This is a genomic window from Saccharopolyspora oryzae, assembly GCF_027853915.1.
Lineage (GTDB): Bacteria > Actinomycetota > Actinomycetes > Mycobacteriales > Pseudonocardiaceae > Saccharopolyspora > Saccharopolyspora oryzae.
In genome coordinates, this window is sequence record NZ_JAQGLA010000053.1 from 1 (window position 1) to 50315 (window position 50315).

General features: G+C 67.7%; 46 protein-coding genes and 1 pseudogene. 31 read left to right on the top strand and 16 right to left on the bottom strand.

The window, feature by feature from the left end; genetic code table 11:
* Window positions 1-157 precede the first annotated feature (157 nt).
* A complete protein-coding gene (locus OU415_RS25370; RefSeq protein ID WP_270951709.1) occupies window positions 158-352 on the bottom strand; it encodes a dsRBD fold-containing protein in 195 nt (64 codons plus the stop codon).
* Here OU415_RS25370 and OU415_RS25375 point away from each other — a divergent pair.
* From OU415_RS25375 to OU415_RS25390, 4 genes are all read left to right on the top strand, one after another.
* On the top strand, window positions 345-1196 hold the full coding sequence (locus tag OU415_RS25375; RefSeq protein ID WP_270951710.1) for a PLP-dependent aminotransferase family protein: 852 nt from the start codon (window positions 345-347) through the stop codon (window positions 1194-1196). The genes OU415_RS25370 and OU415_RS25375 overlap by 8 nt on opposite strands.
* A gap of 309 nt (window positions 1197-1505) precedes the next feature.
* The gene (locus OU415_RS25380) at window positions 1506-2819 is read left to right on the top strand and encodes an NAD(P)/FAD-dependent oxidoreductase (RefSeq protein WP_270951711.1); all 1314 of its coding nucleotides are present in this window, start codon (window positions 1506-1508) and stop codon (window positions 2817-2819) included.
* Between the two features lie 75 nt (window positions 2820-2894).
* Window positions 2895-3785 (top strand): MBL fold metallo-hydrolase, encoded by an 891-nt coding sequence (locus tag OU415_RS25385; RefSeq protein WP_270951712.1) that lies wholly within the window; start codon window positions 2895-2897, stop codon window positions 3783-3785.
* Between the two features lie 46 nt (window positions 3786-3831).
* Complete coding sequence (locus OU415_RS25390; protein ID WP_270951713.1) at window positions 3832-5124, top strand: flavin monoamine oxidase family protein; 1293 nt, start codon at window positions 3832-3834, stop codon at window positions 5122-5124.
* A 38-nt stretch (window positions 5125-5162) separates the two neighbouring features.
* On the opposite strand, the gene OU415_RS25395 is transcribed toward OU415_RS25390, so the two are convergent.
* A complete protein-coding gene (locus OU415_RS25395) occupies window positions 5163-5813 on the bottom strand; it encodes a TetR/AcrR family transcriptional regulator (protein ID WP_270951714.1) in 651 nt (216 codons plus the stop codon).
* Window positions 5814-5915: 102 nt separating this feature from the next.
* On the opposite strand from OU415_RS25395, the gene OU415_RS25400 reads away from it, so the two are divergent.
* From OU415_RS25400 to OU415_RS25425, 6 genes are all read left to right on the top strand, one after another.
* Window positions 5916-6746, top strand: a complete 831-nt coding sequence (locus OU415_RS25400) for a phytanoyl-CoA dioxygenase family protein (RefSeq protein ID WP_270951715.1) — start codon at window positions 5916-5918, stop codon at window positions 6744-6746.
* Window positions 6747-6773: 27 nt separating this feature from the next.
* Complete coding sequence (locus OU415_RS25405; RefSeq protein WP_270951716.1) at window positions 6774-7178, top strand: RidA family protein; 405 nt, start codon at window positions 6774-6776, stop codon at window positions 7176-7178.
* A gap of 76 nt (window positions 7179-7254) precedes the next feature.
* A complete protein-coding gene (locus tag OU415_RS25410; RefSeq protein ID WP_270951717.1) occupies window positions 7255-8859 on the top strand; it encodes an MFS transporter in 1605 nt (534 codons plus the stop codon).
* A gap of 58 nt (window positions 8860-8917) precedes the next feature.
* The gene (locus tag OU415_RS25415; protein WP_270951718.1) at window positions 8918-9484 is read left to right on the top strand and encodes a 2,4'-dihydroxyacetophenone dioxygenase family protein; all 567 of its coding nucleotides are present in this window, start codon (window positions 8918-8920) and stop codon (window positions 9482-9484) included.
* Window positions 9469-10512 (top strand): zinc-binding dehydrogenase, encoded by a 1044-nt coding sequence (locus OU415_RS25420; RefSeq protein ID WP_270951719.1) that lies wholly within the window; start codon window positions 9469-9471, stop codon window positions 10510-10512. Before OU415_RS25415 ends, OU415_RS25420 begins: the two co-directional genes overlap by 16 nt.
* 88 nt (window positions 10513-10600) lie before the next feature.
* Window positions 10601-11371 carry an SDR family NAD(P)-dependent oxidoreductase gene (locus OU415_RS25425; protein WP_270951720.1) on the top strand — a complete coding sequence of 257 codons (771 nt, stop codon included), beginning with the start codon at window positions 10601-10603 and terminating at the stop codon, window positions 11369-11371.
* Window positions 11372-11646: 275 nt separating this feature from the next.
* On the opposite strand, the pseudogene OU415_RS25430 reads toward OU415_RS25425, so the two are convergent.
* Both OU415_RS25430 and OU415_RS25435 read right to left on the bottom strand, forming a co-directional pair.
* Window positions 11647-11964, bottom strand: a pseudogene (locus tag OU415_RS25430) (lipase maturation factor family protein); the annotation flags it as partial.
* Window positions 11965-11970: 6 nt separating this feature from the next.
* The gene (locus OU415_RS25435) at window positions 11971-12579 is read right to left on the bottom strand and encodes a hypothetical protein (protein WP_270951721.1); all 609 of its coding nucleotides are present in this window, start codon (window positions 12577-12579) and stop codon (window positions 11971-11973) included.
* A 156-nt stretch (window positions 12580-12735) separates the two neighbouring features.
* Here OU415_RS25435 and OU415_RS25440 point away from each other — a divergent pair, with 156 nt between their 5' ends.
* Window positions 12736-14067: a patatin-like phospholipase family protein gene (locus OU415_RS25440; RefSeq protein ID WP_270951722.1), complete on the top strand. Its 1332-nt coding sequence runs from the start codon at window positions 12736-12738 to the stop codon at window positions 14065-14067.
* A gap of 980 nt (window positions 14068-15047) precedes the next feature.
* Window positions 15048-16388: a wax ester/triacylglycerol synthase family O-acyltransferase gene (locus tag OU415_RS25445; RefSeq protein WP_270951723.1), complete on the top strand. Its 1341-nt coding sequence runs from the start codon at window positions 15048-15050 to the stop codon at window positions 16386-16388.
* A 539-nt stretch (window positions 16389-16927) separates the two neighbouring features.
* Here the strand turns inward: OU415_RS25445 and OU415_RS25450 are convergent.
* Both OU415_RS25450 and OU415_RS25455 read right to left on the bottom strand, forming a co-directional pair.
* Complete coding sequence (locus OU415_RS25450; RefSeq protein WP_270951724.1) at window positions 16928-17311, bottom strand: FHA domain-containing protein; 384 nt, start codon at window positions 17309-17311, stop codon at window positions 16928-16930.
* 929 nt (window positions 17312-18240) lie between these two features.
* The gene (locus tag OU415_RS25455) at window positions 18241-19005 is read right to left on the bottom strand and encodes a helix-turn-helix domain-containing protein (RefSeq protein WP_270951725.1); all 765 of its coding nucleotides are present in this window, start codon (window positions 19003-19005) and stop codon (window positions 18241-18243) included.
* A 74-nt stretch (window positions 19006-19079) separates the two neighbouring features.
* On the opposite strand from OU415_RS25455, the gene OU415_RS25460 reads away from it, so the two are divergent.
* Complete coding sequence (locus OU415_RS25460) at window positions 19080-20021, top strand: amidohydrolase family protein (RefSeq protein ID WP_270951726.1); 942 nt, start codon at window positions 19080-19082, stop codon at window positions 20019-20021.
* Between the two features lie 54 nt (window positions 20022-20075).
* Here OU415_RS25460 and OU415_RS25465 read toward each other — a convergent pair whose 3' ends face one another.
* A complete protein-coding gene (locus OU415_RS25465) occupies window positions 20076-20771 on the bottom strand; it encodes a GntR family transcriptional regulator (protein ID WP_270951727.1) in 696 nt (231 codons plus the stop codon).
* A 182-nt stretch (window positions 20772-20953) separates the two neighbouring features.
* Between OU415_RS25465 and OU415_RS25470 the strand changes: the two genes are divergently transcribed.
* The 4 genes from OU415_RS25470 to OU415_RS25485 are packed head-to-tail and all read left to right on the top strand — an operon-like array spanning window position 20954 to window position 26518.
* On the top strand, window positions 20954-22735 hold the full coding sequence (locus OU415_RS25470) for an FAD-dependent monooxygenase (RefSeq protein ID WP_270951728.1): 1782 nt from the start codon (window positions 20954-20956) through the stop codon (window positions 22733-22735).
* Between the two features lie 19 nt (window positions 22736-22754).
* Window positions 22755-23618, top strand: coding sequence for a fumarylacetoacetate hydrolase family protein (locus OU415_RS25475; protein WP_270951729.1), 864 nt, complete (start codon window positions 22755-22757; stop codon window positions 23616-23618).
* Window positions 23619-23640: 22 nt separating this feature from the next.
* Window positions 23641-24564, top strand: a complete 924-nt coding sequence (locus OU415_RS25480) for a VOC family protein (RefSeq protein WP_270951730.1) — start codon at window positions 23641-23643, stop codon at window positions 24562-24564.
* Window positions 24554-26518 carry an acetoacetate--CoA ligase gene (locus tag OU415_RS25485; protein ID WP_270951731.1) on the top strand — a complete coding sequence of 655 codons (1965 nt, stop codon included), beginning with the start codon at window positions 24554-24556 and terminating at the stop codon, window positions 26516-26518. Before OU415_RS25480 ends, OU415_RS25485 begins: the two co-directional genes overlap by 11 nt.
* A gap of 810 nt (window positions 26519-27328) precedes the next feature.
* Here OU415_RS25485 and OU415_RS38385 read toward each other — a convergent pair.
* The 9 genes from OU415_RS38385 to OU415_RS25525 all read right to left on the bottom strand — a co-directional run bounded on the left by OU415_RS38385 (window position 27329) and on the right by OU415_RS25525 (window position 36712).
* Window positions 27329-27769: a histidinol dehydrogenase gene (locus OU415_RS38385; RefSeq protein WP_408641914.1), complete on the bottom strand. Its 441-nt coding sequence runs from the start codon at window positions 27767-27769 to the stop codon at window positions 27329-27331.
* A gap of 854 nt (window positions 27770-28623) precedes the next feature.
* A complete protein-coding gene (locus tag OU415_RS25490) occupies window positions 28624-28821 on the bottom strand; it encodes a hypothetical protein (RefSeq protein ID WP_270951732.1) in 198 nt (65 codons plus the stop codon).
* Window positions 28822-28999: 178 nt separating this feature from the next.
* Complete coding sequence (locus OU415_RS25495) at window positions 29000-29779, bottom strand: SDR family oxidoreductase (protein ID WP_270951733.1); 780 nt, start codon at window positions 29777-29779, stop codon at window positions 29000-29002.
* Between the two features lie 18 nt (window positions 29780-29797).
* A complete protein-coding gene (locus OU415_RS25500; RefSeq protein ID WP_270951734.1) occupies window positions 29798-30562 on the bottom strand; it encodes an SDR family NAD(P)-dependent oxidoreductase in 765 nt (254 codons plus the stop codon).
* 71 nt (window positions 30563-30633) lie between these two features.
* Entirely contained in the window at window positions 30634-31416 is a 783-nt protein-coding gene (locus tag OU415_RS25505; protein ID WP_270951735.1) for an SDR family NAD(P)-dependent oxidoreductase, read from the bottom strand.
* Window positions 31417-31523: 107 nt separating this feature from the next.
* Window positions 31524-32987: an aldehyde dehydrogenase family protein gene (locus tag OU415_RS25510; RefSeq protein ID WP_270951736.1), complete on the bottom strand. Its 1464-nt coding sequence runs from the start codon at window positions 32985-32987 to the stop codon at window positions 31524-31526.
* Entirely contained in the window at window positions 32984-34219 is a 1236-nt protein-coding gene (locus OU415_RS25515; RefSeq protein WP_270951737.1) for a cytochrome P450, read from the bottom strand. Before OU415_RS25515 ends, OU415_RS25510 begins: the two co-directional genes overlap by 4 nt.
* Window positions 34220-34229: 10 nt before the next feature.
* Entirely contained in the window at window positions 34230-35960 is a 1731-nt protein-coding gene (locus OU415_RS25520) for a PEP-utilizing enzyme (protein ID WP_270951738.1), read from the bottom strand.
* A 47-nt stretch (window positions 35961-36007) separates the two neighbouring features.
* Window positions 36008-36712, bottom strand: a complete 705-nt coding sequence (locus OU415_RS25525) for a TetR/AcrR family transcriptional regulator (protein WP_270951739.1) — start codon at window positions 36710-36712, stop codon at window positions 36008-36010.
* 203 nt (window positions 36713-36915) lie between these two features.
* Between OU415_RS25525 and OU415_RS25530 the strand changes: the two genes are divergently transcribed.
* The 14 genes from OU415_RS25530 to OU415_RS25595 all read left to right on the top strand — a co-directional run bounded on the left by OU415_RS25530 (window position 36916) and on the right by OU415_RS25595 (window position 50299).
* Window positions 36916-38451, top strand: a complete 1536-nt coding sequence (locus OU415_RS25530) for an AMP-binding protein (RefSeq protein ID WP_270951740.1) — start codon at window positions 36916-36918, stop codon at window positions 38449-38451.
* Window positions 38451-39053 carry a histidine phosphatase family protein gene (locus OU415_RS25535; RefSeq protein ID WP_270951741.1) on the top strand — a complete coding sequence of 201 codons (603 nt, stop codon included), beginning with the start codon at window positions 38451-38453 and terminating at the stop codon, window positions 39051-39053. Before OU415_RS25530 ends, OU415_RS25535 begins: the two co-directional genes overlap by 1 nt.
* Window positions 39054-39101: 48 nt before the next feature.
* Entirely contained in the window at window positions 39102-39761 is a 660-nt protein-coding gene (locus OU415_RS25540) for a MarR family winged helix-turn-helix transcriptional regulator (RefSeq protein ID WP_270951742.1), read from the top strand.
* 11 nt (window positions 39762-39772) lie between these two features.
* Window positions 39773-41398 carry a pyruvate, phosphate dikinase gene (locus OU415_RS25545; RefSeq protein ID WP_270951743.1) on the top strand — a complete coding sequence of 542 codons (1626 nt, stop codon included), beginning with the start codon at window positions 39773-39775 and terminating at the stop codon, window positions 41396-41398.
* Between the two features lie 81 nt (window positions 41399-41479).
* Window positions 41480-41674 carry a ferredoxin gene (locus OU415_RS25550; protein WP_270951744.1) on the top strand — a complete coding sequence of 65 codons (195 nt, stop codon included), beginning with the start codon at window positions 41480-41482 and terminating at the stop codon, window positions 41672-41674.
* Window positions 41671-42891 (top strand): NAD(P)/FAD-dependent oxidoreductase, encoded by a 1221-nt coding sequence (locus tag OU415_RS25555; RefSeq protein ID WP_270951745.1) that lies wholly within the window; start codon window positions 41671-41673, stop codon window positions 42889-42891. The genes OU415_RS25550 and OU415_RS25555 overlap by 4 nt, the downstream gene beginning before the upstream one ends.
* Window positions 42892-42934: 43 nt before the next feature.
* Entirely contained in the window at window positions 42935-44140 is a 1206-nt protein-coding gene (locus OU415_RS25560) for an acyl-CoA dehydrogenase family protein (RefSeq protein ID WP_270951746.1), read from the top strand.
* Window positions 44137-45174: a phosphotransferase family protein gene (locus OU415_RS25565; RefSeq protein ID WP_270951747.1), complete on the top strand. Its 1038-nt coding sequence runs from the start codon at window positions 44137-44139 to the stop codon at window positions 45172-45174. The genes OU415_RS25560 and OU415_RS25565 overlap by 4 nt, the downstream gene beginning before the upstream one ends.
* Window positions 45171-45911 (top strand): SDR family NAD(P)-dependent oxidoreductase, encoded by a 741-nt coding sequence (locus tag OU415_RS25570; RefSeq protein WP_270951748.1) that lies wholly within the window; start codon window positions 45171-45173, stop codon window positions 45909-45911. Before OU415_RS25565 ends, OU415_RS25570 begins: the two co-directional genes overlap by 4 nt.
* A 25-nt stretch (window positions 45912-45936) precedes the next feature.
* Complete coding sequence (locus tag OU415_RS25575) at window positions 45937-47118, top strand: thiolase family protein (protein WP_270951749.1); 1182 nt, start codon at window positions 45937-45939, stop codon at window positions 47116-47118.
* A gap of 16 nt (window positions 47119-47134) precedes the next feature.
* The gene (locus OU415_RS25580) at window positions 47135-47896 is read left to right on the top strand and encodes an SDR family NAD(P)-dependent oxidoreductase (protein WP_270951750.1); all 762 of its coding nucleotides are present in this window, start codon (window positions 47135-47137) and stop codon (window positions 47894-47896) included.
* 143 nt (window positions 47897-48039) lie between these two features.
* Entirely contained in the window at window positions 48040-48540 is a 501-nt protein-coding gene (locus OU415_RS25585) for a TetR/AcrR family transcriptional regulator (protein WP_270951751.1), read from the top strand.
* Window positions 48541-48598: 58 nt separating this feature from the next.
* On the top strand, window positions 48599-48964 hold the full coding sequence (locus OU415_RS25590) for a hypothetical protein (RefSeq protein WP_270951752.1): 366 nt from the start codon (window positions 48599-48601) through the stop codon (window positions 48962-48964).
* 429 nt (window positions 48965-49393) lie between these two features.
* Window positions 49394-50299 (top strand): alpha/beta hydrolase, encoded by a 906-nt coding sequence (locus OU415_RS25595; RefSeq protein WP_270951753.1) that lies wholly within the window; start codon window positions 49394-49396, stop codon window positions 50297-50299.
* The last annotated feature ends 16 nt before the right edge of the window (window positions 50300-50315 follow it).

Here is a 50315-nt window from a genome sequence, read left to right on the forward strand (position 1 = left end):
GTGACCAACAGCGGTGTCGCCCGCTACCGCACGCTCAACACCCAGCACCTCACCGACCACCACTCGTACGAGTCCACATCGGACACCGTGGTGCTGCACGCGCGGACGTCCCAGTCGCGCGTCCGCGGATTCCACCTGATCAAGCCCTGCTGCTGCGTCAGCTGTGCAGGTGCGCTGGTTCGCCGGTCAGCTGCTCCACGTCGTCCGTCGCTGCTCGCAGCAGGTGGTGGGCCAGCTCGAACAACGCGCGCGCCGCAGCCTGTTCAGCCCCGATCTCCGGCACGTTGGTGTCGTCGGGATTGCGCTTGGCCACACCCTTGCCCTGCAGATCGGTCGCATCCCGCGTGCGCAACTCCGATCGCGCAGCCGAATGGGCTGCCGCGGAAGCGGATCGCCGACGCGCCCCGCTGCACGTCGTGATCGCCAACGACGACCCGGAGCGCGCGGAGCACGCCGAGGACGCCGTGCGCCGGACCGAGGCGAAGTGCCGCACCACCCACCCAAGCTTGGCTTCGACGAGGTGTACACGGGCTGGGGTAAGACGGGCACGCTCTTCCACTTCATGCGCTACCCCGGCCTGGTCCCGGACGTGGTCACCACCTCGAAGTCGTTCGGCGGGCGGGAAGTCATCGATTTCCGGCTACGTTGCGCGGGAACCCATCTTCCGCCGGGCGTACGGCAACGTCGTCGACGCGACCTTACACAGCACCACGTACTTCGGGTTCGGGGAGGAAACGGCCACCGCGCTGGAGGCCGTCTCGATCGCGGTGGAGGACGACTATCCGTCCCTGGCGCGAAAACTGGGTGAGCGACTGGAGGCCGGGCTGCGGGGCATCGCGGACAAGTACCCCAAGCTGATCCGGCGGACCGCTGGGGTAGGCGCGTTACACGGCGTGTTCCTGCACACCGGAGGCACCCTCGTGGACTCCGCGCTCAAATTGGTCCCCTCGAAGTTCGCGCAGGACCCGCAGGCGCGGTCGAAGATCCTGACCGCGGCGGTCATCGCCGCTCTGTACCGCGACCACGACATCCTCACCTTCTACGGGTCCAACCGCGAGATCGCGTTGATCGTCTCCCCGCCGCTGGTCGCCACAGAGGCCGAGGTCGAACCGTTCCTCACCGCGCTGGACGAGGTGCTGAGCCGAGGAGTGGTCAACCTGATCAGCGGTCTCGTGCGGGAGAAGGCGTCCGTGTGATCTCGAGGCATTTCCAGCTGATCAGCAAGCAGACCGTGCTCACCAGCGGGGTGCAGTTGCGCGGAGTTCCCGTGCACGATCGCCTCACCTCGGGAATTTACATCACGACCGTTGCGTAAAATCGTGGGGCTCGATACGGTGCCTCCATCATCTAGCGCTCACAGCGGGATCTCCTGACCAACGTGAACGACCTAGCGGTGACCGGCGGGCGGACTTCTGGCCGCGGTCGACGCAGCTGAGTTGTTAGCGCTCGGCTTCTGTGCCTGGATCGGGTCGCCGGCGGTGCTCCAACGGCAGAAGAGGTGTGATGTGGCCATCGATGGAATCACCTACTCGTCGTTCAGCGGTTGGATCGATCCCCCGGGCGAAGTCCTGCCGGCTTTCGAGGGTGAACTCGCCTGCGATGTCGCCGTCGTCGGTGGCGGCTACGCCGGCATGGCAGCAGCGCTGCGGCTGGCCGAACGAGGTGCCGACGTCGCCCTGTTCGAAGCCGGGTTCTGCGGGGTCGGGGCAAGCTCCCGCAACGCCGGCCATCTGTCCGGCGCGCCGCCAGGCGATCCCCGGCTCCTGGGAGCGCTGCAGCCCCATCGCCTTCGGGGCATCGTCCAGTTCTCGCAGGAAGCGGTCCGCTTCACCGAAGAACTCCTCCAGCGGCTCGCGATCGACAGCGACTACGAGCCAACCGGCAACGTGGAAGCCGCCGTCTCAGGCGGCCAAATCCAGAAAGTGCGGCGAACCGCGCAGATCCTCCACAAGGCAGGATCGGAGGCTGAGTTCGGCAGCGGGCGCGATCTCGGCTTGCCGGGAACGTTCCTCGCAGGCCTCTTCGAACGTCTCGGAGGGCTGCTGAATCCCGGCAAGTTCGCGCTCGGGCTCCGCGAGGCATTACTCGAATCGGGGGCGAGGGTGTTCGAGCGCACCCCCGTTCGAACCGTGGAACCCACGAGCGCGGGAGTCGTCGTCAACGTGCCGGGCGGCCACGTCCGTGCCGAGCGGGTCGTGCTCGCCACCAACGCCTATTCCCGCGAACTCGCGGTTGCCCCGAAACGGCTGGCAAATCCCGTATGGGTCCGCATGGTCGAGACTGATCCGATCGATTCCGCACGCTTGGAAGCGACCGGCTGGAGGAGTCGTTCCGGCATCGTCACCAAGCACAACATCATGGAGAGCTACCGCCTCACGCCGCGCGGCACGATCGTCTTCGGTGTTCGCCGCCTCTCGGCCGGGCGGGGCGCACTGGAGTCCCGCACACCGGACCCAGCCGCCGTCGCGGACCTGGCCCGCGGCTTTCGCACCCGATTCCCGTCGCTTCGTGACGTCGCGCTGGATCGGACGTGGGGCGGGTGGATCGCGATGACGTCGCCGTGGCTGCCCGTCGCTGGTGAAGCCACGAAGAACGTCTCCTATCTCATCGGTTGCAACGGCCACGGCCTTGCCCAAGCGCCTTACCTGGGCACGCTGCTCGCGGACCGACTCGCCGGCGACGAGCTCCATGACGATCTCGGCACCGTATGGCGCGCGCAGCCGCGGTTCGCTCCCTCGCTCTTCTGCAGCCCGCTGACCTTGCGCACCATGTGGGCGATCGACCGGCTGTCAGACCGGCTTCACAGCAGCAAGCGCTGAATACTCCTGTCCCCAAGGCTTTCCAAGTTCGACCACGTCCGGACCGAATCAACCGAGAACGTACAGGAGGGCCAGTTGGTCGCCACGGGATACACGGAGCAGAACTACGGCGAGGTCACCGTGCTCAGCGGCACCAATCGGGGTGCGTATCCGTTCGGCAATTCCCTGCTGGTGCGCGGCACCGACGCCACGCTCGTCATCGATCCGTCGCTGTCGCTCGTCGAAGCCGCACCGCCAGCGGATCTGGTCCTCATCAGCCACGCGCACGAGGACCACGTCGCCGGGCTCGGGAACTACGACGTGCCGGTCCACGTTCATGACGCGGACCTGGCTGCGCTGCAGTCCCGCGAGATGATGGTCGCCGGATTCGGCCTCCCGGCCGACGCTGTTGCGGATGCTGACAGGGCACTGCGGGACAAATTCCACGTGCAGGGCTGGCCGGATGCCCAGGGCTTCACCAACGGCACCGAGTTCGACCTGGGCGGGCGGACTGTGACCGTGGTGCATCTGCCCGGTCACACAGCTGGTCACAGCGGCTTCTTGATCGAGCCGGACGGCTTTCTGTTCGTGGCCGATATCGACCTGAGCTCGTTCGGCCCGTACTACGGCGACCTCAGCAGCAGTCTGGTGGACTTCGAGGCGTCGATGCGCCGGTGCCGGGACATCGAGGCTCGCTGGTACGGCACAGCGCACCAGAAGGGCGTGATCGACGGTTCCGCCGAGTTCCGCAGGCGGCTCGACGATTTCGCTGGCGTGGTGGAGAAACGGGACGCGACACTACTGGAGTTCCTCAGCGAACCACGCAACATCGACGACATCGCCGAGCACCGTCTGGTCTACCGGCCGCACGTCGAAGGTGCGCACGTGACGCCGGTCGAGCGGCGGACAGCGAGTCAGCACCTGGATCGCTTGATCGGCAAGAGCCTGGTCGCGGAAGTCGAGCCAGGGCGATACCGCGCGACGTAGTCGCACTGCACCATCATCTGTCATTCGTGGAGGGAGTCCGCGCACTATGCATGACGTTGCGGTGATCGGTGCCGGTTTTGCCGGCGTGACCGCGGCCCGGGATCTCAGCCTTGCGGGCCATTCGGTGATCCATCTCGAAGCGCGCGACCGGATCGGCGGCCGGACTTACTCCGGCGAAGCCTTCGGCCGCTCGGTGGAGTTCGGCGGCGCGTACGCGCACTGGACCCAGCCGAATGTCTGGCACGAACTCGAACGTTACGAAATCAGCCTGTCCACGCCGCTGGCGGTCGAGAAGATCTACTGGCTCGCCGACGACGACGTGCACTCCGGGACGCCCGCCGAATACACCGCATTCGGCGGCCCGCTTGTCGCTCGATTCGTGGGTGACGCGCGGAAGTGGTTCCCGCGGCCGTTCGAGCCCGGCGCCGCCGAAACCAGTGCGATCGAGAAGGAAACAGTCGCGGACCGAATCGACTCCCTGCATCTGTCCACATGGGACCGGGATGTGCTCGACGGTGTGCTGTCATCACTGGTCTGCTCGTACGGCGAGCAAGGAATGGCGCAGTTCCTCCTCTGGGTCGCGACCAGCTTCGGCGACTGGCACGCCTTCATCGAAACAGCTGGTCACTGGCCGATCGAGGGCGGGACCCGACGTCTGCTCGAAGCGATCGCGGGCGACTCGAAGGCCCAACTCCGCCTGTCCACACCGGTTGCAGCCATTGAGGACAACGGCCCCGGGGTCGTCGCGACCACCCGCGGCGGCGAGCGCATCCCGGCACGACGCGCCGTCATCGCCCTCCCGATCAACACCCTGAGCGACGTGGTCATCACGCCCCCGGTCGCGCAGTCGGTGCGCGAGATGATCGACCAACGGCACCCGATGAGGACGAGCAAGATCTGGGTGCGGGCCAAGGGCGAGATCGAACCCTTCGTGGCCAACGCCCCGGTCGGAAAGCACCCCATCAACACAGCCAAGACGGAGTACCGCCACGATGGTGACACGCTCATCGTGTGCTTCTGCTCCGACGCCTCAGCCATCAGCGCCGAGGACCATGAAGCGGTGCAGCAGGCCCTGCGGACCTTAGTGCCCGGCATCGAAGTGGTCGACACCGCCGCTCACGACTGGGTCGCCGACGAGTTCTCCCAAGGCACCTGGGTTCATCACCGACCTGGAAACCTGACCCGGGCGGTGCCGCTGATGCGCGAGCCCCACGGGCGCATCCATTTCGCCGGCGGCGACATCGCGGCGGTCGGTGTGGGCGGCATCGACGGCGCCATTGCTAGCGGCGCCAGGGCGGCCCGGGACATCGCTCGCGCCCTGGCCGACCACGGCGGCTGAGCACATCCGCACCGCACCCGGGACGACGAGTTCACCGGTTACGAGCCTGACGTGCCCGGGATAGGCGCGATCAAGGTGAGCACGGCATCGATGAGCGCCTCGACCCGGCTCGGATCGAACCGCTCGGGCTCGAAGGGGAACATCATCATCCAGCCATCGCCCATGGCGGCGAGCTGGTCGGCGAGCAGGTCGGCGGGTATGTCGTCGCGGATGGTGCCCTGCGCCTGCCCGGCCTCGAGAATCTTGGTGTGCAGGCGGTGATAACGCGCGTAGCGCTGCTCGATGATGGATGCCAGAGCCGGTTCGTACCGCGCATGGGTGAGGAGTTGGGACATCACCGGCCAGTACTCGGGATCGCCGGTGGTCATCGCCAGCCACTGCTCATAGAGCAGCTTGATGTCGGCCTTGGCCCGGGCCGGCTCGAGCATCGCGTCGTAGCGGTCGAACCGGCTTTCGGCCAATGCGGTGACCAGCTCCTCCTTGTTCGCGAAGTAGTAGGTCACCGCCCCGGTCGTATATCCGGCACGTTCGGCCACCTTGCGCAGTGATGCCTTGGCGTAGCCGTCCTCCGCGATGACCGAGGCCGCCGCCTTCAGGATCTCTGCCCGCTTCGCGGCGTGGTCCCCGGCAGGGCGACCGCGTTGCGCGACCGGTTCGCCACCCGGCGGTGAGGCGTTCGTCTTCGGCACTCCATCGATTCTGCCACAGATTTTTCATAACGATCGTTGTGTAAAAGCGTCGGATCTTCTACCGTGTTCCCCATCACACCGGATGTGAGAAAGGAAGAACCCATGGACGAGTCAGTGCGGGAAGCTTTCCGGAACGACGGCGCCGTCCTCATGAAGGACTGCCTCGACGAAGCGCAGCTGGCGCGGTGCCGCGAAGCGTTCGACTGGGCCGTCGCCAATCCCGGGCCGTACGTGTTCCAAGGGCTCGACGGGACCAAGCTGCAGACCCACATCGACAATGCCAACCCGCTCGCCAAAGACCGCCTGGACGACCTGGTTGCGTCGCTGCCGCTGGGCCGGATGTTCGCCGAACTGTGGGGCTCGGAGCACGTCTGGTACTTCGCCGAGGAAGTGTTCCTCAAAGCGGGCGGGAAAAGCGGTCGCGGTCCCTGGCACCAGGACACCGCGAACCTGCCGTGGGCCGGCCAGCACTGGGGCAACGCGTGGATCTCCTTCCAGCACATCCCCAAGCAGAACTCGCTGGAAATCGTCCGCGCCTCCCATCGCGGAATCCAGTACGACGGGGCCAGTTTCGCCGACCCCGACGATCCCACCGATCCGCTCTACGGTGACGGCACCCTGCCCCGCCTGCCGAACATCGACGCCGAGCGGGCTGTCGACCCCGACGCCTACGACGTGATCTCGTGGGAGGTCGATCCCGGTGACGTCGTTGTGCTCCATCCCCGTTCGCTGCACGGCGGCGCCGGCGTCGACGCCGGCTGCCCGGACCGCCACACCCTGGTGTTGCGCTTCTTCGGCGACGACGCCACGTTCCGGCCCCTTCCCGAATCGAACCCGCGCTACGCACGCAACGGCGTCCTGTTCGCCGAGGAGATGGCGAAGCTGAACCCCGGAGACCCGTTCCGCTCGCCCGTTTTCCGCCAGGTCGTCTGACCGGATCTCGCGAGGAGCATCGACGCGATGAAGCGCGAATCGATCAACCCACCCGGCACCCGGTCCACTTACGACTCACTGCACTTCTCACAGGCGACCCGTGTCGGCGACCTGATCTGGGTGTCGGGCCAGGTCGGCATCGACGCCTCCACGAAAGCTGCCGCCGACGGCATGGAAGCACAGGCCCGGCTCGCGTTCGAAGGCGTGAAAGCCGCCCTCGAAGCCGCTGGCGCGAACCTGGCCGACATCGTCGAACTGACGACGTTCCACACCGATCTCCGCGGTGACATCGAAGAATTCATCGAGGTCAAGGACGAGTACATCCCCGACCGGTACCCATCGTGGACCGCGGTCGGAGTGACCCAGCTGGCCCGCCCTGAACTGCTGGTCGAGATCCGCGTCGTCGCCGTGGCCGGCAGCGGCAACAGCTGACCCGGATACGACACGCGAACGCGACATCCCGGCTGGGAGCATCCACGCAGCAGCTCCCCCTCACCGATGAATCAGCTTGCCCACGACCGCAGACGGGGCTGGCCTCGATCACCTTCCGGAATGGTGGCCATTCGAGGTCGACGTGACGGCGATAGCTGCATTTGATCTGCCGAAATCGGGTCTTTCTCGTCCACGCGTGCGATCGAGCTGTCGCATGAAAGGAAAAAGAATGACTCATCCAGAATCGGACAAGGCTTCCCGAAGATCGAAGTCCGCGGACTTGACGTCCAGGCTCGACCGCTTGCCGGCAATGGCCCCGCACGCCATCTGGATTTCGATCCTGGCCGCCAACCTGGCACTCGAATTCTACGACAACGCGCTCTTCGCCTACATCACACCCGCGATCCAGGAGCACGCCGGCCTCACGCTGGCCCAGATCGGTGCGGTCACCACCGCTTTCTTCGTCGGGATGATCGTCGGCGGCCTCGTCGGTGGCCGGATCGCCGACAGGTTCGGCAGGCGGTCGGTCATCGCGTGGTCGACCGCCCTTTACTCCCTCGGCGCACTGGCGACCGCACTCTCAGCGAACTTCGAGGTGATGGTCCTCGCCCGGGTCGTCACCGGGATCGGAGCGGCAGCGGCGACGTCGGTTCTGCTGGTCTACGTCGCCGAGATGTTCCCGAGCAAAACTCGTGGCCGGTTCGTGTCGATCCTGAACTTCGGGTTCGTGGTCATCGCCCCGGTGATCGCCCTGCTGGTGCTGCTCGCGATCCCCCACGGCGGGCCGGATACCTGGCGGCACCTGTTCCTCATCGGCAGCTGTGCATTGGTGATCGCTCCCCTGGTTCGTTTCGCCATGCCGGAGTCGGTGCGCTGGCACCTCTCTCGCGGACAGCTCGATGCGGCGGAGAAGATCGTCGAAAAGCTCGAGGCTCGCGCGCTCCGTCGCGGACCGCTGCCCGAACCTTCAGTCGTCGCTGGAGAAACAAGAAGGCCGTCGCTGCGCGAGGTCTTCGGGAACAAGCGGATGATCGGCATTCTCCTCGTCGTGTCCGTGGGCTTCTTCGGCTCGACCCTGGGCTACTACCTGTTCCAGAACTGGGCCCTCTACTCACTCGTCTACGGCCTCAACTATCCCGAAACCGATGCGTACTGGATCCAGCTCGTCTGGAACGTCGTCTACTGCGTAACGCCATTCATCGCTCTGCTCTTCATGGACCGGATCGAGCGGAAGACCGTCATCTTCGCCACGTCGGTCATCACCGCGGTACCGCTGGTCCTGCTCGGTGTCTCCCCGTCCAGCTGGGTCGTCATCGCGTCGGGCGGAGCCGCCGCCATCGTGACCGGGCTCGTCGTCATCGCCTTCTACACCTACATCCCGGAAACGATGCCCACCGAAGTCCGCGGCCTGGGCAGCGGGATCGTCCTCAGCGTCGGACGGGTCGGCGGTGCGGCCTCCGGCTTCTTGGGTGCGGCGTTCTTCGCCAGCTGGGGCATGGGCGGCGTGATGGTCGCTGCGGCGGTCGCCTACGTCGTGTCCTCGGTCCTGGTCGTCCTGTTCGGTCCCCGGACCGCGAAGCGTCCGCTGGAAGGGGTCGCCGCCGAAGAGCTCGGCACCGCGGCATACCCCAGAACCGCGGCAGCGGCCGGGAAAGCACCGATGCGGGAGACGAACGAGTAGGGGGCGTGGGAGCCGAATCCAACGCTGTATCCACGAAGGCAGACAAGGGAGAACCACTGTGTCCGATGCGCTGAAACCCGCTGCAGCAGCGACGAATTCCGGCGCCGAACTGCCCCTGTTCGCGCTGCCGCAGGCGGAGCTGCTCACCCTCGACGTCAACGAAGTCCCCCTGGTGGACACCGAGCCCGGCACCAAGCTCCAGCTGCTCCGCCTGGATCTGGAAGCCGGCCGGTGGGTGGTCATGTTCCACATGGAGCCGGGCACCTCGGTGCCGATCCACTACCACACCGGCACGGCGGAGGTATTCACGCTGAAAGGCCGGTGGTACTACCAGGAATACCCGGATCAGCCGCAAACGGCGGGCTCCTACCTCTTCGAGCCCGGCGGTTCCGTCCACACGCTGCACGCGCCGGCAGACAACACCGAGGACACGGTGATGCTGGTCATGGTCACTGGGGCCAACGTGAACTTCACCGAGGACGGCCAGTTCCACTCGATCATCGACGCGGTCAGCATCAAGCACTGGCTTACCGGCTTCGCCAAGGAACAGGGTGTGAAGCTGCGCTACATCAGCACCGGTGCGGCCGGCTATGTGGAGACGGAGGGCGCATGCGCGCCGTCGTGATGCAGGGTCGGCGGCTGCACCTCGCCGAGCTGCCGGACCCGGTGCCAGGAGATGGAGAGGTTCTGGTCGAGGTTCTCGCTTGCGGTATCTGCGGTTCGGACCTGCATTGTGCGCAGTACGGTGCGGAATTCAATGACTCGATACGCGCCGCCCACGGCACGGATGTCCTCGATCTCGACCGGCCGATCGTCTTCGGCCACGAGTTCGTCGGGCGAGTCCTCGCCCACGGTCCCGGCACCACCGGCCGGGTCCCGATCGGCCGACGGGTCGTCTCGGTGCCGTCACTCTCCCGCCCGGACCAGCCTTTCCTCGGCTTCAGCGGCCCCGAGACCCCAGGCGGATACGCCGAGCGGATGGTGCTCTCCGAAGCGCTGCTGCTGGAAGTCCCCGACCACGTCCCCACCGACCAGGCCGCGCTCACCGAACCACTCGCCGTCGCCTACCACGCAGTGGTCCGCGCCGACCTCGGCCCGGACGACGTTCCGCTGGTCATCGGGTGCGGGCCAGTCGGTCTTGCGCTCATCGCGGTGCTTCGCACGCGGGGCGCTGGCCCGGTCGTCGCCGCCGATTTCTCCGCCGAGCGGCGACGTCTCGCCGAGTCCTTGGGAGCCGACCTGGTCGTCGACCCGGCACGGAGCTCCCCCTATGTGGAGTGGGCGACGATCGCGACATCCTCCGGCACAGAGCCGATGCCGACCGTGGCCTTCGAGTGCGTCGGAGCACCGGGAGTGATCCAGCAGATCATCCTCGGTGCCCCGCCCGGGAGCAAGATCGTCGTGGCCGGTCTGTGCATGACCTCCGACGGCTTCGAGCCCGCACAAGCGGTGCTCAAAGAGCTCGACCTGCGCTTCGCGTTCCTGTACACGCCGGACGAGTTCGCCCGCACCTTCGAGCACCTGGTCGACGGCGACTTCTCGATCACGCCGCTGGTCACCCGCACCATCAAGCTCGACGAGGTGCCCGAGGCGTTCGACGGCCTGTCGAACTCCCCGCAGGACGCGAAGGTCCTGATCGATCCGCGCCGCTAAGCCCACCCGCGCCGTGCCGCCGGGTTCGGAAGGCACGGCCGCCCCTCTCCTCGGAAAGAGCCCGATTCACACCTCAAAGGAAGAAACCGTGAACCCTTCCACTGACTACGCCACCGAGTTCGCCGGTCGAACCGCCCTGATCACGGGCGCCGCCTCCGGCATCGGCCTTGCCGTGGCCCGCCGTCTGGCCGCCGGCGGCGCCACCTTGGCCATTGCCGACATCAACGACACGGGCGCTCAGGAGATCGCCGACGAACTCCGCACGAAAGGCACTAAGACCATCGCTATCCGTGTCGACGTCACCGACCCGGCATCGGTGGAGGCGGCCGTCCAGTCCGCTGTGGACCAGCACGGCGCTCTGCACCTGGCCGTCAACAACGCCGGCATCATCGGCGCCGTCACCTCGACCGCCGAGTACCCGCAAGACCAGTGGAGTCGCGTCATCTCCACCAACCTGGACGGCGTCTTCTACTCGCTGCAGTACGAACTGCCCGCCATCCTCACTGCCGGCGGCGGTGCCATCGTCAACCTGGGCTCGGTCTGCGCCGTGAACGGTTTCCCGGGCGTCGCCGGCTACGCAGCCGCCAAGCACGGCGTCATCGGCCTGACCAAGACCGCCGCGCTGGAATATGCGCTCAGCGGAGTGCGGATCAACGCGATCGTGCCCGGCTTCATCGATACTCCCTTGCTGGCCGACGTCACCGACGAGGAACGCGCATACCTGATCGGCCTGCACCCTGCCGGACGCCTCGGCACCGCAGACGAAGTCGCGGAGATGGCGGCATTCCTGCTGTCCGAACGCGCATCCTTCGTCAACGGCAGTTCGCATTTCGTGGACGGCGCATACTCGGCCAGATGACCGCTCGAGTACAGCCTCAGCGGTTCCTGATGACACCCGGTCAGAAGCCCGACGGTCATGACCCAGCCTTCGGTATCAGGGCCTCAGACTCGCGAGAACTGCTTTTGCCGCGTTCTCCCCCGACGTCGCCGCGTCAGCGAGCGAAGGCATGTCGAGCTGGTAATCGCCCGCCAGGTGGATCGGCCCGAGAGGGTTCCGCAGCGTCGGCAACGATTCACGCCGACCGGGGGCCCAGAACGGCACCACGCGGTGGTGCCGTCGCACGATCCCTTCCCCGGGGGCGCCACCGAGGCCGGGCCTAGAAAGATCGCGAGGAAGCCCGCTTCCAGCAGCAACGATTCCCAGAAGAACGCGTACCAGCTCTGACCCACGTTGACGATCGACAGGTACAGCACCCACAACGACAGCCACATCAGCATGTGCGCCCACAGCGGGACCGCGTCGCCCGCGCCGGCCAGCACGGCCGCGCTGATGAGGGCACCACCGCAGGCCACGACTACGAAAAACCGGTCAGAGTAGTAGAGGTGGAACAGGCTGGGCACGTCGCGGAACCGCACCCGCCGCAGCAGCGTGGGTATCGGTGTCAGGCTCTGAGCACATCAGCCGTGGCCAAACGCGTCAACTATCGTCCGGCGGCTCTTGTGACGACGCTCGTAACTCACCAGCATCTCCTGCTCCGCAACGGATGATGCGCGCATCCGCGGCAAGATTTCATCCAGCCTCATCTCGTCGTAGCCAGGCCAAGGCTCCTCCTCGCACAGATCATCGATGCGTCCGACGACCGTCGCGCGTGCCTGGTTGCGCGTCTCGTAGCCGCGAACCTCGCGCAGTTCGCGCTGGGACAACCCTGGTAGCTTCTGGACGATCTCGGCCGCCGTGAGCCTGTCGTAGTGCGCAATCGGCAACTCCTCCTCGTCGACGACCGCCCCGGCGAGCTCCCCTTCAACCACCGCAACACCTGGAATGCGCCGTGCGGCCTGCCCCACTTCACGGCCCAAGTCCCCGAGCCCCTGCTGCGCCTCCCCCACGAGGGCCTCACCACGGCCCGCGAGATGGTCATAAGCGCCCTGAAGCTGGTGCATCACCCTCTCTCGCTCCTGCCACGCGTGTTCGACCTGTGTCGGAACATCACGCAGCCTCTCCACCACCCACGCCGTCGCCCCGACGGTGGCGTACAGCGAACGCCGAGTTTCCTGAACCAGACCCATCACGCCCCCTCAATCTCGTCCGCACGCATCGGCGCAGAACCTCCAACAGCCCAGGGGTTCCCTGATCACGAAACACCGATACCCCAAACCCACGACTGACCGTGCGCACGGACTAGGAACGCCACGCAGCCAACGTTCAAGGTCGTCCACGCATGGATGTGCCGGATGAGCTCCATGCAACTGAGCTCTGCGATCCCGCGAACTGATGCCACCATGGACGTAGTGAACAATGAGCGGATCGCGCTGGTTCTGACCGGCGGTGGCGCGCGCGGTGCCTACGAGGCAGGCGCGGTGTCCGTTCTCGTGCCTGAGCTCGAGCGCCTCGGCCAACGACCGTCCCTCTTCGTGGGCACGAGCGTGGGCGCGATGAACGCCGCTTACCTCGCTGCGGCTCACCACCTCAGCGCCGAGGACGCCGCCGCAGGCATGCTGCAACGCTGGCGCGACGTCTCTCCTGAACACGTCATGCGCCCGCTGCACCACCAGTTGCCCCTCAACGCAACCCGCTACCTGGGCGAGGTGCTGGCACTTCCCGGGGTCCGGCTTTCCAGCCTGCTGGATCCGGCTCCGCTCGAACAACGACTGCAGCAGTGGATCGACTTAGCACAGCTCCACCACAACATCGCTCATGCGGGCGTAGATGCCCTCGCCGTGATCGCCACCGCCGTGCGCAGAGGCCGTACCGTCGTTTTCGTCGAAAGCACGGCACAGCGGTCACTGCACCGGTCCCACGCCCTCGACTACACCCCCGCAACGATCGACCACGTCCACCTTCGGGCTTCTGCCGCGCTGCCGGTGCTGTTCCCCGCGGTTCGCATCGACTCTCCCCCGCAGGCTAGTGGCTGGTACGTCGATGGCGGAACGCGGCTCAACGCCCCGATCAAGCCGGCGTTGGACCTCGGCGCCGACCGGATCGTGGTCATCGGTACCGATGCGATCACCGCACCATCAGACGAACCTGCTCAGTACGAGGGCAGGACCCCAGACCTCGCCGACGGAGCGTTGCACGTGCTCGAAGGCGCCCTCGTCGACCCCCTGGCCGAGGACATCGTCATGCTCGGCAACATCAACCTCTTCTACACCGACCCCTCGATCGCACACGCAACACAGCAGTACCGGTACGTCCGGGGCAAACCCCCGTACCGCCGGGTCCCCTACATCTTCGTCGCCCCGGACAAGCGCGGCGCGATGGGCGAACACGCCCTGAACAGCTTCCACGCCAGCAACCACAAGCTCAGCCTGCGCGCCTTGCGCCACCGCGTGATCAGGCACCTGCTCGGCGGCGACAGCCCCGCCCACGGCGAACTCCTCAGCTACCTGCACTTCGAACCCGATTACCTGGAAGAGCTCATCGCCATGGGTCAGCGCGACGCACGCCATTACCTCGACCACGCCGCCAGCAGTGACCACCCGTGGCAGATCGGGCCGCTGCCGGCACTCACCGGCGTCCCCGATTTCGCGGCCGAACCTGATCAGGAGTCGCGATAGCCGACCAGGCGGGCGGCGAGGTCGTCGTCGCCGTATGCCGAATCGGATCCGGTCTCGACCGGTCGCTGTCACCGTGGTGCAATCCGTCAGGCCGCCTGAGGGATCGGACCCGACCGAGCGAGCACTCATGGTGTCGGCCACACATGACGACCGGTAGCGGACTTGGGACGTTCGTCACTGCATGCTGGCTACCGCCAACGCCATTCCGATCCGGAGAGGCACGGACTGTCACCACACTTCCCGACTGCGATGTGACGTCGACAACGACTTACCCGTGTGGGCGACGTGCATGAAAGACGTTGGCACATACCGAAGCAACTACCCGCGGCATCGAAGCGGTGAACGCTTCCCGGCACGGTTGCATTCTTCCTCTGGCTGGCTACGGTCTACCTCATTCGGCGTTCTGCGGCGGAAACCACAGAGGACTATGTGGATCTCGCGTTGCCACGGAAGAGCGATGGGATTTTGCCATTTTTTCGAGTTCGCTGCTTGCGCCAGCCATTGACGAGTCCGCGAGCAGCGGATGTGCGGCGGAGGGAGCAGGAAGGTGTTTCGCCGAATGCTGCAGCGTTGCGGGGGCGCACGTGTGCACCAGGACCGCGACCGAGCGCACTCCTCAGTTCGCGGGGAGCGCCCAGCACGCGAGCACGAGCTGCGACACGCTCGGGGCTACTACGAAGGCTGCGGCGATGACTCCTGCGGCCAATGTCCGCAGGAGTGACATGAACCCCGATTCCACGGCTCCCCGTAGGCTGTCAAGCCCGATGTGGCCCGAGGCCGGGTCGAGGTGGGCGGATGGCTACCACGCTGAGGATGCGGACCAGCAACCGGCAGAGACGTTGGCGGATCAGATCGCGACGCGCGTGTGCCGACGCCTGGGTATCTGATCTTCAAGATCGTCCCGCTTTTCCAGTGCTGAGCCATTTTTCGAGCTTTTGAACGGGACCAAGCGGCACGTTGGCAACGAGGAGGGCTTTTCGATGACGGGTGCGGTCAGTGGGCTGGACTGGGCTTTCGTGTGTCTGGAGCAGCAGACGGCTCCGATGCACCTGGGCGCAGTAGCGGTGTTCACCCCGCACCGCCCGATGCAGCCCGGGAAGGTGGCCGGCCTGCTGGCCGAACGGGCCCAGAAGATCCCCCGGATGCGACTTCGGCTGCATCGCAGCTGGTGGCCACTCGGGCAGGCGCATTGGGAAGAGCACCCTGACTTCCGCGCCGCGGACCACGTCCACATCCACCAGGTGACCGCACCAGGAGGTCGGGACGAACTGGCCGCGCTTGTGGCCGAGCTCTACGAAACTCCACTCGACATGACCCGCCCTCTGTGGGAAATCCACGTGATCAGCGGCCTGGATGGCGATCGATTCGCCGTAGCGGTGAAACTCCACCACTCCCTCACCGACGGCTGTGCCGCCGTCGAAACGGGACTCGGCCTGCTCGATGGATTCACACCCGCTCCAGCAGCCGACCAGGCGCCTGACCAGCCGTGCGGGCCACTGCGTGTCCTGCCACGACCGGATTGGCTTTTCAACGCGCTCTCAAGCATCGATCCCTCAGCAATGGTGAAACAGACCGTGGACGGTCTGGGGATCGCCTCAGACGTGCTGCGCAACATCCGGCTGCCCGAGCCGGGCTCGCCGTTGCACGCGCGTGCCTGCGCGTCCCGGCGCATGGCACTGATCCCTCTCGACAGAAGCGAAACACGAAAGATTCGCGCCCACCACGGCGGCACGACCAACGACGCGGCGCTGGCGATCATCACCGGGGCGCTGCGCCGATGGCTTTCCGCCCGGGGCCACCTCCTCGACGGCCACACCGTGCGGGCACTGATCCCGGTCAACTTCCGGGCACCCGAGCACTCCGGCTCGGATCACAACCAGCTGTCCGGGTACCTGTGCGAACTGCCCGTGGGCGAGCCCGACCCGGCATCCCGGGTGCGGCTGGTGCGCGCCGCCATGGACCGCAACAAGGCCACTGGCCCTCTTCGTGGGCCGGGCGCCTTCCCGATCCTCGCTGGGCGAATGCCACCGCTGGCGCACCAGTTGGCCGCTCCGGTGGCCTCCCAAACGGCCGGGCTGCTGTTCGACACCGTGATCACCAGCGTGCCGCTGCCCGACATGAAGGTCACCTTGGGCGGCGCACCGCTCCGCGAGCTCTACCCGCTGGCACCCTTGGCCGCCGGACACGCCCTATCGATCGCCATCACGCCCTTCCGCGACACGATCCACATCGGCATCCAAGCCAACCGGGACGCAGTCACAGACCTCGAGAAGCTCAGCGATGCGCTCCCCCACGCCGTCGCCGAACTCACCGACCACTGATAACCGGTCCACGCCACTGCGAGTACCAGGTGACACACAAGCCGCAGCGGGCCACACCCACACCCCCGCACCGCAACACCGTGGTCCAACTGGAACTGAACCCGCCCCGCTGGGTATTGGGATTCGTCGATTTGGACGGGACTTGGCACGAATCCGCCACCATGCAAGCCACCCCAAGCGAGGACGAACCCGCACAACGCGCCACCCACGACGGGATCCAACCCTGGGCGGCCCGCATGCTCGATCGCCCACGGATCCGCCTGCACCGAGTGGCCGACACGCGACGAGCAACCTGGTGGGTCACCGCAACCCCCTCCGGCCGAACCCACAACGACCAACACTCGACGAACGAGCCAGCAATAACCCGGCAGCCGATCGACACCCCAGGATGATCCCGTCGGCCGCAAGGAATTGTCGACACGCGACCCGGATGCCAACATCTGGCAACAAGGACACCAGACGCCGGCTTACGGGGAACCGGGATACGAGGATGTGATCATCAAGATCACCTCGCTCGATCCCGCACCGGAACGCACAAACTACCGCTCCTGGTCGGCATCCCGAGGCGAAGTGTCCTGGATTGATTGGTGTTGGGAGGTCAGGTGGAAGCGAAGGTGGAAGTTCCCGATCCACACCACGTCCCCGTCGGCGAGCTCGGCCCGATCGACAGGTCGGCCGTTGACGTAGGTTCCGTTCAGCGAGCCCACATCGGCCAGCACGTAGCGGTCGCCGATCAGAAGCACTTCAGCGTGAAAGCGGGACACCGTGGGATCATCGAGGATCGCATCGCATCCTCGGTCCCGTCCCAGCACGCAAGGCGGTTCCACCTCGAACCCCGTCCCCGCGTCCGGACCGCGGGTGTAGATCAGTTGTGCCCGCCGCGCACCTGGACTGGGTTCCCGAGACGGATGTGGGATGCTCACGGACTCGGGGATCTCCGCAGAAGGCCGGGAAGCTTCCTGCGGCTCCTCCGACCAGCCGAGAAGAAAAAGTGGTAATTGGAGGCCACGCCGAAGCCCTCGTCTCCGATGACAGGGTCAGGCGCGTGGCGATGGCATGCATATTCCACAGTAGACGCTCACGATGCAGGAGAGAAGAAGACCCCGCAGTACGGCGGAGCCCACGCTTGCCCGCAGCCAGTTGACTCACCGCCGTCACCTGGTCGACGAAGGCGACATTCACTGGAAAAGCGCGCTCAGTTGGTGAGTGTCCACCAGGAGATGCCTGTCGATTTTTGATCACTTTCCCTTGTGGGGCTTGGCAGCGGACCAGCGTGGGCGATCTTGGAGTAGGCGAGGCGCTCAGCACTAACATCGGCGTCATGGAGACGAATCCCCGGTTCGGGGATTCCTCCCACTGGTGAGGGCTCAAGTCCCCCCCCTCGGACACGACATCAACCCCAGGTCAAGCCTTTGACCTGGGGTTTTTGACACTGATGTTGCGAACCGCTTAATACCTGAGTGCCCTGACCCGCGTCTTCATCAGTGGGGGTGCAATTCTCTCTCGGATACGCACCTCCCAAACTCGTTCTTGGCCTCGTCGCGCCTCCGTCAAGAACGTCTGGGCCGCACCTCCGTGAGGACGGCAATCGCGCACGGTGCCAGGCTCATCAATTCAGACCTCCGGCGCGATGGTTGTGTGGTTCTAGGGAACCCGACGGAGCGCGGCCGGGTCGAGGCTGGGAATGACGCGGTGCGTGCGATGGATTCTCCGCTGCGGACCAGGATGTCCGGCTGACAAGGTCGGCGACGTGATTCGCCAACGTAGCGGAACGTCATTCTCTGAGGTGATTTTCCCAGCCGACCTCAACCGTTCAATCACCTGTCTGTGGTTGCACGAGAATTCCCTCGCGCTAGTCAGTGGGAACGAATGCGATCAGCCGCTGGTGGGGGTCGTCGACCACCTGCAGAACCACCTGGTCCATAGCCGCGGCTCCGCCTCCGGGGAGGCGGAGCCGCACTCGCAGGTGGGCGTGCGGTTGTACGACGTCGTTGCGTTCCCACAGGGTTTTGAAGTCGGTGTTTCTGCGGATCAGTTCGTCGATCCAGTCGCCGGTGGGCGGGCCCGCCGGGGTGCTCGCGCGCACGATGCCGATGACGGTGCGCCGCATGGCGTCCAGGTCCTCGAACCGGCTCTGCAGGGCGGGATCGGTGAACAGCATTTGCACGTATCGGCGGTGCTCCGGCGGGACCGTTCCGAAGTCGGTGAGCAGTCGTGCGGCGGCGGCGTTCCAGGCCAGAATCGACGTCTCGGGTCCGACGAGGACTGCGGGTACCTCGCCCATCCGGTCGACGAGCCGGCGCAGCGGACCACTCGGTTCGAGGTTCTCCGGTGGAGCGTCGGCATCGGAGATGAGGCCGAGCGCGTACTGCGTCTGGTCGTCGGTGAGTCCGAGCGCGTCGGCGACTCGGCGGATCACATCGGCGCTCGGCAGGACCCGTCCCTGCTCGATCCTCGTGTAGTACTCCTCGCTGACGAAGGTGCGGGCCGCGACCTCGGCGCGACGCAGGCCCGGCACCTGCCTCCGTCCCGGTTCGGCGGACGCGGGCGGAGCGACCTCGTCCCGCCGGGCGCGGAGAAAGGCCCCGAGCTGGGTGAGACGCGGATCGCGGGCCATCACCGGGAACTCCTCAGGAGGGGGATCGGATTCTTCCCCTCCCGCCCCCGCCTCCCCGGAGAGACGGTGGAGTCATGACCGAACACGAACGCATCGACGTCCACACTCACCTGGTCCCTCCGTTCTGGGGCGAGGCCCTCGCACAGCACGGCGGCGACCCGTCGGGCTGGACAATTCCGTCGTGGACGCCTGATGACCACCTGAAATTCATGGACGCCAACGGCATCGCCACGAGCGTACTGTCGCTGACCGCCCCGAGCGTGGCGGGCTGGCAGGGTGCGTCGCGGCGGCAGATGGCGCGCCGGGTCAACGACTACACCGCCGAACTGGTGCGGGAACGCCCGGACCGCTTCGGGATCTTCGCGACCGTCCCGCTGCCCGATGTGGAGGGCGCGGTGGCCGAGGTCGACTACGCGTTCGACGAGCTGCGTGCGGACGGCGTGGTGCTGCTCTCGAACTACGACGGGGTGTATCTGGGCGACGACCGTTACGCGCCGTTGTGGGAGGCGCTGGAGCGGCGCCGCGCGGTGGTGTTCATCCACCCGGCGCATCCGCTTCTCCCGGTGCTTCCCGAGGTTCCGGGGCCGATGGTGGACTATCCGTTCGACACCACCCGCAACGCGGTGCACATGGTGGTCCACGGGATCACCGAGCGGTACCCGAACGTGCGGATCATCCTCTCGCACGCGGGCGGTTTCGTGCCCTACGCGGCCTTGCGGTTCTGCCAGGTCCAGATCGCCTTGGATCCCGCCGGACCCAACGAAGACGAACTCCTGGCCCGGTTCCGCAGCTTCTACTGGGACACCGCGCTGTCGTCGGGCGAATACGCGTTCGGCGCACTCACCCGGTTCGCCGACCCCGCCCGGATTCTCTACGGCAGCGACTTCCCTTACGCTCCGGCGCCGGTGGCCACCCGTTTCACCGAGATCCTGGACACCGAAAGCGGACTGACCGCCGAACAAACCCGCGCGATCGACTCCGGCAACGCCCGAGCGCTCTTCTCCCGGCTGAGGTGACCGGTTGACCCGTGGCCCCTCCCGGCCTGGAGGGCGGGAGGGGCCACGGCGCGTTCAGGCGAGCGCCCGTTCGTCGGTGTCGTCGAGTCCTTCGGCATAGCGGACGAGGGCGGCGGTCGTGCGTTCGATGTGTTCGCGCAGTGCCTGGGTCGCGCCGGCTTCGTCGCGTGCGACGGTGAGTTCGGCGATCAGCCGGTGTTCGGCGGCGACGTCGCGTTCGGCGTCGCCGGCGAGTTCCTGGGACCAGTGCTGGTAAAGCTCCGCGCAGTCGCGCAGGCCGGTCGCGATGCCTTCGAGCCGCGCGATGCCGCAGCCGGCGAGCAGGGTGTGGTGGAACGCGCGGTGGGCGAGGGTGAACGCCGGGTCGACATGTCCCTCCGCGGTCAGCATCGGGGTGCGCGCCAGCGTGTGGTGCGTAGCCAGGACCGAGCCTTCCCAGGCCAGATCGCCGTGCTTGATCGACTCCGCGAGGGCGAGCGTCTCGATCAGGACGCGGGTGCGGGTCAGGTCCTGCAGGTCGCTGATCGTCAGCTGCGCGACGGCGAACCCGCGCTGCGGCGACGCTTCGACCAAGCCCTCGCCGGCGAGGCGGGTGACGGCTTCGCGGACGACGGACAGGCTCACCTCGTACCGCGCGGCGAAGTCGTTCAGCTTGAGCTTGCTCCCGGGCGGCAGCTCGCCGCCCAGCAGGCTGCCGCGGATGCGGTCGTAGACCTCGTGGACGCGCGTGGGCTTAGCGGGGGTGGCCATGCCGCCAGTCTAGGGGAAACCAGCAGAAAAAAGGTACTTGAACTGAATATCGATTTTTAGTTGACGGATCGAGATTCGGCGTGCACGCTGTGAGCCACGCCATGCAATCGACGATGACTGCAGCGCCGGGGCCTTCGGAGCTTCTCGACCGCGCATCGTCGGTCCCGATCGAGGAGATGCTCATGTCCGACATCCAGGTCCCCGTCCTGATCGTGGGCGGAGGCGGCGCCGGTCTCACCGCGTCGATGATCCTGTCCACCCTCGGCGTCGACTCGCTGCTGGTGAGCGCGCTGCCGACCACGTCGACGCTGCCGAAGGCGCACGTGCTCAACCAGCGGGCGATGGAGATCTTCACCGAGGTCGGCGTGGCTCCCGAGATCTACCGGCGCAGCACGCCCGCCGCGAACATGCGCGCGACCGGCTGGTACGCGGGACTGGCGGGCCCGCACGACGGCTACGGCCGCAAACTGGGCGAACTCGAGGTCTGGGGCGGCGGCTACACCGACCCCGACTACGTGGCGGCGAGCCCGTGCCGAACCTGCAACCTACCCCAGATCCGGCTCGAACCAGTGCTGAAGGACCACGCCGAGAAGCTGAACCCGGGCGGGGTCCGGTTCAACCACGAACTCGTCGACCTGGCCCAGGATGCCGACGGCGTCACCGCGACCGTGCGCGACAAGGACGCCGGCACGACGTACCAGGTGCGGGCCCAGTACTTGATCGCCGCCGACGGCGGCCGGACCGTCGGCAAGCTGCTCGGCGTGGGGATGACCGGGCCGCGGAACATCATGAAGATGGTCTCCATCCACATGACCGCGGACCTGTCCCCCTGGGCCACCGACGACGACGTGCTGATCCGCTGGCTGGTCAACCCCGATTTCGGTGGCTCGTGGAGCGGTGTGCTCGTCCCGATGGGACCGGACCACTGGGGCCCGGCATCGGAGGAGTGGGTCTTCCACATGCAATACGCGACCGACGACCCCGACGCGATGCAGGAGGAGAAGGTCCTCGGACGGATGCGCGCCATCCTGGGGCTCCCACCGGAGCTGACGCCCACTGTCCACCGGATCAGCCAGTGGGTCATGGAGGGCGTCATCTCGGACAAGTTCCGGGCGGGCCGGGTCTTCTTCGCCGGCGACGCCGCGCACCGGCACCCCCCGACCGGCGGCCTGGGCCTCACCTCGGCGATCCACGACGTCTACAACCTGAGCTGGAAGCTGGCCGCGGTGCTGGCCGGCCGCGCGGGCGACGGCCTCCTGGACACCTACGAGGCCGAGCGCAAGCCGGTGGACCAGCACAACATCGACAACGCGATCGCCAACGCGATGAACCACTTCACGCTCGACCAGGCGCTCAACCTGTCGCCGGAGAAAACCCCGGAGGAGAACTGGGCCGAACTCGCCCCGCTGTGGGAGGACCTTCCGGGCTCAGCGGAGAAACGGCATGCGCTGAACCGGGCGATCGGCTCGCAGACGATGGAATTCCGCCACCACAACGTCGAATTCGGCTACCGCTACGACTCCGCCGCGATCGTGCCGGACGGAAGCCCGGAGTACGTGCCGCTCGACCCGGTCCGCCTCTACGAGCCCAGCACCAAGCCGGGACACCCGTTGCCGCACGCGTTCGTCGAGCGCCAGGGCGAGCGCATCGCGCTCGGCACCCTCGTCCACGGTGGCAAATTCCTGCTGCTGGCGGGCGAAGAGGGGCAGGCATGGGTCGAAGCCGCCAACAAGCTGTCCGCGGAGAACGATCTGCCGCTGGTCGCGGGCACGGTGGGCGTCCTCGGCGGCGACTTCGTCGACGTGCGCTGCGCCTGGTTGAAAAACCGCGGCGTCTCCCCGACCGGCGCGGTCCTGGTGCGCCCCGACCGCTACGTCGCGTTCCGCTCGGCGGAGGGCGTCGAGGACCCGCACGCCGCTCTGCGGGCCGCCTTGGCCCAGGTGCTGGCCGCCGAACTTCGCTGATTCCACGAGGAGAATTCCCATGCGCATCGCCAATCTCTCCGGCCGGCTCGTCCTGGTCACCGATACCGGTGCCGTCGACGTCGAAGAAGCCAGCAACGGCACGTTCGGCCCTGACCCGTCGGCGGTGTACCGCGACTGGCCGGAATTCCTCGCCTGGGCGGGCTCGGCCGCCCTGCCCGCCGGGAAGCCCTTCGACCAAGCGGCCCTCGGCGCGCCCGTCCCGGAGCCAGCCCAGGTGTTCGCGATCGGCCTGAACTACCGCGGGCACGCCATCGAGAGCGGACTCGATTTCCCCGTCGAGCCACCGGTTTTCACGAAGTTCCGCAGCTCCCTCGCCGGGCCGTGCGGCGACCTCGCATTGCCGGGCGACACCGTCGACTGGGAAGCCGAACTGGTCGTCGTCATCGGCCGCGAAGCCCGCCACGTCTCCGCGGAAGACGCGTGGCAGCACGTCGCCGGCCTCACCGTCGGGCAGGACTACTCCGAGCGCACCCGGCAACTCGTTCCGCCCGCGCCCCAGTTCAGCCTCGGCAAATCCTTCCCCGGATTCGCGCCGATCGGCCCGGTCGTCGTCACCCTCGACGAACTGGACGACCCCGCGGACCTGGAAATCGGCTGCTCCGTCAACGGCGAGCAGGTGCAGAAGGCGCGAACCGGCGACTTGATCTTCTCGGTCCCGGTCTTGATCGAGCGGCTCTCGGCGGTCTTGCCGCTGCTGCCGGGCGACCTGATCTTCACCGGCACGCCCAGCGGCGTGGGCAGCGGCCGAAACCCGCAGCGGTTCCTGTCCGCCGGCGACGAGATCGTCACGTGGGCGGAGGGAATCGGCGAACTCCGCCAGCGATGCGTTCCCGGCACCCCGCACACCACCGCATCCGCCTGAAGCCAAGGAAGGAAGAACGGCCATGGCTCTGCACCGCCTCACCTCCATCACCGTCGGCGTGCCCGACGTCGAACAGACCGCCGCCTACTACACCGACTTCGGGCTCACGCCGCTCGGCGGGAACGCCTTCGCCACCGCCGACGGCGGGGAACAGTTCAAGCTCGCGCACGCACCGCGGCGCCGCCTGCTGGAACTGGGCATCGGCGCGGAAAACCCGGACGACCTCGACCGGATCGAGCGCCAGATCCGCGCCCTCGACCTGCCCGTCGAGCGGACCGCCGACAAGCTCGTGACCGAGGAACCGATCGCCGGATTCCGGGCCGTGATCTCGGTGGCGCCGCGAATCGAGCAACAGCCCGCCGACCCGACGCCGTACAACGGACCCGGCCGGATCGAACGCGCTAACACCCGCGCGCCGGGCATCCAGCGCGAAGGCCGGGTGACCCCGCGCAAACTCGGCCACGTCGTCATCGGATCCACCGACCAGGCCGCCACGCAGCGGTTCTTCACCGAGGGCATCGGGTTCAAGATCAGCGACGCCGTCCCCTCGCTGGCCGCGTTCATGCGCTGCTCGACCGACCACCACAACGTGCTGGTCCAGCAAGCCCCGGTGAACTTCCTGCACCACACCTCCTGGCAGGTCGAGGACATCGACGAGATCGGCCGCGGCGCGATGGCGATGCTGGAAGAGCACCCCGAACGGCACGTCTGGGGACTGGGCCGCCACCACGTCGGGTCGAATTTCTTCTGGTACCTCAAGGATCCGGCGGGCAACTTCTCCGAGTACTACTCCGACATCGACTGCATCGTCGACGACGCGCTCTGGACACCCGGCACCTGGGAAGGCGCGCGGAGCCTGTTCAACTGGGGCCCGCCCCCGCCGCCGTCGTTCCTCATGCCCGAGGACGTCGCGGCGATGATGACCGGGGCGCACAATGCCAGCTGACCCCGTCGGACCTCCGGCGTGGACTCCCGCGCCGGAGGCCGCTTCCCGCACACAGATCGCCGCGTTCGGCCGATGGCTGGCCGCCCGGGGCCATGACTTCGCCGACTACCACGCGCTCTGGCGCTGGTCGACCACCGAACTCGAAGAGTTCTGGCAGACCATCGCCGACTTCTACGACGTCCCGTTCCGCACGCGCGCGACGCGGGTGCTGGCCGACGACGCGATGCCCGGAGCGACCTGGTTCCCCGGCGCCACGCTCAACTACGCCGACCAAGCGCTGCGCCACACCGGCGACCAGACCGCGATCGTCGCCGTCTCCGAAGGCGGGCACCGGAACGAGGTGACCCGCGACGAACTCCGCAGCCAGGTCGCCTCCCTCGCGCACTGGCTCCGGCAGCAAGGAATCGGCCCGGGCGACCGCGTCGTCGGCTACCTCCCGAACATCACCGCGACCGTCGTCGCGTTCCTCGCCACGGCCGCCGTCGGCGCCATCTGGTCGGCCTGCTCCCCGGAGTACTCGCCCGACGGCGCGGCCGACCGCCTCGGCCAGCTCGAACCCGCCGTGCTCTTCATCGCCGACGGCTACCGCTACGCAGGCAAAGAACACGACCGCTCCGCAAGGAACGCCGAACTCCGCCGCCTCCTCCCCTCGGTCCAGGCCACCGTGTGGGTCCCGCACCTCGGCGGCACTCAGCCGCCCGGCACCGCGCGCTTCGACACCCTCACCCGGGACACGCACGCCCTCGAAACCACGGCCGTGCCGTTCGACCATCCGCTGTGGGTGCTGTACTCCAGCGGCACCACCGGCCGGCCCAAGGGCATCGTCCACGGCCACGGCGGCGTCACCCTCGAACACCTCAAATTCCTCGGGCTGCACACCGACCTGGACGCCGGGTCGCGGTTCAGCTGGTACACCAGCACCAGCTGGATGATGTGGAACATCCAGGTCTCGGCCCTGCTGCTCGGGGCGACCGTCGTGCTCTACGACGGCAGCCCCGGCTGGCCGGGTCCCGACGCCTTGTGGCGGCTCGCCGCGGACGAGCAGCTGACCTTCCTCGGCACCAGCGCCGCCTACCTGATCGCCGCCCACAAAGCGGAAACCGATCTCGCCGCCCTTGACCTGCAGCTGTCGGGCCTGGGCAGCACCGGATCGCCGCTGCCCGCCGGCACGAGCCAATGGATCCACGAGACCCTGCCCGAGGCCTGGCTCGCCGCGGCCAGCGGCGGCACCGACATCGTCTCCGGCTTCGCCGGCGGCGTCCCCACCCTCCCCGAGTACCCGGGCGAAATGCAGGCCCGGATACTCGGCGTGGCCCTCGAAGCCTGGGACGAGCAGGGAAACACCCTCACCGACGAGGTCGGCGAACTGGTCGTGACCCGGCCGATGCCGTCGATGCCCCTGTATTTCTGGAACGACCCCGACGGCGCGCGCTACCACGACGCCTACTTCTCCACCTACCCCGGCGTATGGCGCCACGGCGACTGGACCACCGTCACCAGCCGCGGCGGCGTCATCGTCCACGGCCGCTCGGACGCCACCATGAACCGCTACGGCGTCCGCATGGGCAGCGCCGAGATCTACGAGGTCGTCGACCAGCTCGAGGAGATCGCTGACTCGCTCGTCGTCGGCGTCGAGGAACCCGACGACGGTTACTGGATGCCACTCTTCGTGGTGCTCGCGGACGGGCACGAACTGCCACCCGAGCTCGTCACCCGCATCCGCGACCGCATCCGGGCCGAGGTCTCTCCACGCCACGTACCCGACCAGGTCATCGCCGTACCCGCTCTGCCGCACACCATGACCGGCAAACGAGTCGAGGTCCCCGTCAAGCGCGTCCTCCAAGGCACCACCCCAGCCAGCGTCGCCAACCCAGCCGCCCTCGACAACGCCGACGCACTCGAACAATTCGCCACGATCGCAACCAAACGGAAAACCGCCCGGGACAGGGCCTGAGCATCGGGGCTGCCCGGATCCCGTGCCGCCCGCGCAGTGCCGTCACGGGATCCCAGCCTTCCAACCGAGTTCTGCAGCTCGACTATCCGTGTGGAACCCCGCGTGACACGCCTCTAGCCCCACCGGCTGGACGCTCGTTGGATGCGTCAAGAACCAGTTCAGGGACAGCTCGGGACAACTGCTCCACGTTCTCGCAGTTCACAGGGCGACCGACCTGTCCTAGCACGGTGTCCCGAATGGCCTCCAGAAGGGACACACGGGACAGCAAAAAGTCCTCTGCTTCAACCTGTCTCAGGAAGCAGGAGGCGGGTGAATAGTGCGCAACTCCCCCCTCGGACACGTAATTTCCTTACGTCATCATGATCTTTCGACCGCGCTCCGGGCAGGTCCTTGGCATCAGCGTCCAGCACGGGCATAAGAGGCTAGGGCGTTATTGGGAAGCGGTAAAAGTGGTTCCGGGCCACTCGCGCATGATCACTGCAATGACGCCGGCAAACGATCAACAAACGTCCACGCGCAACACAAAGAAGCCCGTTGACCTGCACTTACGTGCTTATCAACGGGCTTCTCCGACCGTCGGGACGCCGGGGGGGCAACGGCGTGATCAAGCTCGTTCTTCGAAGTCACCGCGTAGCTTACCCAGCGAAGCAAAAGGAGTCCACAAACTGAGCACGTGTTAAGCCCCGCCGCAGGGCGACACACTGGCCCGCGCCTGATCCAGGCTTCCCCTGCTATCAATGCCGCGGCCCTGACGGCCACGTAGAGACGCGGCGCCATGGACCACCGTCCGCACAGACCTATTCACCCAGTTCAGTGACAAACTCGGGAACAGCAGCTTTTTGGTTTCCGCGACGAATGCGTTGCCCGGGCCGAGGAGGACGCCCACCAGGTCGTTGTCTCAGTGTCCAGCGCCAACGCAGCGATGGCCTGCACACCGCCCAGGACGAAGATGTCGTCGGCGCCGACCAAGTGCATTGCCACCACGCTGATCGACGACGGGATGCCCTCATTCGGCGGTGTCGTCGCGACCACCCGCCCGACACCTGCTACCTCCTCCATCAAGACCGTCCGGTGCGCCGACGCGGTCAGCGGGTAGCGCCTACCCGGACATAAACCGCAGCGGCGCCGATCGAGATGTTGCACTGTCCCAAGTAGACACCCAGGAGGATTCCGACCTCGAAGTCCCAGATCGAAATGAAGCACCTTGGCCGTGTCCGCAAGCCGGGCTAAGTCTCCGCTCTGGACATCCATCTCCACACCATCGGCGAAGCCGGTCAAAGGGTCCAGAGCAGCTGCAACCAGGACCTATCACTGGACAGCAAGCACGCCGCCAGGCATGACCATTTGACGGGAAGTAAAGGAGTCCACGACCGACATGCTCGGCGCGAACCATCCGCCACAGATCACAAAAAGAGGATCCCCGCAGGCTCTGACCTGCGGGGATCCTCTCCACCGTCGGGACGGCGGGATTCGAACCCACGACCCCTTGACCCCCAGCCAAGTGCGGAGTCAACGGCGTGCTCAAGCTCATTCTTCGAGGTCGCCTTCCAATGTACTCAGCGAAGTAAAGGAGTCCATCGACTCGGCACCTGTCGGAGATGGCTCCCAGATAACGCGCTGAAGGCATCGAGCAAAGGTTCCCTCAGCCACCGTTTGCCATGGAACCCGAAGGCACACCAGGAGATCGCAACCTAGCCAACGGGGTCAGTCTCGAAGCCCCCTCCCGGGGGCCCGTATAGCGCTACCTCCGAAACTCTATCCGTAGGCAGTGATCAACCGGGCGCCTAGCCCAGGCCTCGAAAGTTTGGCGAGCATGGCGAGGCGGCGCTAGACCTCGCAGGGCGCCGATGTCGCGTCGATGCTGCGGACGAGACGTTCGCGACTGGTACGGAGGATAAATTGCAGTCGTTCCCGTCGTGTGCGCCTGGGCGCCCCCGGGCCCACACGACTGATCTCCGACGATCACGAGCCACAGCCTTGGCCAGCAGCTGCAGAGGGTAGGCAGGGTCCCAGCGACTGCACCTCCTTGGCACGCCCCCGCTCGGAGAACTACGGCGTCCCTTTTGTCAGGTGTTCTGACCATCCCTCTGGGACGGCTCGTCCTTTCAGTCGATGTCGACCAGCCGCTGCAGCAGCTCGCGCATCGCCCGGGGGATGTCGACCGCGCCGGGGCTGAGCGAGATTCCGGCATCGCCCGGCAGCACGTTGTGGCGCCGCTGGATCTCCGGATGCAGTTCCTGCTTCAGGAAGGCGAGGAAGTTGTCCGCCCACGGCTTGGTAGCGACTTCGAAGAACCAATCCACCCTGGACCGCTCCACCGCCGGCGCCCAGGTGGGTTCGCAAGTACTCCCCCATCCAGTCCGTCGTGTACGCCATCATCGCGATCGTCTTGTCCTCGGTCATGGTCTTCCCGATCAAGAAGGTCCGCTGATCACCACCCAACCGGCCTGTCCCCGGGCTCGGCGCCCTGGGACAGGCCGATCATGACGGAGATCCCGGCGTCGGCGCGGTGCGCGAGGCGATCAGTCCACCGTCGGCGACGAGGTCGACGCCGTTAATCCAGGATGCTTCGTCGGACAGGAGGAACGCTGCGGGGGCGGCGATCTCGTCGGCGCTCGCGTGTCTGCCCACGAGGTGCTCCGAGCGCTCCACGGATCCGTTCATCGAGGATTGGAAATCACCCAGGATCGGTGTGTGCACGGGTCCCGGGCTGATCGTGTTGCTCCGCACTCCCCGCGGCAGCAATCGGGCGGCGAGAACCTTCCCGTGGTGGATCAGCAACTTCTTCGACAGGTCGTAGGCGCGGGGACCGGTCAGGCCTTCCCGTTGCGCCCAGCCTTGCAGGTCTTCGTCTGCGAGTTCGGCCAACTCCGCGACCTGGTCGGCGTACTCAGGGTGGTGGCCGGCGAGGGAGGCGACGCTGACGATGGCACCGCCCTCCAGCGAGTCCAGCAGGGCTTCGGTCAGCCGGCGGGGCGCCAGCCAGTTGACCGCGAGCACCGTGGCGGCATCGGCCGTGCCCGGAACACCGGCCACGTGCGCGAGGCCTTCGAGCCGCGGGAATCGACTGCGCAGTTGGTCGACCGCGACCGCGAGGGCCTGCGGATCGGTGAGGTCGCAGCAGATCGGTTCAACGCCTTCCGGCATCTCGGCCGCCCGGTCCACACCGATCACTTGCAGTCCTGCTCCCACCAGCCGGGTGGCCAGTGCCGCGCCAATTCCGGATCCTGCTCCGGTGACCAGAACGGGCCGGGAAGCCATCGCATCCTCCGTCATCTCTCAGTTTCCAGCCATTCTCAACAACGGGACGGCAGCGGGCGTGCCATCCGGGGCGAGTGCCTCGGGCACCCGTGCCGCTCGGTATCGAGTCAGCGGCGCACCCGGCTGCAAGACGTAGACACCGCCTGCAGCGTGATCGTCCACAATGGCTGTGGCAACGTTCTCCGCGCGGAGCAGGGGAAACCCGGCTTCGCGGAACTCGTCGGGCACCAGCGGCGTGTCAACGAAGCCGGGGCACAGAGCCGAGAGAGCAATGCCTTCAGCAGCCAAGTCGTGTGCCAGTGCGCGCACCAGCCCGACGACCGCGTGCTTGCTGGCCGTGTACAGCGGATCCTGCGGCCACCGGCTGATACCCGCCAAAGACGCTGTGACGACGATGCGGCCACCACCGGCGCGGCGAAGCGCCGGAACCGACTCGCGCAACCCGTGCCAAGTGCCCTTGACGTTCACACCGAGCACCAGGTCGACCGTCGCGCCGTCTACCGCCAACGGGCACGCCGCCGGTCGTGCCAGGCCTGCACCGAGGTTCACGAACTTCAGCGGACCGAGTTCCTCGGCCGCGGCGACCGCGGCTGCGACCTGTTCGGGATCGCGGACGTCGGTGCGAACGAACCGCACGTCCGCCTCGTCCTCGAGGCGCTGGCCGCACGGGTCGACATCGGCCACCACGACCGAGTGCCCGCGCGCCACCAGTTCTCCCGCGACCGCGCGCCCGATTCCGCTCGCTCCCCCGGTGACCAGTGCCGAACCGCGTTCCGGACCCATGTGCTCTCCTCCGCGCAGCGGTGGTGGCCCGCGAAGGAACTCGGGCCACCACCGTCCGATGTGGATACCGATCAGGCGCTTCCTGCGCTCATCCCGCCGTCCATCCGCAGGTACGCGCCCGTCATGTAGGAGGAGTCGTCGCTGGCCAGGAACGCCACCGAGGCGGCGACCTCCTCGGGGTTGCCGTACCGTCCCATCGCGGTCAGAGCCGTGTACGCCTGCTTGGCCGCATCCGGAGCCCCCGGGGCCGCGCCTTCTTCGATCGTTCGCATCATCGGGGATTCGATGACGCCCGGAGCGACGGCGTTGACGCGGATGCCCGCAGGAGCCAGCTCGCCGGCCGCCGCCTTGGTCAGTCCGATGATCGCGTGCTTGCTCGCCGAGTAGCTCGCGATGAGCGGAACTCCCATGACACCGGCGACGGAGGCCATGTTGACGATCACGCCGCCGCCCTGTTCGGTCATGATCGGAGCCGCGTGCTTGATGCCGAGGAACACGCTGCGCACGTTGACGCCCATGACGCGGTCCCAGTCATCGTCCGGGAATTCGGTGATCGGCCCGATGGCGGCCTGGATCCCGGCGTTGTTGAACAACACGTCCACGCGGCCGAACGTGGCCTTCGCGGCCTCGAGGTAGGACGCGGCGCCGGATCCGGTCGCGACGTCGGCCTCGACGGTGAGAACCTTCGCGCCTTCCGCTTCCGCGGCGGCCTTGCTGTCGTCGAGCGGGGTCCGGCCACTGCCGACCAAGGTGAGGTCGGCGCCTTCCCGGGCCAGCCGGACCGCGGTCGCGCGGCCGAGTTCGCCCGCCGCACCGGTGATGACGATGGACTTGCCTTCGAGGCGCTTGGTCATGGCGTCGTTGCCTTTCCGTCAGCTGCCGTGCGCGCACAGCGGTGGAATTGCTCCTGATGAGGAAGTGGTGGCGGGAGTACCGCCGGATACCGGGCGCTGGCCCGGTCTCAGCCGAGGATCGAGGTGACCTCGGTGAACTCGTCGATGCCGAACCGGCCGAGCTCGCGGCCCAGGCCGGACAGCCCGTATCCCCCGAAGGGTGCATCGAAGTGGTCGCGGGTGCGCACTCCGTTGATCTTGACCTGCCCGGTACGCAGCCGGTGGGCTACGGACAGGGCGCGAGCGCGGTCCGCGGACCACACGCCGCCGGAGAGTCCGAAGGGGGTGCTGTTGGCGATGGTGACGGCGCCGTCCTCGTCGTCGTAGGGCTGCACGACCAGGACGGGGCCGAAGACCTCCTCCTGCGCGATCGGCATCTCGGAAGTGACGTCGGAGAACACCGTCGGGGAAAGGTAGTACCCGGTGGCCAGCCCTGGTGGAGCCTCCGCTCCCCCGGCGATCAGGCGAGCACCGGAGCGCAGCGCTCCACCGATGTGCTCCCGCACCGATTCGCGTTGCGCCGCGTTCACGACCGGCCCCATCGTGACGCCCGGCTCGAACGGGTCCCCCACGACGATGCGGCCCACCTCGGCGACGAGGCGTTCCTCCACCCCGGCGAGGAGCCGCCGTGGCACGAGCAGTCGCGACAGCGCGTTGCACGCTTGGCCGCTGTTCACGAACGCCTGGGACACCGCGCTAGGGATCGCGGTGTCCAAGTCGGCGTCGTCGAGCAGGACGTTGGCCGATTTTCCGCCGAGTTCCAGGCAAACCCGCTTGATGCCCTGCGCGGCGACTTGCCCCACTCGCGCACCGGATTCGACGCTTCCGGTCAGCGAGACCACGGAGACCAGCGGATGGGAAACCATTGCCTCCCCCACCACAGAACCGCGCCCGGGCACGAGGTTGAACACGCCAGGCGGGATTCCGGACTCGGCAACGCATTCCGCGAAAGCGAAGCCGTTGAGCGGCGCCACCGCACTCGGTTTGAGCACGACGGTGCAGCCCGCCACGAGAGCCGGGCCCACCTTCGCGGCGATCTGGTGCAGGGGAAAGTTCCACGGCGTGATGGCGGCGACCACTCCGGCGGGTTGTCGCACCACCAGCGAGTTGCCAACCGACTCCTCCCACTCGTAGCTTTTCGCAGCGCGGGCGGTCGCTTCCAGGACCCCGACGGGCATCGTCGCCTGGGCTGTGGTCGCCTGCTCCAGCGGCATCCCGACCTCGCTCGCGATGAGACCTCCGAGTGCGTTCCGGCGGGAGTCCAGCGCCGCTGCGAGCCGCTCGACCGCGGCTATCCGCTCGTCGCGAGGGGTCTCCGACCATTCCCGGAACGCCCGGTGCGCGGCTTGAACAGCGCGATCGGTGTCCACGTCGTCCCCGTTGACCACACTCGCGACGACCTTCTCGGTGGACGGGCTCTCCACGTCGGTCCGGCCGGTGCCGTTCGGTTCGACCCAAGCACCGTCGATGTAGAGGTGGTCGCGGTCGCGGACTTCCGACAGGTCGGCGACCGCGTGGCTGGCCGCCGTCATGACTTCCCTCCGCGGCGGGTCTCAACCGGCATCGACTTGATGCCGCGGAACCAGTTCGACAGCAGTCGCACCGGCTCCGCCGCGAGCTCGAAGCGGATGCCGCGGGCGTGCAGTTCCTGGTAGAAGGTGCGGATCTCCAGCCGGGCGAGGTGCGCGCCGAGGCAGAAGTGCGAACCGGAGCCGAAGGCGAGGTGCCGGTTCGGGGTGCGGTCCAGCCGGAAGGTGTCGGGTTCGTCGAAGACCCGCTCGTCGCGGTTGGCCGAGCTGAACCAGAGCACGACCTTCTCGCCGGCCCGGATCTGCTGGCCGTGCAGCTCGGTGTCGACCAGCGCGGTGCGCCGCATGTTGATCACCGGGCTGACCCAGCGCAGCATCTCCTCCATGCCGGGGGTGAGCAGGTCTGGATCGGCTGCGAGCCGGCCCCACTGGCCGGTCTGGCCGAGGATCGCCACCGAGCCGGACAGCAGGTTGCGGGTGGTCTCGTTGCCGGCCACGGTCAGCAGCAGGAAGTACGGGTCGAGCTCGTCCGGCTGCAGCCGCTGTCCTTCGACCTCAGCGTGCACCAGCAGGCTCACCAGGTCGTCGCGCGGCTCCTTCCGGCGCTCCGCGGCGAGGCCGTGGAAGTAGTCGAACAGTTCCGTGCGCGCCTTCGCGAGGCTGTCCGGGTCCGGTGCGTGGTCGGGATCCTCGCTGGCGATCATGTTGGTCCAGCGCAGCAGCAGCGGCGCGTCCTCGCGGGGGACGCCGAGCATCGTGGCGAAGATCAGCAGCGGCAGCCGCTCGGAAACGAGTTCGACGAAGTCGAACTGCCCCTGGTCGACGGCTTCGTCCAGCAGCGCCGTGGTCACCTCGTGGACGCGATCCCGCCAGTTCTCGACCCGCTTGGCGGTGAAGCTGCCGACGGTGATCCGCCGCAGCAGGAGGTGGCGCGGATCGTCCATGTTGTGCATCGAGTGCGCCTTGCCCTCGGCACGGCGGCTCTGGATCTGCGTGCCGTCCGCAGACGAGAACACCGCCGCGTTCTTCGCTACCGCGTCGACGTCCGCGTACCGGGTGACGGACCAGAACCCAGGTCCGTCACCGGGCTCGTCGTTCCAGAACAGCGGGGCGCGGTCGCGCAGCACGCGGAAGGCGGCGTCGTCCTCGCCCGCCGCGAACATCGCCATGTCCATCAAGTCGATGTCGGCGAGATCCGGTCCGGCGTTGGGAAGAGCTGTCGTCGTTTCAGCCATCTGGCGCTCCTCAGTCGACGACCGTGACGGTGCCGGTGGCGCCGTCCACGGTCACGGTCTGGCCGTCGCGCAGGCGCCGGCTCGCGTCCGCGGCCGACACCACGCAGGGCACTCCCAATTCGCGGCTGACGATCACGGCGTGGCTGACCGTGGCGCCCTGGTCCACCACGACCCCCGATGCCGCCACGAACAACGGCGTCCACGACGAATCGGTGATGCTGGTGACCAGCACCTCGCCCGCTTCCAGCCCGCGCGGATCGGCGGGGTCGCTGACGATGCGCACCCGGCCGGTGACGGTGCCCGGGCAGCCCGGCACGCCCTGCAGCACCTCTCCGGGCTCGACCGGCGAGACGTCGGAGGTCCGGCGGCGCCACGTCTGCACCGGCGGGACCTCGCCCGCGACGATGAACGGCGCCTCGAGCTCGCCGAGCTCGGCCATCTGCGCCTTGCGCTCGGGCACCAGGTGAGCGAGCGAGTCCGGATCGGCCAGCAGCTCGGTCCACTCGTCGTCGGTCAACAGCCCGAAATCCTCGATCTCAGCGAACACCCCGCGCTCGACGAAGCGGCGCCCCAGCTCCCGCATCGCCACGCGGCCCTCGTGCACCAGGGTGATGACGTTGGACTTGGTCCTCTCCCGGCTGGTGAGGAACGTCTTCGCGGACTGCACGGCCGCGAGGAACTGGCCGTGCAATTCGGGCTGGTCGGCAAGCTTGCTCGCGATCTGCTCGATCGCGAGCTCGCGTTCCCGGGCGAGCCGGTCCCGCGCGAGCACCGGATCCGCCTCGTCGGGGGCGTTGCGCATCCGGTCGATGGCCGCCCACGCCAGTTCCGGGTGGGTCTCGAAGGTCCGCGACCGCATCTCGTACTCGTTGAAACCGCGCGCCCCGAAGTCGAAGACGAACTGGTCGAACGCGGCGACGAACCGCTCACCTGCCGCACCGAGCGCCGCCAGCCGGTCGCGCAGCCCCAGCAAACCTGCGTCAAATGCCGCGGCGAGCTCGGTGGAGCCGCGCACCGTCCGCGACAGCTTCCACAACGCGGACGCGGGTTTGGCGCTGTCGACCTCGCCGAGCCCCGAGATGAACTTGGTGACCAGGGCGGGGTCACCCAGTTCTGCTGCGACGGCGCCCAGAATTCCCGGTGCCACGAGGGAGCAGTGGGTGACGAAGATGTGGTCGACCCACAGCCCGCGCCAGTAGGTGTTGATGAGGTGGCGGGTGCGTTCGAGCAGCTCGGCGTCGCTGAGCTCGCGGAGGTCGGGCCGCTCGGCGCGGATGGACTTGATCTTCTCGGCGGTCTCCTGCAGCCCGTCGACCTCGGTCGCGGTGAGGATCCATTCGAGGGTCTTGCCGCTGCGTTCGGCGTGCACCGGGCTTTCGTCGTCCGGCCCCGGCACGTACGGAGGGGCGCTCGCCGCCTCAGCGCCGAAGAACGTCGCGTCGATGGCCTCCGGCGACAGCCCCGGGACGCGCGCCCCGAAGATCCGTGTGATGCTCACGTTCAGGTAGGCGTAGCCGCCGAAAACACCGAGCGATTCCATGACACCCGGGGTGAACTCGTCGGCGTCGACCGCGCCGAAGCGTTCCAGAGCCTCGATCCAACCGGGCTCCGCGTGCGGAATTCCCCAGATGGTCCAGGAGAACGGCGCCACCGGATCCGGGAACACCTCGCCGACGTTGCCGCGGGTGTAGATCGGGAACTCCGGGCTCGGATCGTTGTCCACAACCCAACGCTGGGGCATAGGGACTCCTCTTGGTCAGGGCCGGCTCGTGCCGGCCGACTGGTCCATCAGGGCTCGACGAACGGGAGAGCGCGGTACCAGATGTCGCCGGCGGCCCGCCCCATCCGGGTGAGCTGCTCGGCGCGCGGCGCTTCGCGCGGAACGCCGATCTTGACGTAGGCGAGCTGGTCGGTCATGGCACCGAGCGACTCGGCGAGCATTTCGACGTCGCAATCGGGGTCGATGACCCCGCGCCGGACCAACGAGTTCACCCACCGCACGTTGCGCCGGGTGAACTCACCGCGGATGCGCAGCCACAGCTCGGCGAACCCCTCCGGATCCGCGGCGGACGCCTCTCTGGTGACGCGCATCAGGTGGCGATGCCGGGCGTAGGTCGTGAAGTACGCCGTCGTCGCGCGGATGAGAGCCGAACGCTCGTCCTCACCCGGTTCGGTCCGGCGGGACGTCTCCAGCAGGTCGCGCACGCACGGCTCGATCACCGCGACGAGGATCTCGCCCTTGCCGGCGAAGTGGCGGTAGAAGCTGCCGTGCGCGACACCGGCGTTCTGGACGATGTCGGCGATGCGGGTCGAGTTGTACCCGAACTCCGCGAAGCACGCGCTCGCCGCCGCCACCAGTGCCGCCCGGGTCCGGGCCCCGCGCTCGGTGGCCGCGCCTTTCGCGAACAGCTCGGCGACGTCGCTGTCCAGCCTGGTCCCCGAAGCTTGCGAGGAGCTGTCCCCAGCCCCAGCCTCGATGCGACTTGTCGTCACTTTGGACCTCCTAGGAATTGAATCGTCGCCAGATCTGATCGCGACGGCGGTAATTGACGCACGCCACATTACCGTTGTCAAGCACGGTCAATGGAGCCGCGACACCCAGTTCCAGTATTGCGCGCCGCCGGAACGCTGTGCTTACCTAAGTCCACCAATGTGACGTCGAGTCACATCGAAGGCCGATGGAGTCCGAGGTATCCATGTACCCAACTCAGCACGCAGCGGTCGCGCCGGATCGCCCGGCGATCGTCATGGCCGGCAGCGGTGCGAGCCGCAGCTATCGCGAGCTCGACGACAACAGCGCGCGCCTGGCCGCATGGCTCCGGCGGGCCGGAGCCAGCACCGGTGACGTCGTGCTCGTCTGCCTGGAGAACGACGTGCGGTGGGCCGAGATCATCTGGGCCTGCCTGCGCAGCGGCCTGTACGTCGCGCCGGTGAACTGGCACCTGACCGCGGCCGAGCTGGTCCCCTTGCTGGAAGACGCGGCACCGGTAGCGGTGATCACGTCCTCCCGTTTGTTCAACGCGATCGAAGAGGCCGCGGAGCAGGCCGGAACCGCTCCTGCGTGGCTCGTCGTCAGCAGGTCGGATTCCCCGCAGGCCAACGACGGCGCGGGAACCGCGCCCATCGACTACGACGCAACGCTGGCAGACGCGGATCCGGATCCAACCGCGGAGGACATCGCGGGCTCCCGCCTGCTGTTCAGCTCCGGCACCACGGGGCGTCCCAAGCCCTTCCGGCAACCGCTGCCCGGCGTGCACCCGAGTGCTGTGCCGGTCCGGCTCGGTCCGCTGCTCACCCGGCTCCGCTTCGACGTCGAACCCGGGGATTCGCTGGTCTACCTTTCGACGGGGCCCGCCTACCACGCAGCGCCGTTCGCGTTCATGCAGACGGTGCACCAGCTGGGCGGCACGGTCGTGATGATGGAGCGGTTCGACGCGCGGGAATCCTTGGCCGCCATCGAACGCCACCGGGTGACGCACAGCCAGTGGGTGCCGACCATGTTCGTCCGCCTGCTGCGGCTCGATCCCGAGGTCCGCGACGCGTTCGACCTGAGCACCCACCGCGTCGCGGTGCACGCCGGAGCGCCCTGCCCACCGGAGGTCAAGCGCGCGATGCTCGACTGGTGGGGCCCCGTGCTCTACGAGTACTACGGCGCGTCGGAAGGGCACGGCCACACCACCATCGGCCCGGAAGAATGGCTGGCCCACCCCGGCTCGGTGGGCAGACCGGTGTCCGGCCACGTCGAGATCCGCGACGAGAACGGCACCGCGCTGCCCGCCGGGGAGACCGGCCGCGTCTGGTTCGTGCGCAACGGGGCCGAGGGCCAGATGGGCGACCTCGGTTCGCTCGACGACGATGGCTTCCTCCACCTGACCGGGCGTGTGGGCCAGACGATCATCACCGGTGGGGTGAACGTCTACCCCCGCGAGATCGAGGACGTGCTGGCGCCGCATCCGGCGGTCCGCGACGTCGCCGTCCTGGGCGTGCCCGATGCGGAGTTCGGCGAGCAGGTCAAAGCGGTCGTCGAACCTCGCGACGCCGCTTCGGCCGGACCGGAGCTCGAACGGGAGCTGATCGAGTACTGCCGCGCACGGCTCTCGCACTTCAAATGCCCCCGTTCGGTGGATTTCACCGACCGCCTCCCCCGGACCGAGACGGGCAAGATCCTCGCCGCACCGCTGCGGTCCGCGTACTGGCCGTCTCCTGCCCCGACCGAAAGGACGACGAGCTGATGCAGCTGCTGCTCATCCGGCACGGACGGCCGGTGCGCGCCGAAGCCGCCTCCGGCGGGGTCGACCCCGGGCTCACCCCGGAAGGTGCGCTGCAGGCCGAACAACTGGCGGAGTTCCTCACCCGCCCCGGAGCCCGCGAGATCCACGCCGTCCACAGCAGCCCCATGAACAGGGCGCGCGAAACCGCCACTCCGCTGGCGAAGAAGCTGGGGGTATCCGTGGTCGAGGACGACGGCATCGTCGAGTTCGACCACGGAGCCCCGATCTACATCCCCGCCGAGGAGTACCGCGGCGACCGGCGACGCCAGTGGGAGGAGCTGCTCCAAGGACGCTGGCACGGCTACGAGTTCGACATGGACGGATTCCGGCGCCGCGTCGTCGAGTCGATCGAGCGCGTCGCCGCCACGAGCTCCCACCAAACGGTCGCGATCGTCTGCCACAGCGGCGTGATCAACGCCTACCTCGCGCACGTCCTCGGCACGGCGGAGCCCATGTTCTTCACACCCGACTACACCTCGGTCAGCCGAGTCGTCGCCGCCGGGGACGGGTACCGCATGCTGCGAACTGCGAACGAGACCACGCACCTGCACTGGTCCCCCTGACGACGCGAACGAGCGGCACCTTGCCGGATCTCAACGAGGAGGTTTCCGATGAGCGCACCCAACACCGCGGTACCGACGAATCCCGTGACGACCGCCGAGACGATGCGGCTGCATTGCCTGCACGTGCTGCGCATCGCGGGCTTCGCCTCGCCGACCGCGGTCGCCGGTTTCACCGGCCTCGACGTCGGTACCGTCGAGGCCGAACTCGACGCCGCCACCGAAGCCGAGCTGTGCGTGCGCCGGGACGGGCGGATCGCCGGGCACGCGCTCACCGCCGCCGGTCGTGCCTGGCACGCTGAGGAGTTGGCCGCGGAACTCGAACGCCTCGGGGGCCGGTCTGCCGTCGAAGCGGCTGATGCGACCTTCGTCGAGCTGAATGGGCCGTTCAAACAGCTCTGCACCGACTGGCAGGTCCGCGACGGCGCCCCGAACGACCACGGCGATCCCGGCTACGACCGCCAGATCGTCGACCGGCTGGCCGAGCTGCACCCCGCCGCTGTCCGCCTGACCACCGAACTTGCGCGTGCGGTGCCGCGATACGGGTGGTACCCGCCACGTCTGGAGAACGCCTGGCGTCGCATCAGCAACGGCGAAGCGCGCGCCTTCACCTCCCCTATGGCCGACAGCTACCACGACACGTGGATGGCGCTGCACCAGGACCTCATGAGCACGCTCGGCAGGCAGCGCTCCGCGAACGACGGACACTGAGGCGGAATCCCGTGACCAAGAACAGCAATTCCTCCGATCCGGCCTACGCTTTCGACCACCCGCACGCACGACCACCGCGTGAGCTCACCGACCTGCTCGGCGGAAAAGGTGCGGGACTGGCCGAGATGACGTCCGTGCTGGGGCTTCCAGTACCACCCGGATTCACCCTCACCGTCGATGTCTGCCGGGAGCACCTGCGATCGGGATGGCCGCAGTCGCTGGACAGCGCGGTCCGCGCCCACTGCGAACGCCTGGAGGCGCAGGTGGGCCGCAAGCTCGGCGATCCGGCCGATCCGCTGCTGCTCGCAGTGCGCAGCGGAGCCCCCCGCTCGATGCCCGGAATGCTCGACACGGTGCTCAACCTCGGCCTCAACGACGAGACCGTCGATGGACTTGCGAAGGTCTCCGGAAGCCCCGAGTTCGCCTGGGACAGCTACCGGCGGTTCCTGCGGATGTTCGCCACCACAGTCCTCGGGGTGCCCGACGACCGCCTCGACCTGACCGCGACACCAGCAGATCCCCTGGCCGAGGTTGCCCGGTTGCGGGAGCGCATCGCGGAGGTCGCCGGACGACCGGTGCCGACCAACCCGGCAGACCAGCTGCGCGCGGCGATCGAAGCGGTGTTCCGGTCGTGGCAGAGCCCGCGCGCCCGGGCCTACCGCGAGCGCGAGAACGTGCCCGACGATTTGGGCACCGCTGTCAACGTGCAGGCGATGGTGTTCGGCAACCGCGACGACCGGTCCGGCACCGGGGTCGTGTTCACCCGCGATCCGTCGACGGGGCGCGATGGCCCCTACGGCGACTACCTGCCCGGAGCCCAAGGCGAGGATGTCGTCTCCGGCAGCGCTCACACCCAGCCGGTGACGGCGCTGGCCGAGCAACTCCCCGATGTCGCCGCCGAATTGCGCCGTCATCTGCGCGCCCTCGAACTGCACTACCGGGACTTGTGCGACGTCGAGTTCACGGTGGAGGCCGGCCGCCTGTGGGTGTTGCAGACCCGGGTGGGCAAACGCGGCGCCGTCGCCGCCGTTCGCACCGCCGTTGCGCTCGCGGAGGATCCGGACATCGCCCTCACCCCGGCTGAGGCGGTGGCCCGGGTCCCGCAGGAGGTCCGCGACAAGGCACGTGCCGAGGTCCTCGGATCCGCCGAGCACCAGGACACCGGGGTGGCAGCGCTGACGACGGGGCTGGGCGCCTCCCCGGGGCGGGTCTGCGGCTCCGCCGTCCTGGACGTGGACGCGGCATTGGCCGCGGACCGGCCGGTCATCCTCGTCCGGCCCGAGACCAGCCCCGAGGACGTCGCCGGGATGTCCGTCGCAGCCGGAATCCTCACCGGCCGCGGTGGTCTGGTGAGCCACGCCGCTGTGGTGGCGCGGGGCTGGGGCATTCCCGCCGTGGTGGGGGCCGAAGCGCTGCGGTTCGACGGGGAGACCGTCTCGGTGGGTTTGGACGGCCCGGTCATCCGCGCCGGCGACGAGATCACCATTGACGGAACCACGGGCGCCGTCTGGTCGGGACGTCTCGAAAGCAGCACCGACGACCGCCGTGATGACGCAGCGCTACTCGACGCTGAACTTCCCGAGCTGGGCGTCCTCGAGCAGTGGGCGCGCGAGATCGACGTGCGACCGCCGGAGTAGCACAGCCCGCCCGGCGTGCCGCGAGGTTCCACCAACGCGTTTCCGGACCTTTTCACCGAAGCACACCCAGGAGAACTGGCCATGAAGGTAACTGTCGACCGCAGCAAGTGCACCGCCCTCGGCGTTTGCGAGGCGATGGCGCCGAACGTGTTCGAAGTCAGCGAAGAAGGGGAGCTCGTCCTCCTCACCGAGACACCGGGTGATGACGTGATCGAAGAGGTCCGGGCCGCAGTGGAGGGCTGCCCGACCGAAGCGCTGCGGCTGGTGGCGGAATGACCGGCGGCCTGGTCGTCGTCGGCGCCTCGCTGGCCGGCCTCCGCGCCGTCGAAGCCGCGCGGTCCGCGGGCTTCGACGGGCCGATCACGCTGATCGGTGCCGAAGAGCACCTGCCCTACGACCGGCCACCGCTGTCCAAGGCCTACCTCGACGTCGCCGAACCGCCAGGAGTTTCCTTCCGGGAGGAGCACCACCTCCGCGCGGAACTCGAGGTCGAGCTGCGGCTCGGGGCGCCCGCGGACCAGCTCGACCCGGCACAGCGCATCGTGCGCGTCGACGGCCGGACCCTCCCCTACGACGCGCTCGTCATCGCCACGGGCGCGGCGGCTCGGCGCCTTCCGGGCGCGGACGGCGTCGCTGGAGTGCACACCCTGCGCACCCTCGACGACGCCATCGCAGTACGGGCCGCTCTCGACTCCGGGGCCCGGACGGTGGTGGTCGGCTGCGGCTTCATCGGTTCGGAGGTCGCCTCCGGAGCGCGCAAGCGCGGGCTCCCGGTGACGATCGTGGAGGCGGCACCGACACCGCTGGTGCGAGCGATCGGCGCGGAGATGGGCGAGGCGATCGCGGGCCTGCACCACCGCGCCGGAACCGACCTGAGGTGCGGAGTCGCGGTCGAACGGATCGAGTCCGAACGCGGTCACGTCCGGCGGGTCCACCTGACGGACGGCACCGCCATCGACGCCGACCTGGTCGTGGCGGGCATCGGGGCCGACCCGGCGACCTCGTGGCTGCGGGACTCGGGTCTGCGCATCGACAACGGCATCGTGTGCGACGCGACCCTGTCAGCCACCAGAGGCGTGCACGCAGCCGGCGACGTCACGCGCTGGCACAACCCGCTGTTCGACGAGGTCATGCGCATCGAGCACTGGACCGCTGCCGCCGAACAGGGCGCCGCGGCCGCCCGCAACGCACTCGCCCCCGAAGCGGCCAAGCCGTACTCGACGGTCCCCTACTTCTGGTCCGACTGGTACGAGCACCGCATCCAGTTCGTGGGCACCCCGGGCGCCGATGAGGTGCGGATCGTCTCCGGGGCCGCGGACGGCGATCGGTTCGTCGCGCTGTACCGCCGGGGCGACCGTCTGACGGGCGTGCTCACCCTCAACGGCCAGGCAGTGATCATGAAGTACCGCGGTCTGCTCACCCGCCGGGCGAGCTGGGCCGATGCCCTCGACTTCGCCGCCGCTCGCGCGAAGAAACCAGCCGGGCATCGCTGAAACCGCCGCATTCGTCGTGTTTCCAAGCAGAGGAGCAGTTGTCGTGCCTGTGCAGTTCGACGTCGATTCCACCGTTGCGGGAATCGTCCAGCGAACCGAGGACGTGGTCCGCGATGTGGTGTTGCCCCTGGAACTGCGCCACCGGGGTTCGGCCCACGACGCTCCTGATGAACTCCGGCGGGAGCTGCAGGACGCCGCTCGTGCGGCCCAGGTCTTCAGCCCCCACGTCAGCGCCGAGTTCGGCGGGCTGGGATTGGACATGCGGGACCGCGCCCCGGTGTTCGAGGCCGCGGGTTACTCGCTGTTCGGACCGCTCGCGTTGAACTGCGCGGCGCCGGATGAGGGCAACATGCACCTGTTGGAGCAGGTCGCGACTTCGCAGCAGAAGGAACGCTACCTGCGCCCGCTCGCCGCGGGTGAGACCCGGTCCTGCTTCGCCATGACCGAACCCGCACCAGGAGCCGGGTCTGACCCGAGCTCACTGGCCACCACCGCACGGCCCACCTCCGCCGGATGGTTGATCAACGGGCGCAAGTGGTTCATCACCGGGGCGAACAACGCCGGTTTCGCCATCGTCATGGCGCGCACCAGCGGCGAGCCCGGTTCCCGCGGTGGGGCCACCATGTTCCTGGTCGATGCGGGCACACCGGGCTTCAACCGGGTCCGGGACATCGAGACGCTCGACGAGAGCATGTTCGCCGGGCACGCCGAACTCGTCTTCGACGACGTCGAGGTCTCCTCCGACGCCGTCCTCGGTAAGGTCGACAAGGGATTCGAGTACGCACAGGTGCGCCTGGGACCGGCTCGGACCACGCACTGCATGCGCTGGCTGGGCACGGCTCGACGGGCGGCGGACATCGCCGCCGAACGCGCCGCGACCCGTCACGCGTTCGGCGGGCGGCTCGGCGATCTGGGCATGGTGCAGCAACTCCTGGCCGACAACGAGATCGACATCGAGGCGAGTCGCGCCCTTATCCTCAAGACCTGCTGGGACCTCGACACCGGAGCGCCTGCCGGACGCATCACCTCCATCACCAAGACGTTCGTGGCCGAAGCGGTCAACCGCGTGGTCGACCGCGCCCTGCAGGTGTGCGGTGCCCTCGGCATCTCCGGTGACGCTCCTCTGTCCCGGCTCTACCGGGAAGTGCGCCCGTTCCGGATCTACGACGGCCCGTCGGAGACGCACCGGTGGTCCATCGCCCGGCGAGTGGTCCGCGACGCGCAGCGACGACTGGAGGGCCCGCGTTGACACCCCCGGCCGAGGTACCGCCCGGAATCGACCTGCCCGCCCTGCAGAAGTTTTTCGACACCCACGTCCCCGGCACCGCTGGGCAACTCGAGGTCCGGCCCATCACCGGTGGCAAGTCCAACCTCACCTACGCCATCACCGACGGAACCCATCGCTGGGTGCTGCGCCGGCCTCCGCTGGGCCCGTTGACTCCCACCGCCCACGACATGGCCCGGGAGTTCCGCGTCGTGGCCGCCCTCCAAGGCACCGGCGTCCCCGTCGCCGATGCGGTCGCCCTGTGCGAGGACCCCGGTGTCCTCGGCGCGCCCTTCGCAGTCGTGTCCTATGTGGATGGACGAACGCTGCAGGACGGGCACGAAGCCGAGCAGCTCACACGCGAAGACGCGCGGCGTTGTTCGCTCGCGCTCGTCGACACCCTGGCAGCCCTGCACGAAGTGCCCTTCACCGAGGTCGGACTGGCCGATTTCGGTCGGCCGGAGGGCTATTTGAACCGGCAGGTCCGCCGATGGCGAGCCCAGTGGGACCGAGTCGCCACCCGGTCGCTGAACGCACTGGAGGTGCTGCACGACGGGCTCCAGCAAGCCGTGCCCGACCAGTCGGGCGCCGCCGTCGTGCACGGCGACTACCGGATCGACAACACCATCCTCGACGCGCAGGACGTCGGGCGGATCGCCGCGATCGTCGACTGGGAGATGTCCACCATCGGGGACCCGCTGGCCGACCTCGGCTTGTTGCAGGTCTACTGGAATCCCGTCACCGAACCCGTGCTGGGCGTCCGCCATGTGCCCAGCGCCAACTCCGGTTTTCTCTCCACCGCCGAGATCGCCGAGCGGTACGCCCACGCCAGCGGTCGCGACCTGTCCCAACTGCCGTTCTACCGCGCCCTGGGCTACTTCAAGATGGCCGTCATCGCCGAAGGCATCCACCAGCGCTACCTCGCCGGCCGCACCGTCGGCGACGGCTTCGACACCGTGGGACTCGCGGTCCCGCCGCTCGTGCAGGCCGGCCTCGACACCTTGGGAGCAGACAAATGAGCCGACGAACGGCGCTCGTCACCGGCGCTTCTCGCGGAATCGGCCTCGGCATCGCACAACGGCTGGCAGCAGCGGGATACGCCCTGACCCTGTCTGCTCGCAAGGAAGAACCGCTGCTGCACGCAGCGTCCGAACTCGCCGATGAGACCGGGACCGAGGTCGCACCGGTGGTCGGCAACCTGGCGACCGAGGACGATGTCCGGCAGCTCGCCGCCGCACACGAGGAGCGGTTCGGGGCCCTCGACCTGCTCGTGCTCAACGGCGGCGTGGGTTCGGCGGGCCCGGTCGCCGAGACGAAGATGAAGACCTACGACCTGGTGCTCAACGTCAACCTGCGCGCGCAGTTCCTGCTCATCCAGCAGTGCCTGCCGATGCTGCGGAAAGCCGCGGCCGCGCATCCGTCGCACGGCGGCAAAATCGTGGCGCTGGCTTCGATCACCGGGGTCGCCGGTGAACCGGGCCTCGCAGCTTATGGCGCCAGCAAAGCCGGCCTGATCTCGCTGTGCGAAACGGTCACCCTGGAGGAATCCGTGCACGGCGTCACCGCCACCGCCATCTCCCCAGGCTACGTCGACACCGACATGACCGAGTGGAAACGCGACGAGCTGGGCCAGGAATCGATGCTGAGCACCGCGGACGTGGCCGAACTCGTCCTCGCCATCACGCGCCTGTCCGCCCGTGCAGTGGTGCCCAACATGGTCCTGACCCGCGCCGGCGAGCAGATCTGGCGCGCATGACGTCTCCCCAGGAGGAACAGCAGACATGAACAACGCCGTGATCGTGGACGCGCTCCGCACGCCATCGGGAAAGGGGAAGCCGGGCGGTGCCCTGTCCGGCATCCACCCCGCCGACCTCCTCTCGCACGTGCTGCGTGCGCTGCTCGAACGAAACGACTTGGACCCGGCGCTCGTCGACGACGTGATCGGCGGCTGCGTTGACCAGGCGGGCGAACAGGCCCTCAACATCACCCGGACCGCCGTGCTCGGCGCTGGCTTCCCCGAAACCGTTCCCGCTACCACCGTCGACCGTCAATGCGGATCCAGCCAGCAGGCGGCGCACTTCGCCGCCCAGGGCATCATGGCCGGTGCTTACGACATCGCCATCGCCTGCGGTGTCGAGTCGATGAGCCGAGTGCCTATGGGCAGCACCACCCTTGGCAAGAACCCGCACGGCACCGCGATGGCCGCGCGGTTCCCCGACGGGCTCGTCAACCAGGGCATCTCGGCGGAGATCATCGCCGCGCACTGGGATCTCGATCGATCCACATTGGACGAATACGCGGCCCGATCACACACCCGAGCCGCGGAAACCGCCGCTGCAGGCGGTTTCGATGCCGAGACCGTCCCGGTCGACATCGGCGGGCCGCAAGCAGTCACGAAGGACGAAACGATCCGCGCGAGCACGACGGCCGAAGGACTCGCCGCACTCAAACCGGCATTCACCGACCCGGAGCTCGGCGAGCGCTTTCCCGAGATCGACTGGCGCATCACCCCCGGTAACTCCTCCCCGCTGACCGACGGAGCCTCCGCCGTGCTCATCATGAGCGAAGCGAGCGCGAACGCCCTCGGCTTGCGCCCACTCGCCCGGTTCCACACCTTCGCGGTCACCGGCAGTGATCCCCTCCTCATGCTGACCGGCGTCATCCCCGCCTCCCGGAGAGCCCTCGAACGTTCCGGACTTTCCCTCGACCAGATCGACGCCTACGAGGTCAACGAGGCGTTCGCCCCGGTCCCGCTGGTCTGGCAACGCGAACTGGACGCCGACCCGGCACGTCTGAACCCGCGCGGCGGCGCGATCGCCCTCGGACACCCCCTCGGCGCCTCCGGCACCCGCCTGCTGACCACCCTGGTGCACCACCTGCAAGCCACCGGAGGCCGCTACGGGCTGCAAACCATGTGCGAAGCCGGCGGTATGGCCAACGCCACCATCATCGAACGCCTTTAACAACCGGAGCCCCCGAATGCACATCGCTGGAACCTCTGCCCTGATCACCGGTGGGGCCTCTGGGCTCGGTCTGGCAACCGCCCGGCGGTTGGCCGCCGCGGGCGTGATGGTCACCCTCCTCGACCTGCCGACGGCCACCGGAGAGGAAGCCGCCAATTCCATTGGAGACAAAGCGACTTTCGCTCCGGCCGACGTGACGAGTCCCGAACAAGTGGGTGCCGCAGTCGCGCTCGCGGCGGAACGAGGACCGCTTCGGATCGTCGTCAACTGCGCCGGGATCGGGAACCCCGGTCGCACCGTCGGCAAGAACGGCCCGCTGTCCTTGGAAAGCTTCCGCAAGGTCGTGGAGGTCAACCTCATCGGGACGTTCAACGTGATCCGCCTCGCCGCAGCACACATGGTCGACGGCGAACTCAGCGGGGAGGAACGCGGGGTGATCGTCAACACCGCATCGGTAGCGGCCTTCGACGGCCAGATCGGCCAAGCCTCCTACTCGGCTTCCAAAGGCGGAATCGTGGGAATGACACTGCCCATCGCACGTGATCTCGCCAACCGCCAGATCCGCGTGGTCACCATCGCCCCCGGCATGTTCGCAACGCCCATCCTCACCGGACTCTCCGACGACTCCCGACGTTCGCTCGAATCTCAGGTCCCCCACCCGTCCCGCCTCGGCGACCCCGACGAGTACGCGGCGCTCGTCGAGCACATCGCAGCGAACCCCATGCTCAACGGCGAGGTCATCCGTCTCGACGGCGCGATCCGCATGTCTCCGCGCTGACTCCGCGCCGAAGAAGCCTTGATCAATCTCGACACCGTTAGTGCCCCTGAGCCCGCAGATGGCCTCCGCTGCCTTCTTTCGGCGAGAGAACGGTCGGGCCAAGGTGTAGCGGCAGGCAAGTGGGGTGTCCCCGGGCTTCTGCCGTGCATCCGATCGCGCATGCCTTCGTGCAAGAACCAGGTCACCGCCCTGCGGTCATGGAGCTCCCCTCGGATGCCTCGGCGATGGATCGCGTTTGCGCCGCATTCGCCGCTCATTTCGAGATGATCCTCAAGGAATCCGCCTACACCGCCGCCGCCATGCGCACCATGACCCAACTGCCCCCTGAGATCCGGACGCGGCAGTTGGATGGACAGCGCGCCCATGGCGAGATGTGGCGCAGCTTGATCACTGCAGCCGCTGACGCAGGCGAGATCGACCCGGAGCTCGACCTGCGCGCCACCAGGATGCTCCTGCTGGGGGCTGTCAACTGGGCAGTGGAGTGGTGGAGCCCCCACCAGGGTTCCATTGAGGACATCACGGCGACGATTGAACGCTTCGTCCGCAACGCGCTGACCGACTCAGCTCGCAGGAAAGAGGGCAGCACGCCCACGATTCAACCACGAAGTGGCCTGATCCCGCAGTTCGCCGCTCCACCTGAGTAAGAAGTGCAGGTCGACGGACATCCGCCCAGGCCAACGCCCTCGTTGAACTCGCTGGACGGTGCCGGTTACCCGTGCGACCGGCACCATCAGGAGAACCGCTGAATCAGGAGGCGGTTTCGGTGGCGGGGCGCTTGTGCATCAGCCCGGCGCGGTCCGCCGTGCAAACGACCTCATCGCGCTGGTCGATCCCGTAGTGCCGGAACTGCACGATTCACAGGACGGCGATATCGAGCACCTCGCCGCGTCGACCGCACGAGCGAAGTCTCCACATCAATCGCGACCACGTGCGATCACCCAGCGCCGTCGTCAAACCCGATGGATCGACAATCAGGGCATTGAGTTTCAATTTCTGTTAAACACTGTTTCCTCGATCGAGTCGGCCATCCCAGCGGAACGAGGTCACGGATGCAGCACCAGCCTCTGAAGGGCATTCGAATCCTGGAGCTCGGGGCTGCATCTCCCTGCCCTACGCGCGGAAACCCCGATCATGGAAGCCGTCAGCACGGTGACCATCGATGCCGTGACCCAGTACTTCGACTCTGGGCAGAGCCCCACCCGGGAAACCCGGCACCCGCAGGCGCAGAACTTCTGCCTCCGGACCGCATCCGGCGCGTACCGAGTGGTGCAGTCGTCCTGGGTGGGAGGAATTCATCCCAGGATAAATGCATCAGGGGATGAAAACTTCGGTTTGTGCGATCCCCGGCGAAGTGTGAGTCTTTGCATCACCGGCGGAACAGCCGGTACGGCAACACTTCGAGCCGATCACGGCTACTTCCGTTCGAGCTCACCGGTGTGGGTGCAGCTGAAAGCGTGAGCCGTTGGCACGGCCGCAGAACTCGTCAGGAGACAGAGCATGGAATCGGTGCGCTTCAAGAACCGGACCTGGGACGTGGCAGCAGACCTCCGATTCCCGGAAGGCTTCGACAAGACCGAGAAGTACCCGGCGATCATCTGCGCCCACCCCATCAGCAGCTGCAAGGAGCAGACCGCCGGCAACATCTACGCCCAGCGGCTCACCGAGCTGGGCTACGTGACCCTCACCTTCGACGCCTCCCACCAGGGCGAGAGCGGCGGCGAACCCCGCTACCTCGAAGACCCCGCCACCCGGGTCGAGGATTTCCGGTGCGCGGTCGACTACCTGGTCAGCCTGGACCACATCGACGCAGATCGCATCGGTGTGCTGGGAGTCTGCGGCGGCGGTGGCTACGCGACCAACGCCACCATGACCGACCACCGGATCAAGGCACTGGCCACTGTGGTCGGTGCCAACTACGGGCGGCTCGTGCGCGAAGGCGGCCTGGCCGCGCTCGAGGCCATCGGGCAGCAGCGGACCGCCGAAGCCCGCGGCACCGAGCCGGTGCTCACCACTTACTGCCCCAACTCCCCCGAAGAGCTGGAGCAGGCCGGGATCACCGACATCGATGTCGTCGAGGCCGTCGACTACTACCGCACTCCGCGGGCTCAGAGCCCTGGCTCGCCGAACAAGCTGCGCCTGTCCGGGCTCGAAGCCGCCTTCGGCTTCGACGCTTACCACTTGGCCGACAAGCTGCTGACCCAGCCGCTGCAGATCATCGTGGGCAGCGTGCCGGGCGCGTTCGGCTCCTACCGGGACGGATTCGAGCTCTTCGACAAGGCGCGCTCCGAGCACAAGGACATCTTCGTCGTCGAAGGCGCCAGCCACTACGACCTCTACGACCAGCCGGACGCCGTCGACCAGGCCTTCACCAAGCTGGAGCCCTTCTTCAAGGAAAACCTCTGACGCAGCAGTCCGAAAC

Coding starts and splice junctions, on each gene's coding strand:
- OU415_RS25390 (WP_270951713.1), top strand. CDS start 3,832: ATGCATGACGTTGCGGTGATCGGTGCCGGTTTTGCCGGCGTGACCGCG.
- OU415_RS25400 (WP_270951715.1), top strand. CDS start 5,916: ATGGACGAGTCAGTGCGGGAAGCTTTCCGGAACGACGGCGCCGTCCTC.
- OU415_RS25405 (WP_270951716.1), top strand. CDS start 6,774: ATGAAGCGCGAATCGATCAACCCACCCGGCACCCGGTCCACTTACGAC.
- OU415_RS25420 (WP_270951719.1), top strand. CDS start 9,469: ATGCGCGCCGTCGTGATGCAGGGTCGGCGGCTGCACCTCGCCGAGCTG.
- OU415_RS25435 (WP_270951721.1), bottom strand. CDS start 12,579: ATGGGTCTGGTTCAGGAAACTCGGCGTTCGCTGTACGCCACCGTCGGG.
- OU415_RS25440 (WP_270951722.1), top strand. CDS start 12,736: ATGTGCCGGATGAGCTCCATGCAACTGAGCTCTGCGATCCCGCGAACT.
- OU415_RS25445 (WP_270951723.1), top strand. CDS start 15,048: ATGACGGGTGCGGTCAGTGGGCTGGACTGGGCTTTCGTGTGTCTGGAG.
- OU415_RS25455 (WP_270951725.1), bottom strand. CDS start 19,005: ATGGCCCGCGATCCGCGTCTCACCCAGCTCGGGGCCTTTCTCCGCGCC.
- OU415_RS25460 (WP_270951726.1), top strand. CDS start 19,080: ATGACCGAACACGAACGCATCGACGTCCACACTCACCTGGTCCCTCCG.
- OU415_RS25465 (WP_270951727.1), bottom strand. CDS start 20,771: ATGGCCACCCCCGCTAAGCCCACGCGCGTCCACGAGGTCTACGACCGC.
- OU415_RS25470 (WP_270951728.1), top strand. CDS start 20,954: ATGTCCGACATCCAGGTCCCCGTCCTGATCGTGGGCGGAGGCGGCGCC.
- OU415_RS25475 (WP_270951729.1), top strand. CDS start 22,755: ATGCGCATCGCCAATCTCTCCGGCCGGCTCGTCCTGGTCACCGATACC.
- OU415_RS25480 (WP_270951730.1), top strand. CDS start 23,641: ATGGCTCTGCACCGCCTCACCTCCATCACCGTCGGCGTGCCCGACGTC.
- OU415_RS25485 (WP_270951731.1), top strand. CDS start 24,554: ATGCCAGCTGACCCCGTCGGACCTCCGGCGTGGACTCCCGCGCCGGAG.
- OU415_RS38385 (WP_408641914.1), bottom strand. CDS start 27,769: ATGGATGTCCAGAGCGGAGACTTAGCCCGGCTTGCGGACACGGCCAAG.
- OU415_RS25495 (WP_270951733.1), bottom strand. CDS start 29,779: ATGGCTTCCCGGCCCGTTCTGGTCACCGGAGCAGGATCCGGAATTGGC.
- OU415_RS25500 (WP_270951734.1), bottom strand. CDS start 30,562: ATGGGTCCGGAACGCGGTTCGGCACTGGTCACCGGGGGAGCGAGCGGA.
- OU415_RS25505 (WP_270951735.1), bottom strand. CDS start 31,416: ATGACCAAGCGCCTCGAAGGCAAGTCCATCGTCATCACCGGTGCGGCG.
- OU415_RS25510 (WP_270951736.1), bottom strand. CDS start 32,987: ATGACGGCGGCCAGCCACGCGGTCGCCGACCTGTCGGAAGTCCGCGAC.
- OU415_RS25515 (WP_270951737.1), bottom strand. CDS start 34,219: ATGGCTGAAACGACGACAGCTCTTCCCAACGCCGGACCGGATCTCGCC.
- OU415_RS25520 (WP_270951738.1), bottom strand. CDS start 35,960: ATGCCCCAGCGTTGGGTTGTGGACAACGATCCGAGCCCGGAGTTCCCG.
- OU415_RS25530 (WP_270951740.1), top strand. CDS start 36,916: ATGTACCCAACTCAGCACGCAGCGGTCGCGCCGGATCGCCCGGCGATC.
- OU415_RS25535 (WP_270951741.1), top strand. CDS start 38,451: ATGCAGCTGCTGCTCATCCGGCACGGACGGCCGGTGCGCGCCGAAGCC.
- OU415_RS25540 (WP_270951742.1), top strand. CDS start 39,102: ATGAGCGCACCCAACACCGCGGTACCGACGAATCCCGTGACGACCGCC.
- OU415_RS25550 (WP_270951744.1), top strand. CDS start 41,480: ATGAAGGTAACTGTCGACCGCAGCAAGTGCACCGCCCTCGGCGTTTGC.
- OU415_RS25555 (WP_270951745.1), top strand. CDS start 41,671: ATGACCGGCGGCCTGGTCGTCGTCGGCGCCTCGCTGGCCGGCCTCCGC.
- OU415_RS25570 (WP_270951748.1), top strand. CDS start 45,171: ATGAGCCGACGAACGGCGCTCGTCACCGGCGCTTCTCGCGGAATCGGC.
- OU415_RS25575 (WP_270951749.1), top strand. CDS start 45,937: ATGAACAACGCCGTGATCGTGGACGCGCTCCGCACGCCATCGGGAAAG.
- OU415_RS25580 (WP_270951750.1), top strand. CDS start 47,135: ATGCACATCGCTGGAACCTCTGCCCTGATCACCGGTGGGGCCTCTGGG.
- OU415_RS25595 (WP_270951753.1), top strand. CDS start 49,394: ATGGAATCGGTGCGCTTCAAGAACCGGACCTGGGACGTGGCAGCAGAC.